Origin of the sequence: Uliginosibacterium sediminicola (assembly GCF_039631295.1) — a bacterium.
Classification (GTDB): domain Bacteria; phylum Pseudomonadota; class Gammaproteobacteria; order Burkholderiales; family Rhodocyclaceae; genus Viridibacterium; species Viridibacterium sediminicola.
In genome coordinates, this window is the sequence record NZ_JBDIVE010000016.1 from 1 (window position 1) to 48,464 (window position 48,464).

Annotated in this window: 42 protein-coding genes; 13 read left to right on the forward strand and 29 right to left on the reverse strand. The window is 63.6% G+C overall.

Going from position 1 to position 48,464, the window contains the following annotated elements:
- Positions 1-368: 368 nt before the first annotated feature.
- From ABDB84_RS18980 to ABDB84_RS18990, 3 genes are all read right to left on the reverse strand, one after another.
- A complete protein-coding gene (locus ABDB84_RS18980) occupies positions 369-680 on the reverse strand; it encodes a hypothetical protein (RefSeq protein ID WP_345921356.1) in 312 nt (103 codons plus the stop codon).
- Positions 681-878: 198 nt separating this feature from the next.
- Positions 879-1,232 (reverse strand): DUF2489 domain-containing protein, encoded by a 354-nt coding sequence (locus tag ABDB84_RS18985; protein ID WP_345921357.1) that lies wholly within the window; start codon positions 1,230-1,232, stop codon positions 879-881.
- A gap of 746 nt (positions 1,233-1,978) precedes the next feature.
- A complete protein-coding gene (locus ABDB84_RS18990; protein WP_345921358.1) occupies positions 1,979-2,272 on the reverse strand; it encodes a hypothetical protein in 294 nt (97 codons plus the stop codon).
- A gap of 87 nt (positions 2,273-2,359) precedes the next feature.
- Here ABDB84_RS18990 and ABDB84_RS18995 point away from each other — a divergent pair, with 87 nt between their 5' ends.
- Both ABDB84_RS18995 and ABDB84_RS19000 read left to right on the forward strand, forming a co-directional pair.
- Positions 2,360-2,704, forward strand: a complete 345-nt coding sequence (locus ABDB84_RS18995; protein ID WP_345921359.1) for a hypothetical protein — start codon at positions 2,360-2,362, stop codon at positions 2,702-2,704.
- Positions 2,705-2,806: 102 nt separating this feature from the next.
- The gene (locus ABDB84_RS19000) at positions 2,807-3,817 is read left to right on the forward strand and encodes an integron integrase (protein WP_345921360.1); all 1,011 of its coding nucleotides are present in this window, start codon (positions 2,807-2,809) and stop codon (positions 3,815-3,817) included.
- A gap of 53 nt (positions 3,818-3,870) precedes the next feature.
- Here the strand turns inward: ABDB84_RS19000 and ABDB84_RS19005 are convergent, their stop codons facing one another.
- The 4 genes from ABDB84_RS19005 to ABDB84_RS19020 all read right to left on the reverse strand — a co-directional run bounded on the left by ABDB84_RS19005 (position 3,871) and on the right by ABDB84_RS19020 (position 7,174).
- Complete coding sequence (locus ABDB84_RS19005) at positions 3,871-4,578, reverse strand: fumarylacetoacetate hydrolase family protein (protein ID WP_345921361.1); 708 nt, start codon at positions 4,576-4,578, stop codon at positions 3,871-3,873.
- A 111-nt stretch (positions 4,579-4,689) separates the two neighbouring features.
- The gene (locus tag ABDB84_RS19010; protein ID WP_345921362.1) at positions 4,690-5,598 is read right to left on the reverse strand and encodes a hypothetical protein; all 909 of its coding nucleotides are present in this window, start codon (positions 5,596-5,598) and stop codon (positions 4,690-4,692) included.
- A 17-nt stretch (positions 5,599-5,615) separates the two neighbouring features.
- The gene (locus tag ABDB84_RS19015; protein ID WP_345921399.1) at positions 5,616-6,197 is read right to left on the reverse strand and encodes a LemA family protein; all 582 of its coding nucleotides are present in this window, start codon (positions 6,195-6,197) and stop codon (positions 5,616-5,618) included.
- Between the two features lie 122 nt (positions 6,198-6,319).
- Positions 6,320-7,174, reverse strand: coding sequence for an HDOD domain-containing protein (locus tag ABDB84_RS19020; RefSeq protein ID WP_345921363.1), 855 nt, complete (start codon positions 7,172-7,174; stop codon positions 6,320-6,322).
- A gap of 237 nt (positions 7,175-7,411) precedes the next feature.
- Between ABDB84_RS19020 and ABDB84_RS19025 the strand changes: the two genes are divergently transcribed.
- Both ABDB84_RS19025 and ABDB84_RS19030 read left to right on the forward strand, forming a co-directional pair.
- Positions 7,412-8,431 (forward strand): oxidoreductase, encoded by a 1,020-nt coding sequence (locus ABDB84_RS19025; protein ID WP_345921364.1) that lies wholly within the window; start codon positions 7,412-7,414, stop codon positions 8,429-8,431.
- A complete protein-coding gene (locus ABDB84_RS19030) occupies positions 8,428-9,555 on the forward strand; it encodes a diguanylate cyclase (RefSeq protein WP_345921365.1) in 1,128 nt (375 codons plus the stop codon). Before ABDB84_RS19025 ends, ABDB84_RS19030 begins: the two co-directional genes overlap by 4 nt.
- A 52-nt stretch (positions 9,556-9,607) precedes the next feature.
- Here the strand turns inward: ABDB84_RS19030 and ABDB84_RS19035 are convergent, their stop codons facing one another.
- The 7 genes from ABDB84_RS19035 to ABDB84_RS19065 form a co-directional block, all read right to left on the reverse strand.
- A complete protein-coding gene (locus tag ABDB84_RS19035; protein WP_345921366.1) occupies positions 9,608-11,152 on the reverse strand; it encodes a SpoIIE family protein phosphatase in 1,545 nt (514 codons plus the stop codon).
- A gap of 8 nt (positions 11,153-11,160) precedes the next feature.
- Positions 11,161-12,066 (reverse strand): response regulator, encoded by a 906-nt coding sequence (locus ABDB84_RS19040; protein ID WP_345921367.1) that lies wholly within the window; start codon positions 12,064-12,066, stop codon positions 11,161-11,163.
- Positions 12,063-14,942, reverse strand: coding sequence for a PAS domain-containing sensor histidine kinase (locus ABDB84_RS19045; protein WP_345921368.1), 2,880 nt, complete (start codon positions 14,940-14,942; stop codon positions 12,063-12,065). The genes ABDB84_RS19040 and ABDB84_RS19045 overlap by 4 nt, the downstream gene beginning before the upstream one ends.
- Positions 14,943-15,084: 142 nt before the next feature.
- Positions 15,085-17,736 (reverse strand): alanine--tRNA ligase, encoded by a 2,652-nt coding sequence (alaS, locus tag ABDB84_RS19050; RefSeq protein ID WP_345921369.1) that lies wholly within the window; start codon positions 17,734-17,736, stop codon positions 15,085-15,087.
- 123 nt (positions 17,737-17,859) lie between these two features.
- Positions 17,860-18,675 carry an FTR1 family iron permease gene (locus tag ABDB84_RS19055; RefSeq protein ID WP_345921370.1) on the reverse strand — a complete coding sequence of 272 codons (816 nt, stop codon included), beginning with the start codon at positions 18,673-18,675 and terminating at the stop codon, positions 17,860-17,862.
- A gap of 6 nt (positions 18,676-18,681) precedes the next feature.
- Positions 18,682-19,008 (reverse strand): cupredoxin domain-containing protein, encoded by a 327-nt coding sequence (locus tag ABDB84_RS19060; protein WP_345921371.1) that lies wholly within the window; start codon positions 19,006-19,008, stop codon positions 18,682-18,684.
- A gap of 164 nt (positions 19,009-19,172) precedes the next feature.
- Positions 19,173-20,420: an extracellular solute-binding protein gene (locus ABDB84_RS19065; protein ID WP_345921372.1), complete on the reverse strand. Its 1,248-nt coding sequence runs from the start codon at positions 20,418-20,420 to the stop codon at positions 19,173-19,175.
- A 145-nt stretch (positions 20,421-20,565) separates the two neighbouring features.
- On the opposite strand from ABDB84_RS19065, the gene ABDB84_RS19070 reads away from it, so the two are divergent.
- The 3 genes from ABDB84_RS19070 to ABDB84_RS19080 all read left to right on the forward strand — a co-directional run bounded on the left by ABDB84_RS19070 (position 20,566) and on the right by ABDB84_RS19080 (position 23,716).
- Positions 20,566-21,000 (forward strand): hypothetical protein, encoded by a 435-nt coding sequence (locus ABDB84_RS19070; protein ID WP_345921373.1) that lies wholly within the window; start codon positions 20,566-20,568, stop codon positions 20,998-21,000.
- Between the two features lie 66 nt (positions 21,001-21,066).
- On the forward strand, positions 21,067-22,137 hold the full coding sequence (gene rlmM, locus ABDB84_RS19075) for a 23S rRNA (cytidine(2498)-2'-O)-methyltransferase RlmM (RefSeq protein WP_345921374.1): 1,071 nt from the start codon (positions 21,067-21,069) through the stop codon (positions 22,135-22,137).
- 103 nt (positions 22,138-22,240) lie between these two features.
- A complete protein-coding gene (locus ABDB84_RS19080; protein WP_345921375.1) occupies positions 22,241-23,716 on the forward strand; it encodes a DEAD/DEAH box helicase in 1,476 nt (491 codons plus the stop codon).
- A gap of 49 nt (positions 23,717-23,765) precedes the next feature.
- Here ABDB84_RS19080 and ABDB84_RS19085 read toward each other — a convergent pair whose 3' ends face one another.
- From ABDB84_RS19085 to ABDB84_RS19105, 5 genes are read right to left on the reverse strand one after another with little or no spacing between them, the layout of a single operon-like run.
- Positions 23,766-24,227, reverse strand: coding sequence for a DUF192 domain-containing protein (locus ABDB84_RS19085; RefSeq protein ID WP_345921376.1), 462 nt, complete (start codon positions 24,225-24,227; stop codon positions 23,766-23,768).
- A complete protein-coding gene (locus tag ABDB84_RS19090; protein WP_345921377.1) occupies positions 24,224-25,243 on the reverse strand; it encodes a CapA family protein in 1,020 nt (339 codons plus the stop codon). The genes ABDB84_RS19085 and ABDB84_RS19090 overlap by 4 nt, the downstream gene beginning before the upstream one ends.
- Positions 25,240-25,629, reverse strand: coding sequence for a hypothetical protein (locus ABDB84_RS19095; protein WP_345921378.1), 390 nt, complete (start codon positions 25,627-25,629; stop codon positions 25,240-25,242). The genes ABDB84_RS19090 and ABDB84_RS19095 overlap by 4 nt, the downstream gene beginning before the upstream one ends.
- Positions 25,626-26,102: a cyanophycin metabolism-associated DUF1854 family protein gene (locus ABDB84_RS19100; protein WP_345921379.1), complete on the reverse strand. Its 477-nt coding sequence runs from the start codon at positions 26,100-26,102 to the stop codon at positions 25,626-25,628. The genes ABDB84_RS19095 and ABDB84_RS19100 overlap by 4 nt, the downstream gene beginning before the upstream one ends.
- Entirely contained in the window at positions 26,095-28,344 is a 2,250-nt protein-coding gene (locus ABDB84_RS19105) for a cyanophycin metabolism-associated ABC transporter (RefSeq protein ID WP_345921380.1), read from the reverse strand. Before ABDB84_RS19105 ends, ABDB84_RS19100 begins: the two co-directional genes overlap by 8 nt.
- A 213-nt stretch (positions 28,345-28,557) precedes the next feature.
- Here ABDB84_RS19105 and ABDB84_RS19110 point away from each other — a divergent pair, with 213 nt between their 5' ends.
- A complete protein-coding gene (locus tag ABDB84_RS19110) occupies positions 28,558-30,735 on the forward strand; it encodes a cyanophycin synthetase (protein ID WP_345921381.1) in 2,178 nt (725 codons plus the stop codon).
- A gap of 41 nt (positions 30,736-30,776) precedes the next feature.
- Entirely contained in the window at positions 30,777-33,344 is a 2,568-nt protein-coding gene (gene cphA / locus ABDB84_RS19115; RefSeq protein ID WP_345921382.1) for a cyanophycin synthetase, read from the forward strand.
- A 48-nt stretch (positions 33,345-33,392) separates the two neighbouring features.
- On the opposite strand, the gene ABDB84_RS19120 is transcribed toward cphA, so the two are convergent.
- Both ABDB84_RS19120 and ABDB84_RS19125 read right to left on the reverse strand, forming a co-directional pair.
- A complete protein-coding gene (locus ABDB84_RS19120; protein ID WP_345921383.1) occupies positions 33,393-33,971 on the reverse strand; it encodes a pseudouridine synthase in 579 nt (192 codons plus the stop codon).
- 102 nt (positions 33,972-34,073) lie between these two features.
- Positions 34,074-34,280 (reverse strand): cold-shock protein, encoded by a 207-nt coding sequence (locus tag ABDB84_RS19125; protein WP_345921384.1) that lies wholly within the window; start codon positions 34,278-34,280, stop codon positions 34,074-34,076.
- 542 nt (positions 34,281-34,822) lie between these two features.
- On the opposite strand from ABDB84_RS19125, the gene clpS reads away from it, so the two are divergent.
- From clpS to ABDB84_RS19140, 3 genes are all read left to right on the forward strand, one after another.
- Positions 34,823-35,131 (forward strand): ATP-dependent Clp protease adapter ClpS, encoded by a 309-nt coding sequence (gene clpS, locus ABDB84_RS19130; protein WP_345921385.1) that lies wholly within the window; start codon positions 34,823-34,825, stop codon positions 35,129-35,131.
- Positions 35,132-37,408 (forward strand): ATP-dependent Clp protease ATP-binding subunit ClpA, encoded by a 2,277-nt coding sequence (clpA, locus tag ABDB84_RS19135; protein WP_345921386.1) that lies wholly within the window; start codon positions 35,132-35,134, stop codon positions 37,406-37,408.
- A 162-nt stretch (positions 37,409-37,570) separates the two neighbouring features.
- Entirely contained in the window at positions 37,571-39,421 is a 1,851-nt protein-coding gene (locus tag ABDB84_RS19140) for an EAL domain-containing protein (RefSeq protein WP_345921387.1), read from the forward strand.
- Between the two features lie 64 nt (positions 39,422-39,485).
- On the opposite strand, the gene ABDB84_RS19145 is transcribed toward ABDB84_RS19140, so the two are convergent.
- The 6 genes from ABDB84_RS19145 to ABDB84_RS19170 form a co-directional block, all read right to left on the reverse strand.
- Positions 39,486-39,815 (reverse strand): cupin domain-containing protein, encoded by a 330-nt coding sequence (locus tag ABDB84_RS19145; RefSeq protein WP_345921388.1) that lies wholly within the window; start codon positions 39,813-39,815, stop codon positions 39,486-39,488.
- A 71-nt stretch (positions 39,816-39,886) separates the two neighbouring features.
- A complete protein-coding gene (locus ABDB84_RS19150; protein ID WP_345921389.1) occupies positions 39,887-41,260 on the reverse strand; it encodes a phosphomannomutase/phosphoglucomutase in 1,374 nt (457 codons plus the stop codon).
- Between the two features lie 43 nt (positions 41,261-41,303).
- Positions 41,304-42,392, reverse strand: coding sequence for an FIST signal transduction protein (locus ABDB84_RS19155; protein WP_345921390.1), 1,089 nt, complete (start codon positions 42,390-42,392; stop codon positions 41,304-41,306).
- Complete coding sequence (locus ABDB84_RS19160; RefSeq protein WP_345921391.1) at positions 42,389-42,781, reverse strand: PhaM family polyhydroxyalkanoate granule multifunctional regulatory protein; 393 nt, start codon at positions 42,779-42,781, stop codon at positions 42,389-42,391. The genes ABDB84_RS19155 and ABDB84_RS19160 overlap by 4 nt, the downstream gene beginning before the upstream one ends.
- Positions 42,782-42,852: 71 nt before the next feature.
- Positions 42,853-44,790, reverse strand: coding sequence for a hybrid sensor histidine kinase/response regulator (locus ABDB84_RS19165; protein WP_345921393.1), 1,938 nt, complete (start codon positions 44,788-44,790; stop codon positions 42,853-42,855).
- Positions 44,787-45,629 carry an ABC transporter substrate-binding protein gene (locus ABDB84_RS19170; protein ID WP_345921394.1) on the reverse strand — a complete coding sequence of 281 codons (843 nt, stop codon included), beginning with the start codon at positions 45,627-45,629 and terminating at the stop codon, positions 44,787-44,789. Before ABDB84_RS19170 ends, ABDB84_RS19165 begins: the two co-directional genes overlap by 4 nt.
- Positions 45,630-46,093: 464 nt before the next feature.
- On the opposite strand from ABDB84_RS19170, the gene ABDB84_RS19175 reads away from it, so the two are divergent.
- Positions 46,094-46,741, forward strand: coding sequence for a response regulator (locus ABDB84_RS19175; protein WP_345921395.1), 648 nt, complete (start codon positions 46,094-46,096; stop codon positions 46,739-46,741).
- A gap of 9 nt (positions 46,742-46,750) precedes the next feature.
- On the opposite strand, the gene ABDB84_RS19180 is transcribed toward ABDB84_RS19175, so the two are convergent.
- Positions 46,751-47,455 (reverse strand): nucleotide-binding protein, encoded by a 705-nt coding sequence (locus ABDB84_RS19180; RefSeq protein WP_345921396.1) that lies wholly within the window; start codon positions 47,453-47,455, stop codon positions 46,751-46,753.
- 86 nt (positions 47,456-47,541) lie between these two features.
- Entirely contained in the window at positions 47,542-48,306 is a 765-nt protein-coding gene (locus ABDB84_RS19185; RefSeq protein WP_345921397.1) for a class I SAM-dependent methyltransferase, read from the reverse strand.
- Between the last annotated feature and the right edge of the window lie 158 nt (positions 48,307-48,464).

Consider the following 48,464-nt stretch of genomic DNA (forward strand, 5'->3'; position numbering starts at 1 on the left):
ATGGCATGTCTCCGGTAGACTACGAAAAGCAGTACTTCATGAGGCTCGGGACTGTCTAGAAAACCCGGGGCGATTCAGCTTTTGCTCACAGTCATCACATAAAAGTTTTTCTCTAAGCCCCTTTTGCTCGAAGCTGTTTCTTTGCTCGGGGATTGTTGAAAGCATGTGGAGACGGTGCTTTTCGTCATAAAGAGGCTCGTACAAGAACTCAGGGATGATGTGGGAATTCCGTAAGACTTTGTCTTTCAGACAGAGCGCGCAAGACATAGAGTTCTAACGTGGAAGTGAGGGGCAGCCGGAGTGCGAAGCACGGAGGGAACCTGCAAGCGCAGCTTGCAGGCTGTCCCTCTCGACTGCAGGGTTAGAGGTCAACTGTTCCACCTTTCGATGTTTTTGAACAGCCAGCCCACAAGAACTGCAACTGCCACAAGAACCACTAACCAAATGGGTGCGCTAAATGACGCGATCTTGAGTATCAGAACGATCGGCGCAGCGACGATTGCCAACAAAACCTTAGCGCCTAACTCGGTTACCGATGACTCCCTAGAATTACCTTTTGCATTTTCAATCTCTTTGCCAGACGCGGCTGCCTTGAACCCGCAGGAGGCGCACGCTTCTGTACCTGCTGCATTTGATGCCTGGCAGACATGACAAACCCAAACGTAATTTGGAGCTTTCATTTTTACCTGCGACCTATGCACACAAAGGACGGATCTTGAGCAAGACCTCTAACGTTTGACGTGAGGGGCGGCCGGAGCCGCGAAGCGGCGGAGGGTATTTGCAAGCGCAGCTTGCAAACCGTCCCTCTCGACGGAATTGTTAGGCGATTTTTGCATAGGTGTATTGCACCTCAACGTTGAGACTGCGCGGATTTTTCATTAGCCGAAGGTGTTTTTGTTGTTGAACCTGGACACAAGCGATTGGCAAGGTGCGGTGCCAACTTCTTTGGCCCATTGTGTTGCCTTTTCAATAAGAGGCTGATGTTTTTCGAGCGCTTCGACTGACCAGTGTTTCCGAGATTGGCCGATAGGCAGATCGTCTGTTTCAGACGCGATGGCTACAAACGCCAAAAAATCTTCATCGCTATCTTCAACCGCAGCTTCATGGCGAAGTGAGGCCAGTGTAATTGCTCCTTCTAGAAACGGGATGCTCCCATCAAGCATGCCAAGTGCGACGACATAGACACGATTGCGAACGGACTGAACGTATGACTCGTGGGCGATTGAAGCCATATCCGCCTAACGCTGAGGTAAGCGGCGCCGGAGCACCGAAGGTGCGCAGGGCACCAACAAGGGCCATGAAAATGGCGAAGCCATTGCCCTTGTTGGCGTCCGCTTGACCGCCCGGTTAGGCTGGTGACAGATGCTAATCATTCTGAGCACACAACCGCTACCGTTAGGTTTGAATGTCCACAAAAGTCGGACAAGCTTCGCGTCCGCGTTGAACCGACAGTTAGGCAGGGCAGCGTAGTGGAAGGGTGTGCTGGCTGGCATGGCCTGGACTTATTGGGTTACTTGGAGCGGCAGGCCTGTACTTTTGCCATGTAAGGGGCGATGACGCCTTGCTCAAGAGAGCCTTGCCTTTGTTGAGAGTAAAACGTTGCTGACTGCCACTCTGGTTGCGACATTTCATGCTCTAGCGTTTGAACGACACATGAGCAGAAGTTGCTTGTTTTTGTAGGGTCATCCCCTTTGCGGCCTCCCGCATCTACACATCCTTTTTTGATGCCTACCTTGTATACGGAGACTTCAAGGGAAGTTACTTCAGTCGGCTGTTTGTGAGGCGTGCCAACGCATGCTGATAGGAGTGACATCACTCCAAGAGTGCATATCAGGTGTTTGGGCATTTGCATAGATTCAGAGGCCTAACGTTTGACGTGAGGGGCCGCCGTAGCGGCGAAGCCGCGAAGGGAACCCACAAGCGCAGCTTGTGGGCGGTCCCTCTCGACGGAATGGTTAGGCCGAAAATGCATGGCGGTTTAATCGTCTTTGCTGGTCATGTGCCAACAATAGTTGCAAAGGCCGTGCTCAGTGGCTGCATCGTACATTTCAGACCAAGGGACATTGCTTCCACATCTGGCGCATGCTTCGACAGTGTATTCATCAAGAACGTGTTTCTTAAACACGTAGCGTTGTTTTTCCGTCAGGGCCTTTTCGCCTTTTTCTATCACGAGTTTTGTTATGCCAAGTGCTGCGCCGTCAAGGCCTTCAAGATTGACAATCTGTTCGAGAAAGCCAGTAAAACCATCATCTTCTTTATCGCACATGCTCATGATTCAAACTCCTGTTTAAAAGGAAGAGGCTAGGCCTAACGTGGAAGTGAGGGGCCGCCCTCACGAACCGAAACAGGAGTGACGGACATGGAGCAACAACCGAACAACGAAGCGCCGCAAGGGGCGGTCCAACTCGACTGCAAAGTTATGCCTCTACGCTGCGAAGTGCGCGGTATGAGCTGGATTGATATGCAGGTGAGCATTGGCACGCTGCGTTTTGCGGCCGAGAATCACCCGGATTTTTGGGACGGTGTCAGTGGGGCATCTGTGCCGAACATCAAGGTCACGGACGCGCAGGAATTCGCCAAGGCTGTAGCGCAAGTGATCAACGATGAGGCCGAAGATGGCAGCACGCTCTTGACTAGGATGCTCGACAAGGCGATTGCCAAAGCTGTCGAGAGCGGATGCGAAGGCGTTGATCATGGGGCATAACGTTAAGTAGACATTAATAAAAACAAAATCTGTTTTATTGGTCAATCTGCCCTGACGGGCAAGTGATTGAATTGACTTGGTGTTTTTGGTTTACTTGATTTCATGGTGACCAATAAAACTTCCGATGCTCAAGGCTTGCCGGCGGTGGGTTCTGCGCCGAAGTTGCTGGATCAGCTGCGGGATCGTTTGCGCTTGAAGCATTACAGCATTCGGACCGAGGCGGCTTATCTGGGCTGGGTCAAACGATACATCCTTTTCCATGACCGGCGCCATCCGAATGACATGGGCAAGGCGGAGATCGAGGCTTTTCTGACTTCGCTGGCGGTCGATCGCAATGTGGCGGCGGCGACGCAGTCGCAGGCTTTGTCGGCGATTCTGTTTCTTTACAAGGAAGTGCTGGGCGCCAATTTGCCCTGGCTCGACGAGGTGACGCGCGCCAAGAAGCCGGTGCGCCTGCCTTGCGTGCTGACGCAGGAGGAGGTGGCTCAGCTGCTGGGCGCGGTGCAGGAGCCGGAGTTCGCCTTGATTCTGCGCCTGCTCTACGGCACCGGCATGCGCGTGCTGGAGGGCGTGCGGCTGCGCGTGAAAGATGTGGATTTCAGCCGGCGCGAGATCGTGGTGCGGGAGGGCAAGGGCAACAAGGATAGGGTGACGATGCTGCCGCAGAGCCTGATCGAGCCTTTGCGCGCCAAGCTGCGCCAGCGCAGGCTGGAGCATGAGGCGGATCTGGCGGCGGGGCGTGGTTCGGTGTATCTGCCGCATGCGCTGGCGGCGAAGTATCCGACGGCGGAGTTCGCCTTTGGCTGGCAGTACGTATTCGCGGCGCCGACTTTCTCGACCGATCCGCGCTCAGGCATCGTGCGCCGCCATCATCTGGATGCACAGCGCGTGCAGCGGGCGATGCGGCGGGCGCTGGCGGCGACTTCCATCGTCAAGCCGGTGACGCCGCATACCTTGCGCCATTCGTTTGCGACGCATCTGCTGGAGGCGGGGCAGGATATCCGCACGGTGCAGGAGTTGCTGGGCCATCAGGATGTGAGCACGACGATGATCTACACCCACGTGCTCAATCGCGGCGGTCTGGCGGTGAAGAGCCCGCTGGACAGGTTTTGATGCGGGGTGCTGCAGCGTTCTTCGTCTTTCAGCCCGCAGCACTCCGTCCTGCCTCACACCAGCTTCGGCCCGATCAGGGTGGTGAGCTGGCCGAGCTTGTCGATGCTGCCGACGAGGACGTCGCCGGGCTGGATCGGGCCGACGCCGGCCGGGGTGCCGGTGAGGATCAGGTCGCCGGCGGCCAGTTCAAAATGGCGCGAGAGCTCGGCGATGATCTCGGGCACGCCCCAGATCATCTGCTCCAGCGTGGCGTCTTGCCGAGTCTGGCCATTGACGGCGAGGTGGATGCGGCCGCTGCTGAGCTGACCGACTTGGCTGACCGGGAACACCGGGCCGCAGGGGCAGCTGTGGTCGAAGCCTTTGGCGACATCCCAGGGCTTGCCTTTGTCGGCGAGCTTTTTCTGCAGGTCGCGGCGCGTCATGTCGAGCGCGATGGCGTAGCCGAAGATGTGGCGCTGGGCTTCCTGCGCGGCGATGTTGTAGCCGCCCGAGTGCAGGGCGACAGCCAGTTCCAGCTCGAAGTGGTAGTTCTCGGTGGCCAGCGCGTAGGGGATGGTGTCGCCGTCCTGCACGATGGCGTCGCGCGGCTTGGTGAAGAAAATCGGCGGCTCTTTCTCGTCATTGCCCAGTTCGCGGATGTGGTCCAGGTAGTTGCGCCCGACGCAGTAGATGCGGCGCACCGGGAAGCGTGCATTGCCGCCGGTGACGGGCAGGCTGGTGGTGGCGGGCGGGGCGAAGACGTATTCGTGCTGGACGGGCATGGAGTGACTCCGGCGATGCGTTTTGAGACGAACGGATGGGGTTTCAGGCCTGCGTCAGGCTGGCGGGCGGGGGAATCCTTTACTGAGCCGGTTAGCTTAATCCGCCGGCTTTCAGAAGGCCAGTGTGCCGTGTTGCAGCAGCTGCGCGCAGCCTAAGCAGCAGCAGAGGAAGAGCGCGATGTGCAGCGCGCACCAGGCACGCTGCGGCAGCTTGAGGCGCCCGCTGCTGACGGCGGAGAGGATGAAGGGGCGGCCGTCCGCCGGGCAGGCGAGCAGGTGCAGGCTGGCGGCCTGGTCGGCCTCGATGCGTGCCTGGCGTGCTTCGCGCTGGGCCTGGGCGCGGGCCAGTTCCCATTCCTCAGGGCTGATCTCGCCATTGCGGTCGAGGTCGAAACGGCGGCGCAGCGCGGCGGGGTCTTGCTTCCAGTCGCTGAGGATCTGTTTGACGGCCTCGCGCTCGGTCTGTGCCAGATGCTCGCTGCTGCGCGTGCGGAAATCGCCGAGCGCGAAGAGCTGTTCGTGTTCGAGGATGCACCAGTGGGTGTAGCGCAGCCGGTCGCGCGTCTGGTGTTCGCGGCGAGTGCAGTGAACTTCTGCGCCAGCGGGATCGATCACGCAGTGGCCGCTGCCATCGTCGAGCAGCAGGCAGGCATCGCTGGTTTCATCGCTGCATTCGTGCCAGTCGTTGTCGCTGTTGCGCTCTTCGATCTTCAGGCGGTACCACAGCACCGGCAGACCATTGTAGGGCGAGAGCAGGGGCAGGCCGGCGAGGGTTTTGCCGCGTCCGTGCAGGGCGACATAGCCCTGGGCCGCGCTGGCGATGCGCGATAGCGGGGTGTCGCTGATATGGCGCAGGACACTCAGCGCCTGCAACCAGCCGGCCAGGCTCAGCACGGCCAGCAGCAAGACGGCGAGCCAGGCGGCGGTACCGCTTTGCGCATGCGCCGCCAGCGACAGCAGGGCGACCTGGGCGACGAAGATCAGCGCTTGCAGGCCGTGGCGGCGGACAAAGGCCTTCACGTGGCGAAGCGCTGGGCTCAGCTGCGCGTGCCAAACAGCGTGGCGAGGTCCACGTCGCTCTTTTCGCTGCTGGCGAATTCGAGCAGCGCGGCGGCGCTGAAGCCGAAGCCGCGGGCGATCAGCAGATCCGGGAACTGCTCGATGCGCACATTGAACAGATTCACCGATTCGTTATAGAGCTCGCGGCGGTCGGCGATGCCGTTCTCCAGCGTGGTGATGCGTGCCTGCAGCTGCATGAAGTGCTCGTTGGCCTTCAGGTCGGGGTAGGCCTCGGCGACGGCGAACAGGCGGCTGGTGCTCGCGCGCAGCAGCGCTTCGGCATTGCCCAGCGCGTTCATGTCCTGCTGCGCACTGGCGCTGCTGACCTGGCCGCGTGCGGCGATCACGCGTTCCAGCGTGGCTTGTTCGAAGTCGCGATACTGGCGGCAGACTTCGACCAGCTTGGGCAGCTCGTCATGTCTTTGCTTGAGCAGCACGTCGATATTCGCCCAGGCCTTGGCCACCGCATGCTTGAGCTGCACCAGGCCGTTGTAGATGACGACTGCGTAGAGCAGGGCGAGGATGAGGATGCCCAGAAAGATTGCCGTGCCAGTACTCATCATCGACCTCGTGTGTGGGATGCAGGGGTTTGCCGCCGGATTGTAGCGCCAGCTTGCAGGGGTAGCCTATGCAAGGGCGATGCGCGCGATGAACGGGAACGCGGCGCTGCGGGCGTGGCGGTTCAGGCGGCGCTGCCGCCGTCCTTGCGGATCGGCGCGTCTTCGGGCACGCCGAGGCGATGCACCAGTTGCTCGACACTCATGTGTAGCAGTTCGCTGATGTCGGTGTAGTCGTCGGGCAGGGCGGGGTCGTGCCAGGTTTTGGCGGCGTGGCGCGCCAGGCGCGTGGCCAGCACCACATTGCGCACGCGCGGGCTGGCGGCATTGGTGTCGTCCATCAGGGTGATCAGCAGCTCGGGCAGGCGCCAGGCTTTGACCAGCGCAAACTGCAGCTCGTACATGGTGAAGCCGAGCAGATCTTTCTGCGCCGTCGCGCTGCGCAGGCCCGGCTGCGCCTGCAGGGTCTGCGCGATCTGCAGCATCAGCGTCGGCGCAAAGCAGCCGCAGAGGATTTCGGCCGCGTCGTGGAGCAGGGCGGCGACGGTGACTTCATCGACATCCAGATCGTGACGGATGATCGCCCAGTCATGCGCCCAGTTGGCGGCGCGGCGCGCACGGCCGATGACCTGCAGCACGCCGAGCAGGGCGCGCGGGTGGCGCGCCAGCTGGGCCTCGACGGTCGGCAGATCGCTGAACTTGGCGAAGAAGGGCGAGACGCCGAGCATCATGATCGCGCGCTCGATGGTGGTGATGTCGTGGTTCTGCTGCACACCGCGATGCGTCTCCAGGTAGGAGAGCACGCGCAGGGTCATCAGCGGATCGCTCAGCACCACAGCCGCCAGCCTGCGACCGCTGACGTTCTCTTCGTCGGCGCGCAGCTCATCGAGTTCGCGCACGGTGCTGCGCAGCACGGGCAGGGCCTGCTGGCTAAAGTACGCGATGTAACTGTCGATAGAGGTAAGTGGCTTTTCAATCATGGAGCGGTGCCTCGGTGGCTTGCATGAAAACTATCGACATCCTGCCGCAAAGCTTGAGGGCCCTATGAACGGGCGCCGAGCGAATCTGCGGCGCGGCATGATCCAGCGCAATCATGTGCTTACCCGAACTGAGCGGTGCGGGCAGCGGGCTGCATGGCATGATGATGGCCCGCGTCCTGCGCATGATGCTGTCGGCTCCCCCGTGATGGCCTGCGCAAGCCCGAAGGAGCAATCAGTGTGAAGTCTTTCAAAGCATTTCTCATCGAGCAGTCGCCGAGCGGCGTAAGCGGCCGCTTTGTGCAGCTCGATGAATCGCAACTCGATGGCGGCGATGTGCTCATCCGCGTCATCTACTCCAGCGTCAATTACAAGGATGCTTTGGCGGCCACCGGGCGTGGGCGCATCGTCAAGCGCTTCCCCTGCGTGGGCGGCATCGATCTGGCCGGCGAGGTGGTGAGCAGTGCTGCGCCGCGTTTTCGCCCCGGCGACAAGGTCATCGTCACCAGCTACGACCTCGGCGTGGCGCATCACGGCGGCTATGCCGAGTACGCCCTGGTGCCGGGCGGCTGGGTCTTGCCGCTGCCGCCCGGGCTGAGCCTGTTCGAGGCGATGGCGCTGGGTACGGCCGGGCTGACGGCGGCGATGGCGATCAGCCGCATGGAAGACAATGGCCTGCGTCCCGAGGCCGGGCCGGTGCTGGTCAATGGCGCCACCGGTGGCGTCGGCAGCCTCGCCATCGACATGCTGGCGGCGCGCGGCTATCAGGTCACCGCGCTGACCGGCAAGCCGGCCGAGGCCGACTGGTTGCGCTCCTTGGGCGCCAGCGAAGTGATGTTGCGTGGCGACATGCCGGCGATTCTCAAACCGCTCGACAAAGGCCTGTGGGCCGGTGTGATCGACAACCTCGGCGGCAGCGTGCTGGCCTGGTTGCTGAGCACCACCAAGCCCGGCGGCGTGGTGGCGAGCATCGGTCTGGCGGCCGGGGTGGATGTGAATACCACGGTGATGCCCTTCGTGCTGCGTGGGGTGAGCCTGCTCGGCATCGATTCGGGCTATGCCGGCTTTGCCGTGCGCGAGCGCGCCTGGTCACGCCTGGCCAGTGACCTGCGGCCGCGCCAGCTGGCGAACATTGCCGTGGCGCGTGACTTCGACGAGCTGCCGCAGATCTTTGACGAGCTGCTGGCCGGCAAGGCCCATGGTCGCGTGGTGCTGCGTGTGGCTGGAGAGCAGGCGGCCGCCAACGGGGGACAGGCATGATTGAAGAGAGCGCCCAGCTGCCGCGCATCCTGATCGTTGATGATTCACGCATGGTGCGTGCCTCGCTGATCAAACAGATCCGCGACAAGTTCGATGTGCGTGAAGAGGTCGATGGCGAAGCCGGCTGGCAGTCCCTGCTGCTGGACCCGAGCATCGAGGTGGTGATCTCCGACATCGGCATGCCGCGCCTTGATGGCTTCGGCCTCCTGCAGCGCATTCGCGGCTCGCGCCTGGCGCGCATCAATTGCCTGCCGGTGCTGATCATCTCCGGCGAAGACGAGAACGAAGCCCGTATGCGCGCGCAGGAACTGGGCGCCACTGATTTCATCAGCAAGGGCACGCCGCGCGTCGAGTTGCTGGCGCGCCTGGAGGCGCTGGCCAAGCTGGCTTCGACGCGGCGCGAACTCGAACAGAGCCGCGAGCAGCTGGTGCGGCGCAATCGTGGCGATGTCAGCGTGATGGTGATCGAGGTCGATCACTACGACAAACTGTGCAGCGAGTACGGCCACAACATTGGCCAGCTGGTGCATCGCAAGCTCTCCAAGCTGCTCTCGGCCAAGGTGCGCAAGGAAGACACCATCGCCCATCTGGCCGAGGGGCAGTTTGCCGTGATCTCGCCTTCGGCCGATCTGGATGCCTGTGGCGCTTTCGCCCTGCGCCTGCGCCGCGCCATCGAAACCATCGTCATGACCTACAAGGAGCACCGCATCCGCGTCAGCCTGACGGTGGGCCTGGCCAGCGCGCATGGCGACGCTTCGGTGTCGCTGGAGCAGCTCTTGCAGGCCGCCTCGCAGCGTGTGGCCGATGGGCGCAAGCTCGGCGGTAATCGCGTGGTGTCGGAGTCGGGCGAAGTCACCGCCGACAATATCGGCCGCTTCAGCCGCCTGGCGGTGAGTGTCGATCACGCCCTGACCCAGCTGCGCTCGGGCAGCCCGGACGAGGTCAAGAAGCGCCTGCGCGAACTCACCTATTCCTTGCTGCCGCTGCTGGAGCTGATGGAGGCCGAGTATCGTCTGGGCATCCCCATCGTCGAACTGGCCGAGAAAGCGCAAGTGACCAGTATCGAGGGCGTCGGCACCGCGACCACCGAGGGCGCCCGTACGGTGTGGCGCACGGCGTCCTAGCCACGCATTAGCGCACTGGGCATTGCCTCGCGCAGGTGACCCGCAAGGTCGATCAGGCCAGGTCCAGCAGCAGGAACGAGACGTCGTCGTGCGCGCTGTGGCCTTGCAGGTGCTCGCTCAGTGCCGTGTTGAGAACCTCCAGTGCGTCCTGCTCGCCCGCGCCAGCGAGCGCCTTGAGCACGCCGGCCTGGCCGAATTCCTCACCGCCGGGGACGGCCGCTTCGAGTACGCCGTCCGAGCAGAGCAGCAGGCATTCACCCTCATCCTGCCAGGTGTAAGTCTCCGGCTCGCATTCGGCCGCTTCCATCTCGATGATGCCCAGCGGCAGGTGCTGCGAGCTGAAGCTCTGCATCAGGCGGCCCTGAGCGTCGATGCGCAGCACATCCGGCACGCCGCCGAGCCAGATCTGCAGGCTGCGCGCCGGGCTGTCGATGCAGACGATGGCGGTACTGACAAAGCGCCCCGGCGGCAGCAGGGCGCGCAGGGATTCGTTCATCGCACAGACCAGGCGGGCGACCGGGTGTTCGTTGGTGACGGCTTGGTGGAATTGATTGACCACGGACAGCCCGCTCAGCGCGGCGGCCAGGCCGTGGCCGGTGGCGTCGGCAAGCAGGCCGTAGAGCTTGCCGGAGGGGCCGCGCGCTGCCAGCACGATGTCGCCCGAAAAGCGCGCGGTCGGCCACACGCATTGCCGTACGCCATGTGTTTGCTGGCCCTGGCTGGCGATGTGGCGTTCGAGGATTTGCTGGGCCAGTTCGGCTTCGGCTTCGGCCTCGTCGTGGTACTGGCGCAGGCGTGTCGCGTCTTCGGCCAGCTGCAGCTCGACGCGCTTGCGTTCGCTGATGTCGCGCACCACGCCGATGAACAGGCGGCGCTCGGCGGTGGGCAGCGGGCTGATCGTCAGCTCCATCGGAAAGCGGCGGCCGTCCGGCGTGCAGGCGGTGATCTCGGCGACGCGGCCGATGAACTCCCCGGCGCCGTGTTCGAGGCTGCGCGCCAGCGCCAGCGCAAAGGCCGGGCGCACTTCTTCGGCGATCAGCGAGGCGAAGTGGCGACCGCTGAGCTGCTCGGCGCTGACCTTGAAGATCTGCCGCGCCGCGCGGTTGAGGTCGCGGATATTGCCGCTGGCATCGAAGCTGATGATGCCGTCGATGACCGCGTCGGCAATCGTGCGTTCGCGCTTGAGCGCCTCTTCGTGGGTGCGCTGGAAGTCCAGCGCGCGCGCCATGTTGCGCATCTTGGCGGCAAACAGCTGGTAGGAGACAGGCTTGGCCAGATAGTCATCGGCGCCGCATTCGAGGCCGCGCACGAAGTCGCCCTCGGCGTCCATCGCCGAGATGATGATGATCGGCACCCAGCGCTCGCTGGGCTGGCTGCGGATTTGCCGCATCGCCTCGAAACCATCCATCACCGGCATCATCAGGTCGATGATCAGGATGTCGGGCTTGCTGCGTTCGAACAAGGCGACGGCTTGCGCGCCGTTCTCGGCCAGCACGGTTTCGAAGCCTAGCCGCCCAAGGTAGGCGCGCAGCACAGCACGATTGGACTGTGCATCATCGGCGACCAGGACCTTGAAGGTTTTGTGTTGGGCGAGCATGTCGTTCCTCACAGCGGCGAGCGGGCGGCGACAGGCATCAGCAGGACGACGCGATTGCCTGTGCCAAGATATTCAAGTTGCGTGAACGCCAGCTTACGCGCCAGTGCGATGCCCCGGCCGTTCGGCGCAAAGGCGCGTTCCGGCGCCACTTCGAGAAAGCTGCGCCAGTCGAAGCCGGGGCCGTCGTCACTGATCGTGATCTGCCAGTGCGCGTGCTGGCGCAACAGCTGCAGGCGCACACGCTTGTCCAGATTGTCCGGCAGTGCCAGGCGCCGCTCCACTTCTTCGGACCAGCGGTCTTCGTGGCGCAGGCGGGATTTCTCGGCGAAGTCGATGCCCAGATTGCCGTGCTCGACACCATTGACCAGCAATTCGGCCAGCCCGATCAGGGCGGTGCCAGGGTCGGCCGCTAGCTGCGAGACCAGAGCCGCCACCGCCTCGACCTCGGCCAGAGTGCGCATCGCAAAATGGGCCTCGTCGAGCAGGCTCAGCGCCAGGATATTGTGCGACATGCGCTGGCTGAGGTCGTGCCAGCGCGAGGCGTCCTCCAGCGCGGCCTGCACGATGCTCAGCAGGGTGCCGCGCTCGAAGGGTTTGACCAGGTAGTAATAGGCGCCAGCGGCAATGCCTTCGGTCACTTCATCCGCAGCGGCGGCGGCCGTCTGCATGATCACCGGTATCTGGGCCAGGCGGCTGTCGCTCTTGAGGCGATGCAGCAGTTCGATGCCGCTCATGCCCGGCATCATGCGGTCGAGAATCACCGCGTCGAAACCCTGAGGTTGTGCGTCGAGCAGTGCCCAGGCTTGCTCGCCACTGCTGGCGAGTGTCAGCGAATAGGCTTCACCGTCGAGGAATTCGCTGATGATTTCAAGATTGAGGGGTTCATCATCGACCACCAGTAACGAAGCCATCATGAGCCGACCCTCTCGAACAGGATTGCACCGGCATCGTCGGCGATGCGCGATGGTGTTTCAAGCGGCAGGCGGACAATGAACTGCGCGCCGCCGGATGCGCGATTGCTGGCGAAGATCTGGCCATGATGGGCCGCAACGATCTGCCGGCAGATCGCCAGACCCAGACCGGTGCCGCCCATGCTGGGCGTGTTGTAGCTGCTTTGTACGAACTTCTCGAAGATGCTGTGCAGCTCGTGCTTGGCGATGCCCGGGCCTTCGTCGGCGACGCTCAGCTCCAGCGCCGCTTGCCCACCCAGCTGGCTGTGTCGTGCGCCAAGCGTGATGCAGCTGCCTTCTGGGGCGAACTTGATGGCGTTGGCGAGCAGGTTGCGCAGCACCTGGCCGATGCGTCCCGCATCCAGGCGGGCTGGCGGCAGATCGGCTTCGATCTGGTAGCTCAAGCGCATATTGCGGGCGCTCAGCCAGGCATCCATCTCGGCGCATATCTCGCGGATGATGGGCTCGGCCGTGTTGCTGCGCATCTCCATCACAAAGTGGCCAGATTCGAGCTTGGCCAGATCCAGCAATTCATTGAGCATGACCAGCAGGCGCTCGCCACTGACGCGGATACGGTTGAAATACTGGCTCAGCTTGTTGGCCGGCAACTGCTCGCCGCGTGATTCGCCCAGGCGGGCAAAACTGAGGATGGCATGCATCGGCGTGCGCAGCTCATGCGACATGCTGGCGAGAAAGGCCGAGCGGGTCTCGTTGGCGCGTTCGGCCATTTCTTTGGCGCGCACCAGGTCGATGGTCTGTTCGCGCACCAGTTCGGAGAGCTGGTCGCGGTGCCGGCGCAAGCCCGCCTCGGCCTCGCGCAGCTTGCTGATGTCGGTATTGATGCCGACCAGCACCGTATTGCCATCGGCATCGACGCACAGCGCCTTGCGGATGATGGTGTGCACGGTCGTGCCAGTGCTGTGCGGCAGTACGTATTCGCCTTCGAGCACTTCGTTGCCGCCACGGCTGAACAAGCGTTCTTCGGCCTCTTCGATGGCTTCTGCTGCGTCGGTGCTGACGAAATCGGCCGAGCGCTTGCCGATGATCGCCGCCATCTCGGCGCCGACTGATTCGGCTTGCGCACGATTGGTCATGATGTAGCGGTGCTGGCTGTCCTTGACGTAGAGCGGGTGCGGCACGGCATCGAAAACATCCTGCAGGAAGCTGCGCAGCAAGGACTGCTGCTGCGCCTGGCGCTGCACTTCGGTGAGGTCTTCGTAAGTGGTAACGATGTTCGGCTCACCATCGAGGCCGTCGCAGACCACGTGGGTGAAGCGCAGATAGCGCCGGTCGCCACCCAGGGTCGTCAGCCAGGCATGGCTGACTTGTGGCTCACTGCTGGCGATGGCTTCGATGCCCTGCTCCTGCAGGCGTTCAAGCAGGCGGGCCAGCTCGAACGACGGCGCGGGCTGATCCAGCGTTGCCATCAGCTCGATGGCATAGCGTTCGTTGATCATCTGTGTGCTCTGGTCGGCGGCGCGCACGGTGACCGGCACCGGCATGGCATCGAGCACGCGCATCAGCATCGCACGGTAGCGTTCATGCACGGCGGATTGCGCGAATTCATCGCTGACATCGGCCAGGCTGCCGGTCAGCAGACGGCGCTGTCCCAGCGCGTCGCGGGTGGCGCGCACGCGCAGCTTGAGCCAGCGCGCAGTGAGCCCGTCGTTGAGCGGAAATTTCAGCTCGCGGGCGGTATCGACCTGGGCCGCCACGTGCAGCAAGGCAAGCACTTCGCGCCGCCAGTGGCGCGGCAATTGGCGCAGTGCGGCCGCCGCACTCGGCGCCTGCTCCTCGACCCAGCCGAGCAGCAGCTGTGCCTTTTCCGAGATGTGGAAGGCGCGCGTCTGCAGATCGAATTCCCAGATGCCATCCTGGGTCAGCTGCAGGGCGCGCTGCATGCGCTCTTCGCTCTCGCTGAGCGCGTGTTCGACGCGTGACGCACTGGCCTGCGCCTGATTGCCGCGTGCCCCCAGCAACAGTGCCAGCGCTGCCATCAGCGCACCGAACACGACGATGGCGGCAGCGCCCAGATTGGCCGGCAGGCTGCTGCCATCAAAGTGGTGGGCATACACGCGCAGCTGCAGCGAGGGGCTGATGCGTGGAAAGCGGGTGCTGCTCAGTAGCCTATCCTCGGCCAGTCTGGCGGCGGAGAACTGGCCGTTGGCGGTGAGCAGCTCGGCCGCAATCCATTTGCTGTGGCCGGCCGTGCTGGCATTGAGCCAGCGCTGCGGGTCGAAGATCAGCACCGTCGCCTGACCATGGCGCCAGGCATGTGCCAGTGCGGCAATCGGTAGCGCGTGTTGGCCGGCCACCGGCAGGCCGACCAGGCTGGGCAGGCCCTGTTCGCGCGCCGCACGGGCTGCTTCGCGGGCGAGGGCTTCGAGTTCCTCTGTGCTGCGCGCATTGCGTTCTTTGGCGTCGGCAAAGCGCAACAGCACGCGAGCCTGGCCACCGGCGTCCGGCGCATCGAACTGCAGCAGCATGATCGGTGATAGCGGACTGAAACCGCCGGATAGCAGCTTGCCTAGCGAAGGCGTGCTGGCAGCAGCGGCTTGTTTGTCATTCGCGCCACTGTGATCGGCCAGTTCAAGCGCGGCCAAGAGCAGGCTGGCTTGCTGCATTTGTTGCTGCATCTCATGGCTGAGCGCATGGGCGTGCTCGTCGACCGCCGCCTGGTGCAGCTGCTGGGGCTGTGCCTGCATCCAGTGCCAGAAGGCCGCCGCCGCCGCGATGCTGAACACCAGGACGAGGATGCTGACGATCTTGACCGCAGCATCGCGCAAGGCTTCGCGGCGTGAGCGGTCGGAGGGGGAAGGCGCAGGCGGGGTGTCTTGCACGAACAGTTACCGGGGGCTGGGGAAACCATTCCATTAACGGCGTAGCAGGCGCTACGCTTTAAGCATCATTCTGCGACGCCTTCCGTGCGCAGGCGGACAGATTGGGCGGGGCGCGCCAGGCGCGCCCCGCTGCAGGGGCTTCTTAGAGCTTGCCAGCCAGCCACTCGCGCACGCTGGCGAGCGCTGCCGGCAGGGCTTGCGGATTGCTGCCGCCGGCTTGCGCCATGTCGGCGCGGCCGCCGCCCTTGCCGCCCACTTGCTGGGCGACGAAGTTCACCAGCTCGCCGGCCTTAATCCTGGCGGTGAGATCCGGTGTGACGCCAGCAATCAGCGCGACCTTGCCATCGCTGACCGTGGCCAGCACCACGGCGGCACTGCCGAGCTTGTCGCGCAGGCGGTCGACCGCTTCGCGCAGCGCGGCCGCATCGGCTCCGTCGAGCGTGGCGGCGAGCACCTTGACGCCGGCGACATCGGCCGCTTGCGAGAGCAGGGCGTCGCCCTGGTTGCTGGCGAGCTTGGACTTGAGCGCAGCGATTTCCTTCTCCAGCGCACGCACGCCGTCGAGCACCTGGGCCAGCTTGCCGCCGACCTCGTTGCCCGGCACCTTGAGCGCGCTGCTCACTTCGCTGAGCTGGGTGTCGCGTGCGAGGATGTGGTTGAGCGCCACTTCACCGGCAATCGCCTCGACACGGCGCACGCCTGCGGCCACGCCGCTCTCGCCGATGATCTTGAAGAAGCCGATGTCGCCGGTGCGCGCCACATGGGTGCCGCCGCACAGCTCGCGGCTGGAACCGATGTCGAGCACGCGTACCGAATCGCCGTACTTCTCGCCGAACAGCATCATGGCGCCGGTCTTCTGTGCGTCTTCGATGTTCATCACGCGCGCCTGGGTGGCGGCATTGGCGAGGATTTCACGATTGACCAGCTGCTCGACCTTGCGGATTTCCTCGTCGCTCAGCGGAGCGTTGTGGGCGAAGTCGAAGCGTGTCTTGTCCGGATCGACCAGCGAGCCCTTTTGCTGCACGTGGGCACCGAGCACTTCGCGCAAGGCCTTGTGCATCAGGTGGGTGACCGAGTGGTGGCGCTGGGTGGCGCTGCGGCGGTTGCCGTCGACGCGGGCATTGAGGCTGTCGCCCAGCTTGATCTCGCCTTCGACGACGCGGCCGTGGTGGCCGAACACATCGGCCTGGATCTTCTGCGTGTCCTCGACGAGGAAGCGTGCGGTGGCGTTCTGCATCGCGCCGGCGTCGCCAACCTGGCCGCCGGATTCGGCGTAGAAGGGCGTGTTGTCGAGCACGATCACGGCGTCGTCACCGGCGCGGACGACATCGACACGGCTGCCGTCGATGTACAGGCCGGTGACCTTGGCGCCTTCGACCAGCAACTTGTCATAGCCCTGGAAGCTGGTCGGTGTGCCCTGGTATTCGAGACCTTGTGCGATCTTGAACTTGCCGGCGGCGCGCGCCTGCTCGCGCTGGTGATTCATCGCCGTGTTGAAGCCCGCTTCGTCGACGGTGAGGCCGCGCTCGCGCAGCACGTCAGCAGTGAGGTCGAGCGGGAATCCGTAGGTATCGTGCAGCTTGAAGGCGATGTTGCCGTCGAGCACGGTGCCGCCATTGAGCGCAGCGAGTGCCGATTCCAGAATGTCCATGCCATTGGCAATGGTCTGGAAGAAGCGTTCTTCTTCGAGCTTGAGCACTTCGGTGACGCGTGCCTGGTGTTGCTTGATTTCCGGGTAGGCGCTGCCCATCTCGGCAGCCAGTGCATCGACCAGCTTGTGGAAGAAGGGCGTGCGCGCACCGAGCTTGTAGCCGTGGCGGATGGCGCGGCGCGCAATGCGACGCAGCACATAGCCGCGACCTTCGTTGCTGGGGATCACGCCATCGACCACGGTGAAGCTGCAGGCGCGGATGTGGTCGGCAATCACCTTGAGCGAGGGCGACTCGGCATCGACGGCACCGCTGACGTTGCCAGCCGCTTCAACCTCGCGCTTGGCGGCGGCGAGCAGGTTCTGGAACAGGTCGATCTCGTAGTTCGAGTGCACGTGTTGCAGCACGGCGGTGATGCGTTCCAGGCCCATGCCGGTATCGACGCTGGGGCGCGGCAGGAGGTCCATGACGTATTCGCCGCTCTCGTCGACACGGCGGTTGAACTGCATGAACACGTTGTTCCAGATCTCGATGTAGCGGTCGCCATCCTGATCGGGCGATCCGGGCGGGCCGCCGGCAACGTCTGCGCCGTGGTCGTAGAAGATTTCCGAACAGGGGCCGCAGGGACCGGTGTCGCCCATCATCCAGAAATTGTCGGAGGCGTAGCGCGCGCCCTTGTTGTCGCCAATGCGCACGCAGCGCTCGGCCGGCACGCCGATCTGCTTGGTCCAGATGTCGTAGGCTTCGTCGTCATCGGCGTAGACAGTGACCCACAGGCGATCCTTGGGCAGCTTGAAGACTTCGGTCAGCAGTTCCCAGGCGTACTTGAGCGCGTCTTCCTTGAAGTAGTCGCCAAAGCTGAAATTGCCCAGCATCTCGAAGAAGGTGTGGTGACGCGCGGTGTAGCCGACATTGTCGAGGTCGTTGTGCTTGCCGCCGGCGCGGATGCACTTCTGGGCCGTCGTGGCGCGCGAGTAGGGGCGCTTGTCGAAGCCGAGGAAGACATCCTTGAACTGGTTCATCCCGGCATTGGTGAACAGCAGGGTGGGGTCGTCGCCCGGCACGACGGGGCTGGACGCGACGATCTGGTGACCCTTGGATTCGAAATACTTGAGAAACGCGGAGCGGATTTCAGCGGCAGTCATGGTGGCCTGGAAGTGAGTGCGCGCAGCGAGACGATGCGCGACAAAGTGTCAGATCGGCGCATTTTAACATCTGCCTGCGGCAAGTGCCCTGCGCAAGCTCCGGCTTGCGCAGGGCAGGGACGTTCAGCGAGCGACTCGCTGCGGTGAGGCGTAGCGCATGCCCAGCCAGATCACCAGGGCGGTGAGGCCGTAGCACAGCGCCTGGGTGGCGGTGGGGGCAGCATCGTAACCGGCCATGGCGTGCAGCACGGTGCCGATCACGGAGTCTTCCGGCAGCAGCGCCGAGCTGTCCCACAGCGGGTCGATCAGCGCCGGCAGCACGTCGGCCTGGATCAGGAAGCGCGCGGCTTGCCCGGCCATGCCGGCGGCGAGCAGGAGGATCAGCAGGGCCGTCGCCTGGAAGAACCAGCGCAGCGGAATGTGCAGCAGGCCACGGTAGAGCAGGGTGCCGACGGCGATGCCGGCGACCAGCCCGATCAGGCTGCCGGCCAGCATGCTGTTGGCCGTGGTGCCGCCCTGGGTGAAGATGCCGTAGAGGAACAGCACGACTTCCGAGCCCTCGCGCAGCACCGCCAGGCCGACCACGCTGACCAGGATGGTGGCCGATTGCGTGCCACTGCTGACGGCATTGCCGATGCTGGTGGCGTGCGCTGCCAGCTCGCGGCCGTGGCGCGCCATCCAGATGTTGTGGCTGGCCAGCATCAGCACGGCCAGGCCCAGCACGGCGGCGTTGAAGATCTCTTGCCCCATGCCCTGGGCGAACTGGTTGAGCACGTCGGCAAAACCGGCGACCAGGCAGGCGCCGGCGATGCCGAGCCAGATGCCGGCGCCGATCCACAGGCCACGGTGACGCACGCCGCGCGTGGCTGCGGCCAGGATGCCGATGATCAGCGCGGCTTCGAGGACTTCACGGAACAGGATGATGGCAGAGCTGAGCATGATGTTTTACTCGGCGATCAGCACGCCTTGTGCCGTTTTCTCGTTGAATTCCCCAAAGAACGGGTAGCTGCCCGGCTTGAGCGGGCCAACCACGACGAGACCTTTGCTCTTGCCCGGGATGACCTTTTCGGCGCGCAGTTTCTTGCTCTCGAACTCTTCCGGGCTGGCGTCGCGGTTGTCGATGACGATGCGGATCTTCTGGTTGGCCGCCACGCGCAGTTCGCTGGGCGAGAAAACGTGGTTTTCGATGATCAGGGTGACATCCTGATCGGCTTGGGCCAGCGGTGCTGCAAGGGCGCAGAGCAGGGCTGCGGAGGAGAGAAGTTTGCGCATGACGAAGGCTCGCAAAGTTATTATGGATAGAGCCATACTATTGCGAATTGTTCGCATTTGCAAACTTTGCCCCGTACGCGGCTGACGGCATTCCGCCGTTTGAGGCGTTCGTCTCAGCGGTGGGCGCCGCCGGCCGGCGATCCTGCCGGCGGCGCCTGGCCGTCTCAGGGCAGACGGCGGATGCGCGAGACGGCGTCATCCAGTGCTTGCTTGGGCGGCTTGCGGTCGGTCCAAACGGCGTCCAGTTCCTCGGCAAATACTTCACGCACGCCCGGCTTGTGCGCCAGCGCGCTGGCGTAGCCATTGGTCGCCGATTTGTGGGTCAGCTCGTCGATGGCGATGCGAATCGCCTGCAGATCTTCGCGCAGCAGCCGCGAACGCGTGGCGGCCAGCAGGCCGGCCTGGTTGAGCGGCAGGTAGCCGGCATTGACCTGCCATTCGACCTGGCTCTCGGCGCTCAGCCAGAAGCTGACGAAACGCGCGATCTGGGCGTATTCGGCGCTGCTGCGGCCGGCGGCGATCCACATCGACGGGCCATCGGCGAGAGTGTTGAGCGGCGCGCCGTAGGCACCGTCATGGTAGGGCAGGGGGCTGACCACCACGTCCAGCCCGGCGCGGCGCAGGCTGGGCAGCAGGGCCGAGCTGGCGGTCAGGCTGGCGCATTTGCCATCCATGAAGACCTGCTCGGCTTCGCGTCCGTAGCCGAAGAGGTGCAGGTACTGGCCGCGCACCCAGCTGTTCATCAGCGCGATGTGTTTCACCTGCATCAGGCCATTGGCCACCACCTGGGCGTTCTTGCCTGTGCTGGCATAGGCCTGGTTGTTCCAGGCGCTGCTGTTCTCGATGAACACGCTGACCGGCTCGGCCGTCGTGTAGGGGCAGGCGATGCCGGCCTGGCGCAGCTTGCCGAAGACCTCCTGCCAGTCCTGCCAGGTGGCCGGCAGGCTGGCCGGGTCAATGCCGGCTTGTTGCAGGGCGGCGCGGTTGGTGTACATCACCGGGCTGCCCAGGCCGATGGGCAGGGCCCGCAGACGATTGCGCTCATCAAGTACCAGCGGCGTCATCATGCGCGGCGGGGCGAGGGTTTGCAGCGGTTCGCGCGCCTGCGCCATGACTTCGTAGAGCGGCTTGATGCGCTTGGGCTTGCTCAGCAGCTGCGCTTCCGAGCTGTCCTCGAGAATCATCAGCGCGGCCTGCGGGCCGGGCGCGTCCCAGCGGCGTTCGCTGATGTTGATGTGCGCGGCCTTGTTGCCAGCATTGAAGCGCTCGACCAGGCGGGCCAGCTGCGCGCCCTTGTCAGCGCCCAGCTCGTGCACCAGCTCGATTTCGAGCGGTGCGCGCTCGGCGGCGTGGAGGCCCGGACACAAGCCGATCAGGCTCAGGCAAAGGATCAGCGCGCGGGTATGTTTCATGAGTCGGGTCCGGCAATAAATGAGCGGCCGATTATAGAGGCCGTCCGCGCGCCGTTCGGGGGGCGCCACGACAAGCGGCTCAAGAGATCGGCGGCGGGTGACGTAAAGCTATCTGGTCACTTACCGGTTTTTGCAAGGTCATTCCATGTCACCACGTCTGCTCGCAATCCTTGTGTTGTTGCCGCTTGCCGCCTGCGAGCGGCTCGGCATTCCAGACCCGGCCAAAGATGCAGCGGACCGCGAAGCCGAGGGGCGGGCCATCGGCAGCGCCTGCCGTCAGTCGGGGCGCGCGCTGGAGGACTGCTTCACGCTCAATCTCAAGGCGTCCAAGTCGGCCATCTTCAACGGCTGGAAGGAGATGAACGACTACATGACCGAGAACAAGATCGACACCGTCAAACCCGAGCTGCCCCTGCCCGGCATGCCCAAGAACAAGGGCGGCGATAGTGATGCGGGCGATGCGCAGTCCGACGCGGCGGAGGACAAAACGCTCTCGCGCACCGAACGGCGGCGGCGCGCCGAGGCCGCCAAGGAAGCTGAAAGTGGCAAGGATGCAGGCAAGGACAGCGCCAAGCACTAGCCACAACCGGCGGGTTGTGGGCCCTGCTGTGTATACTCGCCGCCTTTGCTGCCTACCCATGCTGCCATGCAGATTCAAGCTACAGGATTGATCCTTCACTGCCGCGCCGGCTTCGAGAGCGAGGTCGCTGCCGAAGTGCTGGCGCGCTGCGAAGAGCATGGTTTCCTCGGTGTCGTGCACAGCCAGCCGGATACCGCCATCGTGCGCTTTGCGCTGCATGATGCGGTGCCCTGGCAAAGCCTGCTTGCCATCACTCCGTTTGCCGACTGGATTTTCGCCCGCGAGCGGCATGCCTGGATTGGCAGCATTGCGGATCTGCCTACGCAAGACCGTGCCGGCGTCATCGCCCAGGATCTGGCCGTGCGTGGCCTGCGCTGCGGACGCGTGATCTGCGAATTCGCCGACACCAACGCCGCCAAGGAAGTCTCGGGCTTCCTGCGCCGCTTCACCCCGCATCTGGAGAAAGCGCTGAGCCGTGTTGGCGTGCTTACGCCCTCAGAAACCGCGCCGACTTTGCATCTTTTTTTCGATACCTCGGCCGCCTGCGAGATCGGCCTCTCGGCGCCCGGCGACGCCTCGCCCTGGCCGATGGGCGTGCCGCGTCTGCGCATGCCGCGTGGCGCGCCGAGCCGTTCCACGCTCAAGCTGGCCGAAGCCTTTTATGCCCTGATGAGCGAAAAGGAACGCGACAAAAGCCTGCGTGCCGGCTTGCGCGCCGTCGATCTGGGCGCCGCGCCGGGCGGCTGGACCCTGCAATTCGCGCAGCGCGGCGTGCATGTCACGGCGGTCGATAATGGCCCGCTGTCCGCCGAGGTGCTGGCCACCGGGATGGTCGAACACCGGCGTGCCGACGGCTTTACCTGGCGCCCGCCCAAGCCGGTCGACTGGATGGTTTGCGACATGGTCGAGCAGCCGGCGCGGGTGGCGGTGCTGATGGCTGACTGGCTGGTCAAGGGCAATTGCCGGCGCACGATCTTCAACCTCAAGCTACCGATGAAAAAGCGCTTCAAGGAGATCGCCCACTGCCGCGAGCTGATCGACAAGCGCCTGCGCGAGCAAGGCCTGCGCTACACCTTGCGGATGAAGCATCTGTACCACGACCGTGAGGAAATCACCGCTTATTTGACCCTGATTTGAGCCCACGCTGCCCATTGCGCGGAGCGCATGCAGGGTTTACAGCCAGCTGCGGGTATACTCGTGCGTCGTACACGATATTCGCCGGATTGAAACCGGATTGCCAATGAGCTTTGCTGAACTTGGATTGAGTCCCGAACTGCTGCGTGCTGTGGAAGAGGCCGGTTACACCGAACCGACGCCGATCCAGCGCCAGGCCATTCCCGTCGTGCTGGCGGGTGGGGACGTGATGGGCGGTGCGCAGACCGGCACCGGCAAGACCGCCAGTTTCACCCTGCCGTTGCTGCATCGCCTGTCGCGCCATGCCAGCACCAGCACTTCGCCAGCGCGCCACCCGGTGCGCGCGCTGATCCTCACGCCGACGCGCGAGCTGGCGATGCAGGTCTTCGAGTCGGTGCGCACCTACAGCAAGTACGTGCCGCTGCGCAGCACCTGCATCTACGGTGGCGTGGACATGAAGGCGCAGATCGCCGAGATGCGCACCGGCATCGAGATCGTCGTCGCCACGCCGGGCCGCCTGCTCGACCACGTCGAACAGCGCAGCATCCAGCTGGGCCAGGTCGAATTCCTGGTCCTCGATGAAGCGGACCGCATGCTCGACATGGGCTTCATCCCGGACATCCGCCGCATCATCAGCCTGCTGCCGCAAAAACGGCAGAGCCTGCTGTTCTCGGCGACCTTCTCGGACGAGATCAAGAAGCTCGCCGACAGCATGCTGCAAGCGCCGCAGCTGATCGAAGTGGCACGCCGCAACATGGTCAGCGAGACCATCAGCCACATCGTTCACCCGGTCTCCACCAGCGTCAAGCGCGAGCTGCTGGCCAAGCTGCTGGCTGAAGGCGATACCACCGACCAGATGCTGGTCTTCGTCAGCACCAAGTTCGGCTGCAGCCGCCTGACCCGCCACCTCGAAAAGGAAGGCATCTCGGTCGACGCCATTCACGGCGACAAGGGGCAGCAGCAGCGCACCGAAGCGCTCGAAAAATTCAAGGCCGGCGAAACCCGCGTGCTGGTGGCGACCGATGTCGCCGCGCGTGGCCTGGACGTCGATGATCTGCCCTGCGTGGTGAATTTCGAGCTGCCGCCCAATCCTGAGGATTACATTCACCGCATCGGTCGTACCGGCCGTGCGGGCAAGACCGGCAAGGCGATCTCGCTAGTTTCGCCGGAAGAGCAGCCGCGCCTGTCGGCGATCGAGCGCATGATCAAGCTCAAGGTCACCCAGGTCATGGTGCCGGGCTTTGGTCCCGAGACCACGCCGGAAGAATTGCCGCGCCCGCGCCGTAGCCGTCCCGAATCGAGCGAAGGCGGCCGTGAGCGCCCGGCACGCCCTGAGCGCAGCCGCAGTGCCGAGTCGGACAGCGGCGAGCGCAGCAGCTTCTCGCGTACGCGCAGCAAGCCCAGCAATATGGTGGCGCCGGACGGTTTCGATTTCTCGCGCCCCTACGCGCCGAGCGCTGCCGAAACGGGCGCTGAAGCGGCGGCCGCCAGTCAGACTGGCAGCGCTGACAAACCGCGTCCGGCGAATGGCCCGGCACGGCCGCTGGCCTTCCTGCTCGGCGGTTCGCGCAAGCCGTCCTGAGGCGGCTTGCGGCGCGCTGTCCTGCAGCGCGCCGTGAATGCGCGCGTTTTCAGCGTGCGCCGAAGCGCGTCAGATCTTCAAGCTTGCTGCCCGGCTTGATGTTCTTGGCCTTGAACCAACCCTTGTTCATCTCCAGCGCAAAACGCGCCGGCTTGCTCGCGCAGTGGTTGTCCTCGGTCTGCGGCAGCATCTCTTCGATGTTGATGATGCGGCCTTGCTCATCGAGGAAGGCCACCGATAGCGGGATCAGGGTGTTCTTCATCCACATGCAGTACTGCTGTGTGCTGTCGAAGACGAACAACATGCCGGCATTGCTGGGCAGACTCTTGCGGTACATCAGGCCTTGCTCGCGGGCGGGCTCGTTGGCCGCCACTTCGGCATCGATGCGCCACATGCCCAGATTCAGCTCGGTGCGCGGGAACTGGATCTCGGCCTGCGCGGCCGTTGCCAGTAGGGCGCTGCCGGCCAGGCACAGGTGCAGCAGTCGTGTGCGCAGGGCTTTCATCTTCATCGCTGATTCCTCTTCTCAGGTGTGGTCGGGCGCTGGTTTGGCGCGCAGTGTGCGATCCGGCCGTGCGGCGCGGCGCCACAGGGCGTGGTACCCGTGGTCTTCAGGCTGGGGACGCCATCTTCGTCCATGAACACGGCGCGCGTAGTCCAGCTCTGCAGCCCCTTGCGGTCCAGTTCCAGACGCAGCAGCCAGCCGGTGCGCAGCTCATCGCTCTTGAAGCTGTCAAAAACCAGATTGCCCAGGCTGTAGACGATCAGCTTGCCCTTGTAATACTCGGCGCCCTGGGTGATGTGCGGGTGCGTGCCGACGACCAGGTCTGCGCCGGCATCGATCATGATGCGTGCCAGTGTGCGCTGGCGTGCGCTCGGTTCAGGTTCGCGTTCCCAGCCCCAGTGCATGAAGGGAATCACCAGATCAGCGCCGGCACGGCGGGCGGCACGGATGTCGGCAACGACATGACTGTCCTCGCTCCAGGCCACGCCCGGCCAGTCAGGGCCGGCTTCAAAGCTGCGCGGCTTGAATTCGTTGTACGCGAGCACGGCGATGCGCAGGCCGTTGCGTGTGATCCACAGCGGCGCGTGCGCTTCCTGCAGATTGCGGCCGCCACCAAAATGCGCAATGCCCTTGGCGTCGAGATGGCTGATCGTTTCGACGAAGGCCTGCTTGCCGTAATCGCCGGCATGGTTGTTGGCCAGCGAGACGGCATCGAAACGCTTCTTGACGATGTCCAGCACCGCCGGCTGGGCGCGGAAGGTGAAGATCTTGCTGGCCAGCGCTTCACCCGTGGTGGCGACCGGGCATTCGAGATTGGCGATGCGGTAATCAGCGCTGCCGAGGAAGTCGCTCAGCCCGGCCAGTGGGTCACCGCCGGCGGCGATCACGCGGCCGGGGCCGTCGTCGAGCATCAGGTCGCCGCCTAAGATCAGCGACACCTTGGGCGCCGGCGCAGGCGCCGGGGCGGCCAGCAGCGGCAGGGCGAGGAGCAGCGCGGCGAAGGCGGCAATCCGTTTTTTCATATGCGCTCGCACCAGTATTCGAGTTCGCCATCGCGAACCGGTTCATAGACGCGTTGCAAGCCGCTGAAGCCGAATTGCGGGCGATTGCTCAGCGGCCAGGCATGCGTGCTGTGCTGGATGATCACCGGCGAATCTTCATGATCGGCATAGACGTAGATCTTGGCGGCTGCGGTGTCGCGTGGCGTGGTTTGCAGCACGATGCGGAACAGGAAGTAGGAGCCGATCTGCACTGTCGGCACCGCGTAGGGCGAGGCCACCGGCTGTGCGCGCAGGGTGCGCGTTTCGCCGCCGTAGCTGACATGGCATTGCACGCCGGGCGTCGCGGCCGGGGTCGCGCTGCTGGCGAGCAGAGCGAGGCTGGCGAGGAAGCAGCGCGCGCGGCTCACAGGAAGCGGTCCAGAATGCGCCGGCTGATGCGGTCCATGCCGTAGCGGTTGCGGATCAAAAATTGCACGCCGTGGCTGTCGGCGATCAGCAAGGTGCCGTCGGCGACGCGGCGGATGTCTTCTTCGCCACGCAGGATGAAGCGCGTCTCGCCACGATCTGTCTCCACCTCCCATTCGCTGGGCGTGGCGAAGGTCGAGACCTTGCGGATGCTGCGGATCTCCGGCATGAATTCGCGATTGCGCAATTCCTCTTCGATCAGGCTGCGCTGCGCCGCCGGCAATTGCTGCAGGCTGTCGATCCAGGCCAGTTCGTGACCGTCGATGCTGATCAGCGAGATGCCTTCGTCAGGTGCGGCAATCGGAAAGGCGCGCACCGGCACCACGCCTTCATGTGTCGTGCCCTCTGCGTCGACGAACAAGAGCTTGCCGAAGGCGTTACGACGCAGGTCGAGGACAGTCTGGATTTCACTCATGGCTGACTCCTGCGGCTTCGGCGGCCTGTGCTTCATTGCGCGCCTGGGCTTGATAGAGACGATGGTAATGGCCTTGGCGCGCCATCAGTTCTTCGTGATTGCCGATTTCGACGATCTTGCCGCGATCCATCACGACCAGGCGATCGGCCTTGCGCAGTGTGGACAGGCGGTGCGCGATGGCCAGCGTGGTGCGGCCCTGCACGAGGTTGTCGAGTGCGCGCTGGATTTCCTTTTCGGTCTCGGTATCGACCGAGGAGGTCGCTTCATCTAGGATCAGGATGCGCGGGTTGATCAGCAGGGCACGCGCAATCGAGATGCGCTGGCGTTCGCCGCCGGACAAGCCCTGGCCGCGCTCGCCGACCAGCGAGTCGTAACCGTGCGGCAGGCGCAGGATGAACTCGTGCGCATGTGCGGCGCGTGCGGCGGCGATGATCTCGGCGCGTGTGGCGTCCGGCTTGCCGTAGGCGATGTTGTCGGCAATCGTGCCGAAGAACAGGAAGGGCTCCTGCAGCACCAGACCGATATGCTTGCGGAATTCGGCGACCGGTAGCGAGCGGATGTCGATGCCATCGACGCGGATGCTGCCTTCGGTGACGTCGTAGAAGCGGCAGATCAGATTCACCAGGGTGCTCTTGCCCGAGCCGCTGTGGCCGACCAGGCCGATCATCTCGCCAGGCTGGATGTCCAGGCTCACGCCGCGCAGCACGGCGCGGTTGCCGTAGCGGAAACCCACATCGCGCACGCTGATGGCACCTTCAACCTGGGCCAGATGCTCGGGCTGGGTGGGCTCGGGCACGCTCGATACGTGGTCGAGAATATCGAAGATGCGCTTGGCGCCGGCCGCCGCTTTTTGCGTCACCGAGACGATGCGGCTCATCGAATCGAGGCGGCCGTAGAAACGGCCGATGTAGGCGAGGAAGGCGGTCAGCGTACCGACCGTGATGGCGTGGTGCGAGACCTGCCAGATGCCGAAGGCCCACACCACCAGCAAGCCGACTTCGGTGAGCATAGAGACCGTCGGCGAGAACAGCGACCAGGTCTTGTTGAGGCGGTCATTGATCTGCAGATTATGCTGATTGGCTTCGCGGAAGCGTTTCGTCTCGCGCGCTTCCTGCGCAAAGGCCTTGACCACGCGGATGCCGGGAATGGTGTCGGCCAGCACATTGGTGACTTCGCCCCAGACGCGGTCGATCTTCTCGAAACCGGTGCGCAGGCGGTCGCGCACGACATGGATCATCCAGGCGATGAAGGGCAGTGGCAGCAAGGTCACCAGGGCCAGCCAGGGATTGATCGAGAAGAGGATCACCGAGGTCATGGCGATCATCAGCACGTCGGTAATGAAGTCCAGCGCGTGCAGCGACAGGAACACGCTGATGCGGTCCGATTCCGAACCGATGCGCGCGATCAGGTCGCCGGTGCGCTTGCCGCCGAAATATTCGAGCGAGAGCTTGAGCAGGTGCTCGTAGGTCGTGGTGCGCAGGTCGGCGCTGATGCGCTCGGAGACCAGGGCGAGGATATAGGTCTTGGCCCAGCCCAGCGCCCAGGCCAGCAGGGCGGCCCCGAGCAGGCCGCTGAGGTAGAGCGCCACGCGCTGCGGATCGATCTCGCGGCCGTCCTGGAAGGGAATCAGGATCTCGTCCATCAGCGGCATGGTCATGTACGGCGGCACCAGGGTCGCCGCCGTGCTGGCCAGCATCAGCAGGAAGCCGCCGAGCAGGCGTCCCTGGTAGGGGCGCGCAAAGCGCCACAGGCGCAGCAGGGTCCAGGTCGAGGGCGGTGTGTGGTTCTCGGCGCTGCACACCGGGCATTCTTCTTCATCCGGCTCCAGCGTTGCCTTGCAGGTCGGACAGACCGCGCTTTCCGGCTCGCTCAGCAGCTGGCCGGTGCGCTGCGTCTGCTGGCGGTCGAATTCCTTGAGCAGGCGCAGCGCAGCGAGGTTCTGGCCCAGCGTATAACGCCAGTGATCCAAGCGCTGCTGCGTGTCGAGCAGTTCCAGGATGCCGACGCCGGCGTGATCGGAGACCTGCAGCTGCAGCCCAGGCTGCAGCGGCCAGCTGCGCCAGTCCTCGCTGCCCTGCGGGCTGGCCAGGATGCGCTCGGTGCTGAGGACGACGTAGCGGCGGGCGAAATGCAGATGCTCGTCAAGATCGGTTTCCAGCCAGAGCAGGGCTTCTTCGCCCGCTTTGAGCGGCGGCGTCGGGATGCTGGGTGCGGTGTTGGGAAGGGCGTGTGCAGTCGTCATCGAGTCGTTTTGGGTTGGTGCGTACAGCTTTGTCCGGCCTGAAAAGCCCGACCAGACGCAATTGTCCATGAGAAATGCCCCTCATGTGTGGGCCAGCGCTGGATTGGCGGGGGCTAACAGCGGATAATCCGCAGGTTTTGAGCGAGCTCGCCGTAAACTCCTGGCTAGCTCGCGCGTTGAATGCGGGCCACCTTGTTGCAGCAATAACGATTCATGAGCCAAAGAGACATACAAATCCTTGCAATGAGGTCGCTACGCGGCCCCAATATCTGGACCTATCGCCCGGCACTCGAAGTGCTGATCGATATCGGCATTCTGGAAGATTCCCCCTCCAATACCTTGCCCGGCTTCTACGAGCGCCTGTCGGCCTGGCTGCCGGGCCTCATCGAGCACCGCTGCAGCTATGGCGAGCGGGGCGGCTTCCTGCGCCGGGTTGAAGAAGGCACCTGGCCGGGGCATATCCTCGAACACGTGACGCTCGAACTGCAGACCATGGCCGGCCAGAAGACCGGTTTTGGCAAGGCGCGCAGCACCTCCAGGCGCGGCGTCTACAAGGTCGTGGTGCGTTCGCGCCAGGAAGAAGTGACGCGCGCTGCGCTGCTGGCGGCGCGTGAGCTGATCCTCGCCGCCATCGAGGACAAGCCCTTCGATGTCGCCGCCCATGTGGCGCAGATCACCGAGCTGGCCGATTCGCTGTGCCTGGGGCCGAGCACCAATTGCATCGTCGAAGCCGCCAGCGAGCGCGGCATCCCTTCGATCCGCCTGACCAAGGGCAATCTGGTCCAGCTGGGCTACGGCGCGCGCCAGCGTCGCGTGTGGACCGCCGAGACCGACCAGACCTGCGCGATTGCCGAGAGCATCGCCAGCGACAAGGATCTGACCAAGAGCTTGCTCGCCTCCTGCGGGGTGCCGGTGCCGGAAGGGCAGATCGTCGCCAATGCTGACGAAGCCTGGGAAGCGGCCGAGGATATCGGCGTGCCGGTGGTGGTCAAGCCCAGCGATGCCAACCACGGACGTGGCGTGTCGCTGAACCTGACGACGCGCGAAGAAGTCGTCGCCGCTTTCGCCCTGGCCGAACAAGAGGGCAGCGAAGTCATCGTCGAGCGCTTCATCCGCGGTGACGAACATCGCCTGCTGGTGGTCGGCGGCAAGGTCGTCGCGGCGGCGCGCGGTGAGGCCGCCTGGGTCACCGGTGACGGCCAGAGCAGTGTGCTGGCGTTGATCGACAGCCAGCTCAATTCCGACCCGCGACGCGGCGAGGCCGAAGAGTTCCCGCTCAGCAAGATCACCCTGCAGGAATTTCCGGGCATCGTGCTGCAATTGCAGCGTCAGGGCCTGACGCCTGAGTCGGTGCCCGAAGTGGGTCGTCGTGTGCTGGTGCAGCCCAATGGCAACATGGCTTTCGATGTCACCGACGAAGTGCATCCGGAAGTCGCGGCGCGGGTGTCGCTGGCGGCGCGCATCGTCGGGCTCGATATTGCCGGCGTCGATCTGGTGGCCGAAGACATCTCGCGTCCGCTCGAAGCGCAGGGCGCCGCCATCGTCGAAGTGAATGCCGGTCCGGGCTTGCTGATGCACTTGCAGCCGGCCGTGGGCAAGCCGCGCCAGGTCGGCGTGCCGATTGTCGACCATCTGTTCCCCGATGGCGAAAGCGGCCGCATCCCGCTGCTGGGCGTCAGTGGCAGCGAACACACCACGCGGGTGGCACGCCTGCTCGCCTGGCTCTTGCACATCGATGGCCGCCATGCGGGTCTGGCCTGTCGTGACGGCCTGTTCCTCGATCAGCGCAGCGTCGAGAGTCGCGATTGCGCCAACTGGGAAGCCGGTCAGCGCGTCCTGCTCAACCGCAATGTCGAGGCGGCGGTGTTTGAAACCCCGGCCGCCAGCATCCTTGCCGAGGGTCTGCCGTACGACCGCTGCGATGTCGGCGTGGTGACCAGCTTGCGCCACGATGACTCGGTCCTGCCCTACGATATTCTCGACAACGAACAGCTGGCCGGCGTGCTGCGTACCCAGGTCGATGTGGTGCTGGCGCAGGGCGCCGCGGTGCTCAATGCCGACGATCCGGCGGTGGCCGCGATGGCCGAGTATTGCGATGGCGAAGTGCTGTTCTACAGCGAGAACGGCGCCGCCGAGGTGTTCACCGCGCATCTGGCGGCAGGTGGGCGCGGAGTCTTCCTGCGCGAAGGGCGCATCGTGCTGGCCAGTGCCGAGGGCGAGCGCGTGCTCGGCAGCGCGCCGACCCAGCCGCTGGCCGCCACCTTGGCCGCCAGCGCCGCAGCTTGGGCTCTGGGCATGAGTCCGGATGTCATCAATACCGGCATCGACAGTTTCGAGTCCAGCCTCGCCAAACCCATTGAAAGCGTGCGTCGCAAGCGCACAGCCCGCTGAGTGCGTCAGCATCCAGTGCAAGAACAGACAGGAATGAATTGATGGAAGTCTCCCGCATCCGCGCACTGCGTGGCCCCAATTTGTGGAGCCGCCACACGGCCATCGAGGCCATCGTCAATTGCGCGCCCGATGAATGCGCCCTGATCGATCTGGCCGGCTTCGACGCACGCCTGCGCGAGCTGTTTCCGCAGATCGGCGAAATCGAAACCAGCGATAACGACGAAGCCTCACTGGCCCACGTGCTTGAATTCGCCGCCCTCGGTCTGCAGGCGCAGGCCGGTTGCCCGGTGACTTTCAGCCGGACGAGTGCCACCGGTGAGCCCGGCCAGTACCAGGTGGTGGTCGAGTACAGCGAAGAGCAGGTCGGCAAGCTGGCGTTCGAACTGGCACAAGCGCTGATCAAGGCGGTGTTGAGCCAGGGCAGCTTCGATCTGGCTGCGGCCCTGCATCAGCTGCGCGAGCTCGATGAAGACATCCGCCTCGGGCCGTCGACCGGTTCCATCGTTTATGCGGCGGTGGCGCGCGGCATTCCGTATCGTCGCCTGACCAGTGGCAGCATGGTGCAGTTTGGCTGGGGCAGCAAACAGCGGCGCATCCAGGCCGCCGAGATCGACCGTACCAGCGCGATCTCCGAATCCATCGCGCAGGACAAGGAACTGACCAAGAAGCTGCTCGAAGCCGCTGGCGTGCCGGTGCCCAAGGGCCGCCCGGTGAGCAGCGCCGACGATGCCTGGGCGGCGGCCAACGAGATTGGTTTTCCGGTCGTCGTCAAACCGCAGGACGGCAACCAGGGCAAGGGCGTGACGGTGAACATCACCACGCGCGAGCAGCTCGATGCCGGCTACAAGGCGGCCTTCGAGATCAGCGATGAAGTGCTGGTCGAACGCTTCCTGCCCGGCCACGATTTTCGCATGCTGGTGGTCGGCTCGCGCCTGGTCGCAGCGGCGCGTCGCGAGCCGCCGCTGGTGGTCGGCGACGGCGTGCATACCGTGCGCGAGCTGGTCGACGAGGTCAATCGCGATCCGCGCCGTGGCGAAGGACATGCCACCTCACTGACCAAGATCCGCTTTGACGACATCGCCAAGGCGCGCCTCGCCGCCCAGGGCTTGCAGCCGGATTCGATTCCGCCCAAGGGGCAGCGCGTCATCCTGCGCAACAACGCCAATCTATCGACCGGCGGCACCGCCACTGACGTGACCGACGATGTGCATCCGGATCTGGCCGCGCGCGCTGTTGCGGCGGCGCAGATGGTTGGTCTGGATGTCTGCGGCGTGGACGTGGTTTGCGAATCGGTGCTGCGCCCGCTCGAAGAGCAGGCCGGCGGCATCGTCGAAGTGAATGCCGCGCCTGGTTTGCGCATGCATTTGTCGCCGTCCTACGGCAAGGGCCGCAAGGTGGGCGAGGCGATCATCGACGAGCTCTACGCACCCGGCGACGATGGCCGCATTCCGGTTGTTGCCGTGACCGGCACCAATGGCAAGACGACCACGGTGCGCCTGATCGCCCACATTCTCGGCACCAGCGGCTTGCGCACGGCGATGACCAATACCGACGGCATCTACGTGCAGGGCAAGCGCATCGACACTGGCGACTGCAGCGGCCCGCGCAGTGCGCGCAATGTGCTGATGCACCCGGACGTCGACGCGGCGGTGTTCGAAACCGCACGTGGCGGCGTGCTGCGTGAAGGCCTGGGCTTTGACCGCTGCAAGGTGGCGGTGGTCACCAACATCGGTCTGGGCGACCATCTGGGCCTCAATTTCATCACCACGGTTGAAGATCTCGCCGTGCTCAAGCGCGTCATCGTGCAGAACGTCGCAACCAATGGCTACGCCGTGCTCAACGCGGCGGACCCGATCGTTGCGGCCATGGCCGCCAGCTGTCCGGGGCAGACCATTTTCTTCGCCGCCGATCCGCTGCATCCGGTGATCGTCATGCAGCGTGCCCAGGGCAAGCGCGTGGTGTTCATCGAAAAGGGCGCCCTGGTGGCGGTGGAAGGGCGCAGCAATATCCGCATTCCGCTGGCGCAGATTCCGCTTACCCGCAATGGCAGCATCGGCTTCCAGGTCGAGAACGTGATGGCTGCCGCCGCCGCGGCCTGGGGCGCAGGCACCGACTGGAAGGCGATTGCCGAGGGCCTGGCCAGCTTCTCCAACGACACCGACAACGCGCCCGGCCGCTTCAATGTCTTCGACTACCGTGGCGCCACCCTGATTGCCGACTATGGCCACAATCCGGACGCCATCGCAGCCCTGGTGCGTGCCGTCGACGGCATGCCGGCCAAGCGTCGCATGGTGGTGATCAGCGGTGCCGGTGACCGTCGCGATGAGGACATCCGCCAGCAGACCGAGATCCTCGGCGACGCTTTCGACGAGGTCGTGCTCTATCAGGACGCCTGCCAGCGTGGCCGCGCCGATGGCGAAGTCATCGCCCTGCTGCGTCAGGGCCTGGTCGGTGCCAAGCGCACCACGCTGACCGAGGAAATCCGTGGCGAATTCGTCGCCATCGACCACGCGCTGGCGCGCTTGCAGCCGGGCGATCTGTGCCTGATCCTCATCGATCAGGTCGAGGAAGCGCTGGCGCACATCGCCCAGCGCGTCAAAGAAGGCTGATCTTTGCCGGCGGGCCGGCTTGGCGCTGTGTGCGCCAAGCCCCTGCCTTCAGCTGCGTACGCGCCAGCTGCGCCGCACGGTCGGCGGTGGCAGCGCATCACGCCATTGGCCGGGCTGCAGTTCGCCGAGCGACCATTCACCGATCGACAGGCGAATCAGGCGCAGCGTCGGCAGGCCGACCTTGGCGGTCATGCGCCGCACTTGGCGGTTACGCCCTTCAGTCAGCACGATTTGCAGCCAGGCGGTCGGCACGCTCTTGCGAAAGCGCACCGGCGGCTCGCGGCTCCATAACCAGTCAGGCTCGGCCACCACCTGCGCCTGGCAGGGCAGGGTGCGCCGCGCATCGATCTCGACACCTGCGCGCAGCTGCGCCAGCGCCGTTTCATCCGGCTCCCCTTCAACCTGTACCAGATAGGTCTTCGGCTGTTTGTGGCGCGGATCGGCGAGGCTGTTTTGCAGTTTGCCATCATCGGTGAGCAGCAGCAGGCCCTCGCTGTCGGCGTCGAGCCGGCCGGCGGCATAGACATGCGGCACGCTGACCAGATCGGCCAGGGTGCGGTGTCCCAGTTCGCTGGTGAATTGGCTGAGGACGCCGTAGGGCTTGTTGAGCAGGATGATGCGTGACATGGATCGGGAGCAATGAAAAAGGCCCGCAGAAGCGGGCCTTGGAGTGTGCCACAGGCGGGCGCGCAACTGGCGCCTGGCCGCCTCCTGACACCTGCGCAGCGATCAGGATGCGCGCTGGATGTTCGAGGCTTGCTTACCCTTGGGGCCTTGCAGCACGTCGAAGGAGACCTTTTCACCTTCCTTCAGCGACTTGAAGCCGTTCATGGTGATGGCAGAAAAATGTGCGAACAAATCTTCGCTGCCATCATCGGGGGTGATAAAGCCAAAGCCTTTTGCGTCGTTAAACCACTTAACAGTACCGGTTGCCATCTCGTCTTCCTCTAACTCTTTTTTGGTGTCTTACAAACATCGGCGACTTGTCCGAACCGCCTCTGGAGGTCCTGGTCAGGAACCAGGGCGCCCCAATTGCGTGCCATCGTGTGAGTGCTGGCTGCCGTTCGGGCACAGCGGGCTTGTACGCCATGGCAAAGGCGCCGTCAAGGTGTGGTGCAGCGCTGAAAATGCGGCGCTGCGGAAGGATTTATCAAAATCGAAAAGTGCTTTGCGCTGCTCGGCATGCGTGTTGCTAGCTGTAAAGTGCAGAGAATCAGTGCTGAGGCTTGTAATTACAGGATGTGTCCTGATCTAGGGCATAGCGGAGCTGCAAGACACTGGACATTGAAAGCTTTGTTGCGCTGCAATGTGTGTGTTGTGAAGTTTTTTGTCAGAAATGTTGTGGCGCTGTGCCGCGAATGTATCGGATGCAACACAGCGCGGGCGGGTTTGGCGGTGTTTTGAAAGCGCGAGCAGCGTTATCAGACTGTGACAAACCTTGTATTGAAGTTCAGTTTGAAGCGATTAGAATGGGTCGCATGGCAACCCGCAAACATACCGAATCGATACTTGAGGCTGAGCGGACGAAAGTTCAGCCGCCACGTTTATACAAGGTGTTGTTGCTCAACGACGACTTCACCCCGATGGACTTTGTAGTAACGGTCCTGCAACGCTTTTTTTCGATGGACCGGGAACGCGCCACGCGTGTGATGCTCGAAGTTCATCGTGATGGACGGGGAATCTGTGGTGTTTTCCCGCGTGATGTTGCCGCGACCAAGGTCGAGCAAGTCAGCAGTTTTGCCAGGCAGCATCAGCACCCTTTGGCCTGTGTGATGGAGGAAGAGTAAATGATTGCGCAAGAGCTGGAAGTCAGTCTCCACATGGCCTTTGTTGAAGCGCGTCAGAAGCGCCATGAGTTCATTACCGTCGAGCATCTGCTATTGGCTTTGCTCGACAATCCTTCCGCCGCCGAAGTGCTGCGCGCCTGCGCGGTCAATATCGACGAGCTGCGGCGTGAGCTGAGCAAGTTCATCGCCGAGCACACGCCGACCGTGTCGGGTTCGGAAGAGATCGACACGCAACCGACCCTGGGCTTCCAGCGCGTCATCCAGCGTGCGATCCTGCATGTGCAATCCTCGGGCAAGAAGGAAGTGACCGGCGCCAATGTGCTGGTTGCCATCTTCGGCGAGAAGGATTCGCACGCGGTGTACTTCCTGCAACGTCAGGGTGTTACCCGTCTCGACGTGGTCAATTTCATTTCGCACGGCATCGCCAAGACGCCGTCGCAAGCGCAACCTTCGCAAGGCAGCAAGTCCGAAGAGTCTGCCGAGAACGGCGAGGGCGAAGCCGCCGGTGCCGGTGGCGCGCTGGAAAGCTACACGCAGAACCTCAATCAGCAGGCCCTGGTCGGCAAGATCGACCCGCTGATCGGCCGCGACAAGGAACTCGAACGCGTCATCCAGACGCTGTGCCGCCGCCGCAAGAACAATCCGCTGCTGGTTGGCGAAGCTGGCGTCGGTAAGACCGCGATTGCCGAAGGTCTGGCGCGCCGCATCGTTGAAGGCCGGGTGCCCGAAGTGCTTGAAAACGCCCAGGTTTACGCGCTCGACATGGGTGCCCTGCTGGCCGGCACCAAGTATCGTGGTGACTTCGAGCAGCGCCTGAAGGCGGTGCTCAAGCAACTGGTCGAGAACCAGAACGCGATCCTCTTCATCGATGAAATCCACACCCTGATCGGTGCGGGCGCTGCCTCGGGCGGTACGCTGGACGCCAGCAACCTGCTCAAGCCAGCGCTCTCCTCGGGGCAGATGAAGTGCATCGGGGCGACCACCTACAACGAATACCGCACGATCTTCGAGAAGGATCACGCCTTGTCGCGTCGCTTCCAGAAGGTCGAGGTCAACGAGCCTTCTGTCTCCGAAACCATCGAGATCCTCAAGGGGCTCAAGAGCCGTTTCGAAGAGCACCATGGCATCAAGTATTCGGCTGCGGCGATCACCAGCGCGGCCGAACTCTCGGCGCGCTTCATCAATGACCGCCATCTGCCGGACAAGGCCATCGATGTGATCGACGAGGCGGGTGCTGCGCAGCGCATCCTGCCCAAGAGCAAGCAGAAGAAGACCATCGGCAAGGGCGAGATCGAGGACATCGTGGCCAAGATCGCACGCATTCCGCCGCGCTCGGTCTCCAATGACGACCGCGCCGCGCTGGCCAATCTGGACCGCGACCTGAAGAACATGGTCTTCGGTCAGGATCCGGCCATCGACGCGCTGGCCAAGGCGATCAAGATGTCGCGCTCCGGCCTGGGCAATCCGCTCAAGCCGATCGGCTCCTTCCTGTTCAGCGGCCCGACCGGTGTCGGCAAGACCGAGGTCGCACGTCAGCTCGCTTACACCCTGGGTATCGAGCTGGTGCGCTTCGACATGTCCGAATACATGGAGCGTCACGCGGTCAGCCGCCTGATCGGCGCGCCTCCGGGCTATGTCGGCTTCGACCAGGGCGGTCTGCTCACCGAAGCGGTGAACAAGAAGCCGCATTGCGTGCTGCTGCTCGACGAAATCGAGAAGGCGCATCCGGACATCTACAACATCCTGCTGCAGGTCATGGACCACGGCAAGCTCACCGACAACAACGGGCGTCAGGCCGATTTCCGCAATGTGATCATCATCATGACCACCAATGCGGGCCAGGAAGCGCTGACCAAGAGCACCATGGGCTTTACCAGCAGCAAGGCGCCGGGCGACGAAATGGGCGAGATCAAGCGCTTGTTCACGCCGGAGTTCCGCAACCGTCTGGACGCGACGATCTCCTTCAAGCCGCTCGATCGCGAGATCATCATGCGCGTGGTCGACAAGTTCCTGTTGCAACTGGAAGCCCAGCTGCAAGAGAAGAAGGTCGATGCGACCTTCTCCGACGCGCTGCGTGCCTGGCTGTGCGAAAAGGGTTTCGATCCGCTGATGGGCGCCCGCCCGATGTCGCGCCTGATTCAGGACACCATCCGTTCGGCGCTTGCCGACGAGCTGCTGTTCGGCCGTCTGGCCAGCGGTGGTCGGGTCAGCATCGATGTCGACGACAAGGGCGAGGTCAAGCTGCACTTCGACGAACTGGAAACGGCGCCCGCCTGATCCTCGTTTCGCTCAATACCAAGGCCCGGCTTGTCCGGGCCTTTTCTTTTGGGCGCGGCGCGCGGGCGCAAGCTTCACAAAAGCTTCATTCAAGCAATGAACAATGTGGCCGATCACAGAGTGCCGCCAGGTGGTGGGCGGCGTCTTTCGAGGATCGAAGTCATGCAAGTCATAGAAGAAGCCGGCCTGGGCAGCGTCCGCACACTGATGGCGAACAATGCGCTGTCGGTGGTGTTCCAGCCGATTGCGCACCTGGGCGAGGCCAGTCTGTTCGGTTACGAGGCCTTGGTGCGTGGCCCGCAGGAGACGCCCCTGCATCGCCCCGACGCGCTGTTTGCGGCGGCTGCGCGCGAGGCCTGCGGCATCGAGCTGGAGCTGCATTGCTGCCGTCTGGCAATCCGCGAATTCGCCCGCCAGCGCAGCAGCGGCAAGTTGCTGCTCAATCTGAGCCCGCATGCGCTGGTCGGTTCGCAGGCCGAGCAGCGTGCGGCCTTGCTCGATTACGCGCAGCGCATGGGCATCCTGTCCTCACGTCTGATCGTCGAACTGACCGAGCATGATCGCGTCACCCAGCCCGAGGTCTACAAGGCTGCGCTGGCGCCCTGGCGCAGTGCGGGTGTTTTGCTGGCGCTGGATGATTTTGGCGATGGCCGTTCCAGCCTGCGCGCCTGGACCGAGTTGCGCCCCGATCTGGTCAAGATCGACAAGCACTTCGTGCAGGGCGTGCATGCCGACAATGAGCGCTTCGAGGTGCTGCGGGTGCTCAAGTACATCGCCGAGCGCTTTGGCGGCAAGCTGGTGGCCGAGGGCATCGAGGCGGATGCCGACCTGGCCGTGCTGCGCGACATGGGCATCTGCTACGGTCAGGGCTTCCTGCTCGGGCGCCCGGCGCCGCTGGTGCAGCAGACTCTGCCGCAAGCCGTGCTCGATACCCTGCATGCGCGCCAGCTGGCGGTGTTTCCGGAAGTGCGCACGGCCGTGCATAGCAGTCTGACGGCTGAGACGCTGATCGCGCCGGTGCCGCCGGTGTCGGCGAATATGCGCAATGCCGAGCTGGCGCGGCGCTTCATGGAGCAGCCGGCCCTGCACGCGGTGGCGGTGGTGTCCGACGATATGCGCCCGCTGGGCCTGATCAATCACCAGGCCTTCATCGATCGCTATGCCCAGCCGTATCACAAGGAACTCTACGACCGTAAGGCATGTTCGCTGTTCATGAACAGCGCACCGCTGATCATCGAGCAGGACACGCCGCTGATGAATCTGGTCGATGTCTTGCGCGGCGACGACCAGCGCTATCTGGTCGATGGCTTCATCATCTGCCACGAGGGGCGCTATGTCGGCTTGGGCACCGGCGAGCGCCTGGTGCGCGCGGTGTCCGAGCTTCGCATCGAGGCGGCACGCCATGCCAATCCGCTGACCGCCTTGCCGGGCAATATCCCGATCAGTGAGCACATTGATCGCCTGCTGACCGGGCAGGCGCCCTTTGTCGCGTGCTATTGCGATCTGCGTCACTTCAAGCCCTTCAATGATTGCTACGGCTACTGGCGGGGCGATGAAATGATCCGTCTGGTCGCCAGCTTGCTGCTCAATCATTGCGATCCGCTGCGCGATTTCGTCGGCCATGTCGGTGGCGACGACTTCGTGGTGCTGATGCAGAGCGAAGACTGGGAAGCGCGCTGCCGTGCGGTGATCGAGGCCTTCAATACGCGCAGCCGCAGCCTCTACGACGCTGAGGCACTTGAGCGCAAGGGGATCGAGTCGGAGGATCGCCACGGCAATCCGAGCTTCTTCCCGCTCAGCTCGCTGGTGATTGGTGTGGTGCGCGTCGAAGCGGGGGCGCTGGCCTGCCACGAGGATGTGGCCACTGCGGCGGCGGCAGCCAAGCGCGCGGCCAAGCATCAGCCAGATGGCTTCTTCATGCAGGAGGCGTCGTTCGGTGGCGATGTGCAGGGCGCGCTGAGCAAACGGCCGCGCATGCATCCCCTGCATCGCGCCTTGTGTTCGAACATCTGAAGCTGGGTGAATAAAAAAGCCCGTGCGCCGGAGGGCGGACGGGCTTTGGCTGGAGTGATCGCGATCAGGCCTTGCGGAAGTCTTCGCGCGGCGGGCTGAAGGTGTCGTAGAGCAGGGTTTCCTCGCCTTGTTTGGCGAGAAAACCATGTGGCAGGCCGCTGGGGACAAAGATCACGTCACCCTGGCGCATTTCGTACTGCTGGTCGACGATGGTGTAGGTGCCGCCGCCATAGACCACCAGGGTCGTCTGTTCGTGCGGATGGCTGTGCATATAGCCTTCGGCGCCAGGCTGGAAGTGCACTTCCACCTGCATCAATTGCGTGCCGTCGGCGACGATGCGGCGTTTGACGCCGCCACCCAGCTCTTCCCAGTCAGGTTTCTTCAGTTCAGGCATCTCGGACCTCCGTGTGTTGCGTGGTGATCGAAGCGGCCAACCGGGTTTCGGCCGGCCGCTTCCATGAGGACTTAGAACGGCAGCGTCAGGCCGGGCCAGGCAGCGCTGATGGCCTCGCGGAACACCGCCTGGATGCGTTCGAGCGCAGCGGCATTGTCTGCCTCGAAGCGCAGCACGACAACCGGCGTGGTGTTCGAGGAGCGCGCCAGGCCAAAGCCGTCGGCAAACTCGACGCGCAGACCGTCGATGGTGATGCGCTCGGCTTCGCCGTCGAATTTCAGCGCTTGCAACTTGGCCACCAGCTGGGCCGGTTCGCCTTCCTGCATCTTGATGTTCAGCTCGGGCGTGCTGACGGCGTTCGGCAGCGCCTTGAGGATGGCGTTGGCGTCCGGGCTGCGCGAGAGGATCTCGAGCAGGCGCACACCGGTGTAGAGACCGTCGTCAAAGCCGTACCAGCGTTCCTTGAAGAACATGTGGCCGCTCATCTCGCCGGCCAGCGGTGCGCCGGTTTCCTTGAGCTTGGCCTTGACCAGGGCGTGGCCGGTGTTCCACATCACCGGCTCGCCGCCATGCTGGCGGATCCACGGTGCGAGGTTGCGCGTGCATTTGACGTCGTAAATGATCTGGCCGCCGGGCACGCGGCTCAGCACGTCGGCGGCAAACAGCATCAGCTGGCGGTCCGGGTAGATGATCTCGCCATCCTTGGTGACCACGCCGAGGCGGTCGCCGTCACCGTCGAACGCCAGGCCGAGTTCGGCATCGCTGCTCTTGAGCGCGGCGATCACGTCTTCGAGGTTTTCCGGCTTGGAAGGATCCGGGTGATGGTTGGGGAAGTTGCCGTCGACTTCGGAGAACAGCTCGACCAGTTCGCAGCCGAGCCTCTTGTAGAGCTCGGGCGCGGTGTTGCCGGCGACGCCGTTACCGCTGTCGAGCACGATCTTCAGCGGGCGGGCCAGCTTCACATCGGCGAGGATGCGCTCGATGTAGGCTTGGCGCACATCGGTGTGCGAGATCTTGCCGGCGCCGTGGGCGAAGTCGTTTTCGATGATGCGGCGGCGCAGGTCCTGAATCATGTTGCCGTACAGCGTCTGACCGCCGAGCACCATCTTCAGGCCGTTGTAGTCGGGCGGGTTGTGGCTGCCGGTGATCGACACGCAGCTGTGGGTGTCCAGATGGTAGGCGGCGAAATAGGTGATCGGCGTGGCGACGCAGCCGATGTCGATGACATCGATGCCGGCGGCGGTGATGCCCTCGGCCAGCGCGGCGGCAAAGGCGGGGCCGGAGAGGCGACCGTCACGGCCGATGACGATGGCCTTCTGACCACGCGCCAGGGCTTCGCTGCCCAGCGCCTGGCCAATGCCGCGCACGGTTTCAACGGTCAGGCTCTTGTCGACGATGCCACGGATGTCATAGGCCTTGAAGATTTCTGCTGCGGGTTGCGTCATGTGCAAAACACTCCGTTTGAAAGATGAAAGGGGGACTGCTTTTTTAGAAAATCAGGGTCAGCGCACCGGTCAGGCCTTGCAGGCGGCAGTTGGCGATCTCGCCGGATGCAAAGAATCCGCAGAGCGGCAGCTGGTCGAAGACTTCGCCGATCATCGCGACTTCGCTGTCGTCACGCTCGAACAAGGCCGCACCGCGGCCGGCCGCGCTGATGTAGATGCCGGCGACCGGCGGCTCCGGGCAGGCCTGGCGCAGACCCAGCAGCATCTGGCGAAAATCGCTGGCGGCGGATTCGGCATCCTGCTTGACGAACAGCAGGTGCTGGCCCTCGCTGACCTGGTCATTGATCGCGAAGCTGCCCTGGCGCAGGTTGAAATCGGTGATATGGCGCACTGCGAATGCGCGCTGCACGCCGGGCTCGGCGCACAGACCGACTTGCAGATTGCGCGTGGCACGGCGCAGATCGGCCCCCAGTGCAGGGCCGATGGCTTCGCGGAAAACCTTCAGTGCCGGGCGTCCGTCCAGCTCCGTGATCACCGCTTCTTCGACACCGGTGACGCGCCAGCTGCCGGGCAGGGCCACGCAGCCCTGGCTGAGGCCGGTCACCAGGCGGATGCGCTCATCGAAAGCCACGCCGGAGACGCCGCCATTGAGCGGCGCATTGGCAATCTGCAGGGTCTTCGAGTGGCCGCTGGCCAGACCGCCGCAGACATTGTCCGAGCGCACCTTGCTGGCCATGTCGAGGATCAGGTCGCTCATGTCCGGTGTCGCCGGATCGCCGTGAATCAGCGCGCCATATGCAGCGAAGTCGCGCGGCAGGGGGTTGCGGCCGGAAAACACGCGAAAGCTGTCTGCCGGCAGCCGGAACAGCATCAAGGAGATGGCGGGCGCATCCAGCTCGGCTTCGCCGGCACCGAGCACGCCGATACCACTGGCGCCGACCCAGTCGTTCACGCCGGTGGCGGCACGCAGGCGCTCGATCAGCGCAGCGCTGACGCCATTGAAGCGGTCGGAGAAGTAGATCAGTCCGAGATTGGCGCCGTCGATGCGCTGCAAACGGTGGATCGCGTGTTCCAGCGCCAGGTGCCAGTCATTGGCAAGGGCGTAGGCGCTGCTGGCAAGACAGGCACTCATTTCTTCCGGCTGTTTTTCGGTGTTTCGTCCGCCGTGGCGGCGGGTGGCGGTGGGCTGGTCTCGGTCTTGGCGGCATCGGCTGCAGGCATGAACGGCCAGGCCCACAGGGCCGGGTTGGCAAAGGGATTGCCCGCTTCCGCACTACCGCTCTGACTCATGGCGCGCACCGCCGACAGCGCTGCGCGTTGGACCTCCAGCCCCTGGATGGTCATCTGCAGCATCGACAGATTGATCTTCAGCCAGCCTTCGACCGCCTTGAGATCATTGATGCGGCGTTCGATTTCATCGGCATCCATGGTCGGAGCCGTCATGCCAGGCAGGCCGAAGCCCATATTGCTCCACATCTGGCGCATGAAATCGAAGTGATTGTTTTCGGGCGGACTGCTCATCTTGGGCTCCAGCGGCATGGACGGCGGTGTGGGGGCGAGGGGGTATCGCAGTGTTCAATAGTACCGCGATGTCAGCCTGTCCCGCTGCCCTGAACGAGTTCATGCTCGGGGTTGAAGACATGGACGACAGCGGCACGTAATTTGGCCGGGCGCACCGGCTTGTGCAGTAGCGGAATGCCTAGCTCGGTGGCGCGGCGAATGACTTCGGGGCCGGTGTCGCCGGAGAGCAGCAGGCCGGGCAGGGCGGGGCCGTAGCGCTGGCGCAGGTTGGCGATCACTTCGAGGCCATTGTGCGGGCCGGGCAGGCGGAAGTCGCTGATCAGCACTTGCGGCACCACTTCGTTGTCGTTGAGTGCCTCGATCAGCGCCGCCATGCTCTCACCCGACACCACGTAGCAGCCCCAGGCACGCAGCAGGCCCGCGAGACTCTCCATGGCCAGGGTATCGTCATCGACGATGGCGACCACCAGACCGACCAGATTGCTGATGGCGCGGTGTTCGCTGATCTGGTTTTCCTGCGGACGTGCCGCTTCGACCGCAATACTGAAGACCGCGCCACGGCCGGTCTGCGAACGCAGATCGATGCTGTGACCGAGCAGGGCCACCAGGCGTCGGACGATGGCCAGTCCCAGGCCGAGGCCCTTGCTGCGATCACGTGCCGGATTGTGCAGCTGGACAAATTCCTGGAACACGCTGTCCTGCGCTTCGCTGGGAATGCCGATGCCACTGTCGCGTACCTCGATATGGATCTGGCTGCCACGCTTGCGCGCCGTCACCATGACCGCTCCGCGCGTGGTGTAGCGCAGCGCATTGGTGACCAGATTCATGAGGATGCGTTCGAACAGCATCGGATCACTGTCGATCCAGTAGCGTGTCGGTACCACGCGCAGCGTGAGGCCTTTGTCTGCCGCGTCATGCTGGTATTCCTCGGCGATGCGTTCGAACAAGGGACCCAGCGCGAAGGGGTGAGGATTGGCGGTCACCACGCCAGCGTCGAGCTTGGAGATGTCCAGCAGGCTGTCGAGCAGGTTTTCCATCGCCTCGGCTGAGGCCGAGATGCGTTCGATGAGCTGGCGCGTTTCGCAGTTGTGGTCCTTGTTGGCCAGGTCGGCGATGAACAGGCCCAAGGCGTGCATCGGCTGCCGCAAATCGTGACTGGCGGCGGCCAGGAAACGCGATTTGGCGAGATTGGCGTGTTCCGCCTCCTCCTTGCGCTCGCGCAATTCGGCCGTGGCAATCGCCACTTGCTGCTCCAGGCTCTCGCGTGAGCGCTGGAGGCGCTGCGTCATCTCGTTGAGACCCTCGGCCAGCTGACGCAATGAGCCGCCGCCCTCGATGGGAACTTGTGTATCCAGTCTGCCGCGACCAATGTCCGCCACGCTCTTGGCAATCTTGTGGATGGGGCGACTGACCGATTGGCTCATCCATGCCGCCAGGGCGGCGGTGATCGCCAGCACCAGCAGCAGCGTTCCCGCCGCCGCCAGCACCTGGGATTGCTTGCGATTGTCGAGCCGGTCCAGCGAGATCAGCAACACGATCTCGCCCAGGGCAGCAGGTTTGTCCGGAAGCGGCTCGCCGTCGGAGAGTGCGTAAGGCGATTCGTCCGCGGCAGTTGTCGCGGCCACCGGCTCGGCGATGCGCAGCAGATTGTTGCCCAGCTGGGTGATCGACTGGTATGGCAGGCGCGGATCCGAGGCGTGCGCCTGCAAGCCGGCGACGGCCAGGAGGTTGTGATTGCTGTCAAAAATCGACACGCCCTGCAGATCGGAGCGCGACAGGGCAGAATTAGCCAGCTGAGAGAGCATCTCGCGGTTGCCGGCAAACAGCCCGAACTCCGAGGCGGCGGCCAGCTGGCGGGCCAGCGCCTGGCCGCGCTGCTGCAAGGCTTCTTCGAGGTCGTGCAGACGCGAGAAAGTCAGGATTGCAGTCAGCAGGAAGCCCAGCACGATCGTTGGCACGATCGCCACCAGCAGGACGCGGGCACGGATGTCCTGATTACGCCAGATCATGGAACGTTGCGCTCCATACGTTCAAGCTTGTCGTGGATGAGCGTCTCGCTTTCGATTTCGATGCCCAGCGAGCGCGCCGCTGCCATATTGATGCCTACCGAGAAGAAACGAGGATATTGCAGGGCGGGGACCGTGGCCCCACTCAACATGCTGCGGACGATATCGGCCGATTGCGTGCCAAGCTGGCCCGGCGTCGAGTACAGCGCGAGCACAGCTCCGGATTTTACATAAACCGGCGAGAAGCCCATCACCGGCGCACGCAAACGGTAGGCGCCCAGGATGATGTTTGGCAAGGTTTGCGCGTTGTAGATGCTGGCATCCGGCGTGGCCAGCAGGACACCACCGTCCTGCAGCAGGCGCTGGATGGCCGGTACGATGTCCGAGTCATTGGCGATGTGTTCGATCTGCGCTTGCAGCCTGCGCGCACCGGCCAGCTGGGACAAACGCAATGCCGTGTCGTGGCTCTCACGGCTGCTCATGACGCCGATACGCTTGACCTGCGGCAGCGCGATGCGCAGCAAATCCAGATAGCGCGCTGGCGGTTGGTCGATGAAGAGCCCCACCTGCTTGCGCTCATCGCGCCGTGGTTGGGGCAGGCGCTCGTAGTTGTTGCGCGTCAGCAAGCTCAGCAGGAGTGGCGTCTTGCCTTCGCGGATACTGAGCATCTCGGCGGCACGGCTGCCGACACCAACGATCATCTGGCTTTCTGGCAAACCTTGCACGGCCAGCTGATCACAGTCGATGAATTGCAGTTCAGTACCAGGCGCGACGTCGCGTTTGAGTTCCAGGCGAAACGCTTCAGCAAATTCGGTATATGCGCCGCGAGGTTCGCTGAGCACAACCAGCACCGTAGCTGCCTGTGCCTGAGGCCAGCATGTGCATGCAACAAACAGCAGGATCAGTGCGAGGCGCAGGCAGCGCATGAAAATAGGACGATTCTCGAAAGCAGCTGCGTAATAAGGTCGACGGCATGCGTCGGGCCTGACCTGAACGGACGATCTTAATGGACTGTTGTGCGATGTTGTCGATTTGTGCCTGAAAGGGAAGGTCTGTTTAAGAGGGGTTTTGTTTATTTAGTTGGATTTGTTGATCATTGATCATGGCAGGATCAAGTTCTCGGGCTACAGTGCCGTAGAGCGATCACACAGTGTAGCGACAGGCAGAACAAATGTATTGGTGCATCTGTGCGAAGCAGTCCTGATGGCAGATAAACCGCGTCTTGCCTAGCGATTGCTGCGGTGCAGACTTGCTGCTGTGATATTCTTAGTGTTATGTCATGCATGCGCTCTCAGGGTTGTCCGCAATGAAGGAATGCCGGATTCTGGTTATCGAAGACCACGCCTTGGTGCGTGAAGCCATGGTGCGTGCGCTTGACCGCCTCGACTTGCAGTGCATCTTTTCGCAGGCTTCCTGCGGGCAGGAGGCGCTGGCTTTGGTTGAGGCGCAGCGTGACTTCGATCTCGTACTGGTCGACCTGATGCTGCCCGATATGAGCGGTTTCTCGCTCCTCTCCGTGCTGGCGCATCGTTTCCCTTCCATTCCTGTCATCGTGGTGTCGGCCCTGACCGACGAGGCTTCGGTCAAGCGGGCGCTGAAGGCGGGGGCCTCGGGCTTCTTGCCCAAGACCTTGTCGACCGAGCAGCTGATCGATGCGGTCAAAACCGTGCTGGGTGGCGGTATCGTGACGCCGGGCCTGGCCGAGATGGGGGTTCAGCGTGGTTCGAAAAAGCGCAGCGTCGAATCAATCGCCGAGCAATATGGCCTGACCACGGCCCAGACCCGTGTCATGGAGCTGATGGTTGAGGGGCGTACCAATCGCGAGATTGCCGAACTGCTCGGTCTGGCCGAAGGAACCGTCAAGGTTCATTGTTCCGCCATCTTGCGCGCGCTGGATGTTGCCAATCGCGCGCAAGCCCTTGTCGTACTCGCTCGTCAGGGCTTGCGCGGCTGAACGATCCGCTCAGTGGCGCAGACCGCCGCTCCAGTCTGCGGTGATGCTTGGTCGTGTGTGTGCTCCGCTCAGCGGCATCAAATCATTCACCGGCTGTGCGCCGGGCTTCTCATGTTCCGCAGCCAGATCCAGCGCACGATCAGCGAGTGCGCGTGCTGCATTGTTGAGCACGGTGGGCAGGCTTTCCGGCAATTGATGCTGCAGCAGCAATTTGGAGGACGAGACGGCGAACACCGGGTCCAGCACGCGCCCGCGCAGATGTGCCGGCAAAGTGTCCAGCAGACGTAGCGAGGCGTCCTGCTGCCAGGCATTGGTTGGCCATTGTGAGGGCAGGGCCCAGGCGCGCGGATAGCGTTCCAGATCTTGGCAAACGGCGCGCAGATCCTCGGCAGAGTCGCGAAATGGCAGCAGCACCAGGCTGGAATACTGATACAGCGACTGGTCGGTATCGGTGCGGTTGGCGCCACCATCGAGTACGCCGACCCAGCCTGGCAGCTTGCGCAGGGTATCGAGCATCTTCTCTCTGGCCTTGGGCGAGCGGGCGTCGGCCACGACGTAATTGCGGCCCGCCGGATCAAGCGGGTCGCGGAATTCGTCAGTCATGATGCAGGCCGAACGCCGGCCGAGCAGCGACAGGCCATAGCACAGCATGTGGGAGAGGGTTGTCTTGCCGGTGCCGCCTTTGGTGCCGATGATGCAGATGATTTCAGCCATGAATGCTTCCTCTGTCAGCGCAATTGCCTGCCATCATGCCGCGTGGATTCCTGCCGCATAAGTCGGAGATGCACCGATAAAGCAGCTTAAACGTGTGTATTCAGCTGCTTGGCGCCCGGAATGCGGTAGCAGTAAAGCTGTGATTGCCGGTGGTCATCGACTGCGATGACATGCTCGGGCTTGACCTGTCCGATCGCAAAGGTATTGCTGATTAGCAGGCTGCCCGGGCGCATCTCGCGCACGGCCTTCGACCACAAAGCGCTCATCGGGACTGGAGAGAGAAAAGCGTAGACCACATCGAAGTCGCGCAATGAGCGCTGCCAGAAGTCGCCGCGTAATAGCGCCGCGTTATTCAGATGGCGGGACAGGTAGCGCGACAGCCAGTACGGTGCTGGCGCTGTCTCGATGCCCTGGACCGACCAGTCAGGCCGCAGACGCGCCAGGCGACGCACCATCGAGCCCGTGCCGCTGCCGATATCGAGAACGCGAATCGCGGTAGTGTCGGGCAGCCAGGCCGCCAGGCGATGCACCGCAATCTTGCTCGACAGGAACAGCGGCACCTGGGTACGGAAGCTCGACCAGTACACCAGACTGAGGCCGACAAAGGCCAGCAGGTAGAGCCAGGCGGGAATGTCGCCCTGGAAGGTGATCACCACGCAAGGCATGAACAGCAGATGGATGGCGATCCACCAGCCGGCGCTGCGCAGACTGTAGGCGAAGAACGCGGCCAGTACGGCCTGCAGGGCGGCCAGGCCAAGCGGACTGAGTGCCGGGAGTGCGCCACTGTGGCCAATGACGTAGAGCAATGCCAGGCTGCCCAGCTGGGAGATCAATGCCTTGAGTGCGGGCATGCGGGCCTCTCGATAGAAGTGAACGTGCTTGATGTGCTGATCGTATCGCTGCGCTCGGAGTCTTGATCCGGCAAACAGAAACGCCTTCTCCTGTGATTAATCTGTAAATAGTCCTTGACAGAGGAGGGACTGTTCTCTATAGTTTTCGGTTTCGCGCT

Coding starts and splice junctions, on each gene's coding strand:
- ABDB84_RS19175 (WP_345921395.1), top strand. CDS start 46,094: ATGAAGGAATGCCGGATTCTGGTTATCGAAGACCACGCCTTGGTGCGT.
- ABDB84_RS19065 (WP_345921372.1), bottom strand. CDS start 20,420: ATGAAACATACCCGCGCGCTGATCCTTTGCCTGAGCCTGATCGGCTTG.
- ABDB84_RS19125 (WP_345921384.1), bottom strand. CDS start 34,280: ATGGCAACCGGTACTGTTAAGTGGTTTAACGACGCAAAAGGCTTTGGC.
- ABDB84_RS19100 (WP_345921379.1), bottom strand. CDS start 26,102: ATGAGTGAAATCCAGACTGTCCTCGACCTGCGTCGTAACGCCTTCGGC.
- ABDB84_RS19040 (WP_345921367.1), bottom strand. CDS start 12,066: ATGATGGCTTCGTTACTGGTGGTCGATGATGAACCCCTCAATCTTGAA.
- ABDB84_RS19150 (WP_345921389.1), bottom strand. CDS start 41,260: ATGACGCAACCCGCAGCAGAAATCTTCAAGGCCTATGACATCCGTGGC.
- ABDB84_RS19090 (WP_345921377.1), bottom strand. CDS start 25,243: ATGAAAAAACGGATTGCCGCCTTCGCCGCGCTGCTCCTCGCCCTGCCG.
- ABDB84_RS19085 (WP_345921376.1), bottom strand. CDS start 24,227: ATGAAGATGAAAGCCCTGCGCACACGACTGCTGCACCTGTGCCTGGCC.
- ABDB84_RS19110 (WP_345921381.1), top strand. CDS start 28,558: ATGAGCCAAAGAGACATACAAATCCTTGCAATGAGGTCGCTACGCGGC.
- clpS (WP_345921385.1), top strand. CDS start 34,823: ATGGCAACCCGCAAACATACCGAATCGATACTTGAGGCTGAGCGGACG.
- ABDB84_RS19180 (WP_345921396.1), bottom strand. CDS start 47,455: ATGGCTGAAATCATCTGCATCATCGGCACCAAAGGCGGCACCGGCAAG.
- ABDB84_RS19035 (WP_345921366.1), bottom strand. CDS start 11,152: ATGCTCGCCCAACACAAAACCTTCAAGGTCCTGGTCGCCGATGATGCA.
- ABDB84_RS18990 (WP_345921358.1), bottom strand. CDS start 2,272: ATGAGCATGTGCGATAAAGAAGATGATGGTTTTACTGGCTTTCTCGAA.
- ABDB84_RS19080 (WP_345921375.1), top strand. CDS start 22,241: ATGAGCTTTGCTGAACTTGGATTGAGTCCCGAACTGCTGCGTGCTGTG.
- ABDB84_RS19105 (WP_345921380.1), bottom strand. CDS start 28,344: ATGACGACTGCACACGCCCTTCCCAACACCGCACCCAGCATCCCGACG.
- ABDB84_RS18980 (WP_345921356.1), bottom strand. CDS start 680: ATGAAAGCTCCAAATTACGTTTGGGTTTGTCATGTCTGCCAGGCATCA.
- ABDB84_RS19165 (WP_345921393.1), bottom strand. CDS start 44,790: ATGATCTGGCGTAATCAGGACATCCGTGCCCGCGTCCTGCTGGTGGCG.
- ABDB84_RS19000 (WP_345921360.1), top strand. CDS start 2,807: ATGGTGACCAATAAAACTTCCGATGCTCAAGGCTTGCCGGCGGTGGGT.
- ABDB84_RS19005 (WP_345921361.1), bottom strand. CDS start 4,578: ATGCCCGTCCAGCACGAATACGTCTTCGCCCCGCCCGCCACCACCAGC.
- ABDB84_RS19015 (WP_345921399.1), bottom strand. CDS start 6,197: ATGAGTACTGGCACGGCAATCTTTCTGGGCATCCTCATCCTCGCCCTG.
- clpA (WP_345921386.1), top strand. CDS start 35,132: ATGATTGCGCAAGAGCTGGAAGTCAGTCTCCACATGGCCTTTGTTGAA.
- ABDB84_RS19160 (WP_345921391.1), bottom strand. CDS start 42,781: ATGAGCAGTCCGCCCGAAAACAATCACTTCGATTTCATGCGCCAGATG.
- ABDB84_RS19055 (WP_345921370.1), bottom strand. CDS start 18,675: ATGCTCAGCTCTGCCATCATCCTGTTCCGTGAAGTCCTCGAAGCCGCG.
- ABDB84_RS19020 (WP_345921363.1), bottom strand. CDS start 7,174: ATGATTGAAAAGCCACTTACCTCTATCGACAGTTACATCGCGTACTTT.
- ABDB84_RS19120 (WP_345921383.1), bottom strand. CDS start 33,971: ATGTCACGCATCATCCTGCTCAACAAGCCCTACGGCGTCCTCAGCCAA.
- ABDB84_RS19140 (WP_345921387.1), top strand. CDS start 37,571: ATGCAAGTCATAGAAGAAGCCGGCCTGGGCAGCGTCCGCACACTGATG.
- ABDB84_RS19030 (WP_345921365.1), top strand. CDS start 8,428: ATGATTGAAGAGAGCGCCCAGCTGCCGCGCATCCTGATCGTTGATGAT.
- ABDB84_RS19155 (WP_345921390.1), bottom strand. CDS start 42,392: ATGAGTGCCTGTCTTGCCAGCAGCGCCTACGCCCTTGCCAATGACTGG.
- ABDB84_RS18995 (WP_345921359.1), top strand. CDS start 2,360: ATGGAGCAACAACCGAACAACGAAGCGCCGCAAGGGGCGGTCCAACTC.
- ABDB84_RS19185 (WP_345921397.1), bottom strand. CDS start 48,306: ATGCCCGCACTCAAGGCATTGATCTCCCAGCTGGGCAGCCTGGCATTG.
- ABDB84_RS19070 (WP_345921373.1), top strand. CDS start 20,566: ATGTCACCACGTCTGCTCGCAATCCTTGTGTTGTTGCCGCTTGCCGCC.
- ABDB84_RS19145 (WP_345921388.1), bottom strand. CDS start 39,815: ATGCCTGAACTGAAGAAACCTGACTGGGAAGAGCTGGGTGGCGGCGTC.
- cphA (WP_345921382.1), top strand. CDS start 30,777: ATGGAAGTCTCCCGCATCCGCGCACTGCGTGGCCCCAATTTGTGGAGC.
- ABDB84_RS19060 (WP_345921371.1), bottom strand. CDS start 19,008: ATGCGCAAACTTCTCTCCTCCGCAGCCCTGCTCTGCGCCCTTGCAGCA.
- ABDB84_RS18985 (WP_345921357.1), bottom strand. CDS start 1,232: ATGGCTTCAATCGCCCACGAGTCATACGTTCAGTCCGTTCGCAATCGT.
- rlmM (WP_345921374.1), top strand. CDS start 21,067: ATGCAGATTCAAGCTACAGGATTGATCCTTCACTGCCGCGCCGGCTTC.
- alaS (WP_345921369.1), bottom strand. CDS start 17,736: ATGACTGCCGCTGAAATCCGCTCCGCGTTTCTCAAGTATTTCGAATCC.